The organism is Cobetia sp. 3AK, assembly GCF_029846335.1.
Lineage (GTDB): Bacteria > Pseudomonadota > Gammaproteobacteria > Pseudomonadales > Halomonadaceae > Cobetia > Cobetia marina.
Window position 1 is genome coordinate 1 of record NZ_JARWKR010000017.1, and the last position, 49,194, is coordinate 49,194.

Annotated in this window: 35 protein-coding genes; 7 read left to right on the forward strand and 28 right to left on the reverse strand. The window is 64.1% G+C overall.

The window, feature by feature from the left end; translation table 11 throughout:
- Positions 1-311 precede the first annotated feature (311 nt).
- The 9 genes from QD228_RS16705 to QD228_RS16745 all read right to left on the reverse strand — a co-directional run bounded on the left by QD228_RS16705 (position 312) and on the right by QD228_RS16745 (position 13,248).
- Positions 312-2,207 (reverse strand): M48 family metallopeptidase, encoded by a 1,896-nt coding sequence (locus QD228_RS16705; protein WP_279876103.1) that lies wholly within the window; start codon positions 2,205-2,207, stop codon positions 312-314.
- Between the two features lie 71 nt (positions 2,208-2,278).
- The gene (locus QD228_RS16710; RefSeq protein ID WP_077379321.1) at positions 2,279-2,872 is read right to left on the reverse strand and encodes a LemA family protein; all 594 of its coding nucleotides are present in this window, start codon (positions 2,870-2,872) and stop codon (positions 2,279-2,281) included.
- A 189-nt stretch (positions 2,873-3,061) separates the two neighbouring features.
- Entirely contained in the window at positions 3,062-4,660 is a 1,599-nt protein-coding gene (locus QD228_RS16715) for a bifunctional 2-methylcitrate dehydratase/aconitate hydratase (RefSeq protein WP_279876104.1), read from the reverse strand.
- A 205-nt stretch (positions 4,661-4,865) separates the two neighbouring features.
- Positions 4,866-6,134: a 2-methylaconitate cis-trans isomerase PrpF gene (prpF, locus tag QD228_RS16720; RefSeq protein ID WP_279876105.1), complete on the reverse strand. Its 1,269-nt coding sequence runs from the start codon at positions 6,132-6,134 to the stop codon at positions 4,866-4,868.
- Positions 6,131-8,833: a Fe/S-dependent 2-methylisocitrate dehydratase AcnD gene (acnD, locus tag QD228_RS16725; RefSeq protein ID WP_279876117.1), complete on the reverse strand. Its 2,703-nt coding sequence runs from the start codon at positions 8,831-8,833 to the stop codon at positions 6,131-6,133. Before acnD ends, prpF begins: the two co-directional genes overlap by 4 nt.
- 67 nt (positions 8,834-8,900) lie before the next feature.
- A complete protein-coding gene (prpC, locus tag QD228_RS16730) occupies positions 8,901-10,058 on the reverse strand; it encodes a 2-methylcitrate synthase (RefSeq protein ID WP_077379315.1) in 1,158 nt (385 codons plus the stop codon).
- Positions 10,059-10,240: 182 nt separating this feature from the next.
- Complete coding sequence (gene prpB / locus QD228_RS16735) at positions 10,241-11,152, reverse strand: methylisocitrate lyase (protein WP_077379313.1); 912 nt, start codon at positions 11,150-11,152, stop codon at positions 10,241-10,243.
- Between the two features lie 73 nt (positions 11,153-11,225).
- Positions 11,226-12,005, reverse strand: a complete 780-nt coding sequence (locus tag QD228_RS16740; protein ID WP_279876106.1) for a GntR family transcriptional regulator — start codon at positions 12,003-12,005, stop codon at positions 11,226-11,228.
- Between the two features lie 370 nt (positions 12,006-12,375).
- Positions 12,376-13,248, reverse strand: coding sequence for an alpha/beta hydrolase (locus tag QD228_RS16745; protein WP_279876107.1), 873 nt, complete (start codon positions 13,246-13,248; stop codon positions 12,376-12,378).
- Positions 13,249-13,490: 242 nt separating this feature from the next.
- Between QD228_RS16745 and pabB the strand changes: the two genes are divergently transcribed.
- Both pabB and QD228_RS16755 read left to right on the forward strand, forming a co-directional pair.
- A complete protein-coding gene (gene pabB, locus QD228_RS16750) occupies positions 13,491-14,942 on the forward strand; it encodes an aminodeoxychorismate synthase component I (protein ID WP_279876108.1) in 1,452 nt (483 codons plus the stop codon).
- A gap of 215 nt (positions 14,943-15,157) precedes the next feature.
- Positions 15,158-15,784: a phosphoadenosine phosphosulfate reductase family protein gene (locus QD228_RS16755; protein WP_077379306.1), complete on the forward strand. Its 627-nt coding sequence runs from the start codon at positions 15,158-15,160 to the stop codon at positions 15,782-15,784.
- A 97-nt stretch (positions 15,785-15,881) separates the two neighbouring features.
- Here QD228_RS16755 and cysB read toward each other — a convergent pair whose 3' ends face one another.
- Positions 15,882-16,853, reverse strand: a complete 972-nt coding sequence (cysB, locus tag QD228_RS16760; RefSeq protein ID WP_077379304.1) for an HTH-type transcriptional regulator CysB — start codon at positions 16,851-16,853, stop codon at positions 15,882-15,884.
- A 176-nt stretch (positions 16,854-17,029) separates the two neighbouring features.
- Here cysB and QD228_RS16765 point away from each other — a divergent pair, with 176 nt between their 5' ends.
- Both QD228_RS16765 and trxA read left to right on the forward strand, forming a co-directional pair.
- Positions 17,030-17,806 (forward strand): sulfite exporter TauE/SafE family protein, encoded by a 777-nt coding sequence (locus tag QD228_RS16765; protein WP_077379302.1) that lies wholly within the window; start codon positions 17,030-17,032, stop codon positions 17,804-17,806.
- A gap of 251 nt (positions 17,807-18,057) precedes the next feature.
- Positions 18,058-18,381: a thioredoxin gene (trxA, locus tag QD228_RS16770; RefSeq protein WP_043333971.1), complete on the forward strand. Its 324-nt coding sequence runs from the start codon at positions 18,058-18,060 to the stop codon at positions 18,379-18,381.
- A 159-nt stretch (positions 18,382-18,540) separates the two neighbouring features.
- On the opposite strand, the gene QD228_RS16775 is transcribed toward trxA, so the two are convergent.
- The 5 genes from QD228_RS16775 to QD228_RS16795 all read right to left on the reverse strand — a co-directional run bounded on the left by QD228_RS16775 (position 18,541) and on the right by QD228_RS16795 (position 25,679).
- Entirely contained in the window at positions 18,541-19,773 is a 1,233-nt protein-coding gene (locus tag QD228_RS16775) for an AI-2E family transporter (protein ID WP_254696415.1), read from the reverse strand.
- 375 nt (positions 19,774-20,148) lie between these two features.
- The gene (locus QD228_RS16780; RefSeq protein WP_279876109.1) at positions 20,149-21,960 is read right to left on the reverse strand and encodes an acyl-CoA dehydrogenase C-terminal domain-containing protein; all 1,812 of its coding nucleotides are present in this window, start codon (positions 21,958-21,960) and stop codon (positions 20,149-20,151) included.
- A 323-nt stretch (positions 21,961-22,283) separates the two neighbouring features.
- Entirely contained in the window at positions 22,284-23,048 is a 765-nt protein-coding gene (locus QD228_RS16785; RefSeq protein WP_077379298.1) for an SDR family NAD(P)-dependent oxidoreductase, read from the reverse strand.
- 100 nt (positions 23,049-23,148) lie between these two features.
- Positions 23,149-24,807, reverse strand: a complete 1,659-nt coding sequence (locus QD228_RS16790; protein ID WP_279876110.1) for an AMP-binding protein — start codon at positions 24,805-24,807, stop codon at positions 23,149-23,151.
- Positions 24,808-25,076: 269 nt separating this feature from the next.
- Positions 25,077-25,679 (reverse strand): TetR/AcrR family transcriptional regulator, encoded by a 603-nt coding sequence (locus QD228_RS16795; RefSeq protein WP_054555392.1) that lies wholly within the window; start codon positions 25,677-25,679, stop codon positions 25,077-25,079.
- Between the two features lie 117 nt (positions 25,680-25,796).
- On the opposite strand from QD228_RS16795, the gene QD228_RS16800 reads away from it, so the two are divergent.
- A complete protein-coding gene (locus QD228_RS16800; protein WP_279876111.1) occupies positions 25,797-27,017 on the forward strand; it encodes an acetyl-CoA C-acyltransferase in 1,221 nt (406 codons plus the stop codon).
- Positions 27,018-27,156: 139 nt separating this feature from the next.
- Here the strand turns inward: QD228_RS16800 and pstB are convergent, their stop codons facing one another.
- The 5 genes from pstB to QD228_RS16825 all read right to left on the reverse strand — a co-directional run bounded on the left by pstB (position 27,157) and on the right by QD228_RS16825 (position 32,999).
- A complete protein-coding gene (pstB, locus tag QD228_RS16805; RefSeq protein WP_077379425.1) occupies positions 27,157-27,960 on the reverse strand; it encodes a phosphate ABC transporter ATP-binding protein PstB in 804 nt (267 codons plus the stop codon).
- A 113-nt stretch (positions 27,961-28,073) separates the two neighbouring features.
- On the reverse strand, positions 28,074-29,240 hold the full coding sequence (pstA, locus tag QD228_RS16810) for a phosphate ABC transporter permease PstA (protein WP_279876112.1): 1,167 nt from the start codon (positions 29,238-29,240) through the stop codon (positions 28,074-28,076).
- A gap of 14 nt (positions 29,241-29,254) precedes the next feature.
- On the reverse strand, positions 29,255-30,511 hold the full coding sequence (gene pstC / locus QD228_RS16815) for a phosphate ABC transporter permease subunit PstC (RefSeq protein ID WP_077379287.1): 1,257 nt from the start codon (positions 30,509-30,511) through the stop codon (positions 29,255-29,257).
- A gap of 129 nt (positions 30,512-30,640) precedes the next feature.
- Positions 30,641-31,657: a substrate-binding domain-containing protein gene (locus tag QD228_RS16820; RefSeq protein ID WP_077379285.1), complete on the reverse strand. Its 1,017-nt coding sequence runs from the start codon at positions 31,655-31,657 to the stop codon at positions 30,641-30,643.
- A gap of 124 nt (positions 31,658-31,781) precedes the next feature.
- On the reverse strand, positions 31,782-32,999 hold the full coding sequence (locus QD228_RS16825) for a Bcr/CflA family multidrug efflux MFS transporter (protein ID WP_077379283.1): 1,218 nt from the start codon (positions 32,997-32,999) through the stop codon (positions 31,782-31,784).
- A gap of 428 nt (positions 33,000-33,427) precedes the next feature.
- Here QD228_RS16825 and tal point away from each other — a divergent pair, with 428 nt between their 5' ends.
- Positions 33,428-34,366, forward strand: coding sequence for a transaldolase (tal, locus tag QD228_RS16830; protein WP_077379279.1), 939 nt, complete (start codon positions 33,428-33,430; stop codon positions 34,364-34,366).
- A gap of 116 nt (positions 34,367-34,482) precedes the next feature.
- Here tal and QD228_RS16835 read toward each other — a convergent pair whose 3' ends face one another.
- The 6 genes from QD228_RS16835 to QD228_RS16860 form a co-directional block, all read right to left on the reverse strand.
- Positions 34,483-35,037, reverse strand: coding sequence for an STAS domain-containing protein (locus QD228_RS16835; RefSeq protein WP_084209290.1), 555 nt, complete (start codon positions 35,035-35,037; stop codon positions 34,483-34,485).
- A complete protein-coding gene (locus QD228_RS16840; protein WP_279876113.1) occupies positions 35,030-36,181 on the reverse strand; it encodes a PP2C family protein-serine/threonine phosphatase in 1,152 nt (383 codons plus the stop codon). The genes QD228_RS16835 and QD228_RS16840 overlap by 8 nt, the downstream gene beginning before the upstream one ends.
- A 107-nt stretch (positions 36,182-36,288) precedes the next feature.
- Positions 36,289-37,044: a VacJ family lipoprotein gene (locus QD228_RS16845; protein ID WP_240499592.1), complete on the reverse strand. Its 756-nt coding sequence runs from the start codon at positions 37,042-37,044 to the stop codon at positions 36,289-36,291.
- Positions 37,045-37,186: 142 nt separating this feature from the next.
- Positions 37,187-38,431: a beta-ketoacyl-ACP synthase III gene (locus QD228_RS16850; RefSeq protein ID WP_279876114.1), complete on the reverse strand. Its 1,245-nt coding sequence runs from the start codon at positions 38,429-38,431 to the stop codon at positions 37,187-37,189.
- A 289-nt stretch (positions 38,432-38,720) separates the two neighbouring features.
- Positions 38,721-42,887 carry an ATP-dependent RNA helicase HrpA gene (hrpA, locus tag QD228_RS16855; protein WP_279876115.1) on the reverse strand — a complete coding sequence of 1,389 codons (4,167 nt, stop codon included), beginning with the start codon at positions 42,885-42,887 and terminating at the stop codon, positions 38,721-38,723.
- Positions 42,888-43,108: 221 nt separating this feature from the next.
- Entirely contained in the window at positions 43,109-44,857 is a 1,749-nt protein-coding gene (locus tag QD228_RS16860; RefSeq protein WP_077379266.1) for an AMP-binding protein, read from the reverse strand.
- A 470-nt stretch (positions 44,858-45,327) separates the two neighbouring features.
- Here QD228_RS16860 and cysK point away from each other — a divergent pair, with 470 nt between their 5' ends.
- Positions 45,328-46,293, forward strand: a complete 966-nt coding sequence (gene cysK / locus QD228_RS16865; RefSeq protein WP_077379423.1) for a cysteine synthase A — start codon at positions 45,328-45,330, stop codon at positions 46,291-46,293.
- A gap of 120 nt (positions 46,294-46,413) precedes the next feature.
- On the opposite strand, the gene QD228_RS16870 is transcribed toward cysK, so the two are convergent.
- Positions 46,414-47,301 carry a class II glutamine amidotransferase gene (locus tag QD228_RS16870; RefSeq protein ID WP_077379264.1) on the reverse strand — a complete coding sequence of 296 codons (888 nt, stop codon included), beginning with the start codon at positions 47,299-47,301 and terminating at the stop codon, positions 46,414-46,416.
- Positions 47,294-49,194, reverse strand: a 1,901-nt coding sequence (locus QD228_RS16875) for a VWA domain-containing protein (protein ID WP_279876116.1), incomplete at its 5' end; no start/stop codon positions are given. The genes QD228_RS16870 and QD228_RS16875, both read right to left, overlap by 8 nt.

The following is a 49,194-nucleotide window of genomic DNA, read 5'->3' on the forward strand; positions in this document are numbered from 1 at the left end:
GAAGTCAAGCACTTGATGATGAGTCAATCGACTGCCTCTAAGCATCATCCAGCGGTGAGGAGCGTTGCTCGATCACCTGTTCCGTAAGGAGTGCGGCGTATTCTAGCGAATCGCCCGGGATTGTCAATCGATGATTTGGAAGCGGACTTCAAAAACATCAAACAAAACAATCACCTGCAAACCTCTTTCACCGCTGGTAACGCCATGCGTCCCCGGCAGCGGATGCGTACTTTACGCACGATCCGGGCTGAGCACAAGGGCTTTTTCAAGAGATTGTCATCACGCTGTCACGGACGTGGCCACTCAAGGCGTCATCCTTCCGCCGGCCGGGATACCGGCTGCGCCCGCCATCCGCCACGAGACTGCGACTGCATCTCGAGAGCGGCTTCCAGGCGTGCTTCCGGCAGCTGCATGACGCGCGCCAAGAGTGTCAGCAAGGCCACCTCTTCATCGGCCAGTGTCTGATCGGCATGCACTACCTGAGCAAGCGCCGCGAACCAGCGTTGCTTGTCCATGGGGCGCAGGTGTGCCAGCTGCGTGAGATGACGGCAGCGCAGCGCAGGGTTATCCCCACCCGACTGCGACTGCGGATACTCCAGCGCCAGACCAAGTTCCGCACTGGCGTCCAGGAAGATGTCCTTGCGCAGTGCTTCATCGTCGATGAGTCCAACCATCAGCACGAGCCAGTGCTGACAGGCCGGCTGGCATTGCTGCAGGGCCAGCGAGTCGCTCTTGCGATCGATCCGCGGGTCCAGTGATTCCAGCATCAGTTGCCATAGACACCAGACGAACATGTCCTGCGGGGGTGTCTGCGCCTTGAGCATGCGATGCGCGCGCTCATCCGCTTCCCGCCAGCGCGGTATCAACCGGTTGAGCAAGGGGATCCACTCGACCCGCGGCAAGGACTCGAGCCTGCGCCGTGCCTCACGCGCCCGCTTGCCGTCCAGCCAGTCATGCTGACGCTCAAGCTCGGTGAGCCAGACACCACGCGTGGTCAGCTCCAAGGGGGCGATCATCGCCACCACCAGCTGCGGACAGAGAAACCTCGACAGCGTCAGGCTCTCGAGTTCTCCTCGTGAGCGCGAGAGCTCCCCCGTGACCACCGCGCCGGCGATACCCGCCATGACCCCGCCAAGCACGTCTGCCCCGATGGGGCCCTGCTGCTCGAAGGTATGCACCGGCTGCTGGCGCGCACTCAGATACTGCCGGTCCCAGCGAGGTTCCAAGCGCTTGATGCGTTCATCCAGCGGAGGATGCGAGTCGAACCAGCCTGTCAGCCATGGCGGGCGCGCTTCGACGAAGAAGAGATGGTTGTAGGTCATGGCGCGTGGATGCTGAATGCGGCCCCGCCATCCCATGCCGCCAATCCGCTTGAGCGCAGACGCGATGCCATCCGGGAAGCGGGTCAGGCGCACCGCACTGGCATCGGCGAGATATTCGCGTGAGCGCGCGACCCCGCGCTGCAATAGCCGCCCTCCCAGCCCGCCGAGACTGCCGAGCAACCACAGCGCCACACCCACCAGCATCAGCTGTGGCATGCCGCCTTTCCTGTCGGAACCGGAGGAGCGCGCCCTGCCCAACACGAAGCCGATGCGCCCTGCCCCCATCAGGAAGCGCCCCGCCTCGGAGAGAAACACCAGGCCGTGGACTGCACTCGCCAGACGCAGGTTGAGACGAATATCGCCATTGGCGATATGGGCGAACTCGTGAGCGACCACGCCCTGCAGCTCGTTGCGATCCAGCTGCTCCAACGCCCCGCGACTCAGCGCGATCACCGCATCATGTGGCCGATAGCCCGCCGCGAAAGCATTGATCATCGCCTCATGCGGCAGCAGGAACAGCTGCGGCGTGGGCAGGTTGGCGGCGATCGCCATCTCTTCCACCACATTCAGTGCCCGCCGCTCGCTCGAGTCCTGCGTCTCGACATCCACCAGCTTGCCACCCAGGCGTGCCGCCACCATCGCACCGCCCTGCTGCAGACGCCGCAGCTCACGCGCCGCGACCAGTGCATTGCACAGGAAGATGATGCTCGCCACCGGCCAGACATATTCAAACGTCGTGGTGGCCGGGCGCCCCAGGAAACTGCTGATCGCGACATGCACCACGGCGCCGGCGGCAAGAGACACCACCAGCGACATGGCCGTGAAGGCCAGCAGCAATAGCCGCGTTCGACGACGCGCGCTGTCCTGCTCGTGATAGAAATTCATTCGCGCCCGCCATCTACCGAACCAGAATCACAGCCGGAAAGCCGCTGAGGAGAAAGCATCCGTCGGTCGGCTCATGAGAAGCTGACATCGGGGGCCTGACGAATCTTCACGCTGTCATCGAAGGCCAACAGGCCTGCATCACTGCGATGACCGAAGGTCGGTGCGAACATCACCTGCGGGAAGCTCTGGCGATAGACGTTGTAATCGGTGACGGCATCGTTGTAGGCCTGACGCGCGAAGGCGACGCGGTTCTCGGTGGCGGTCAGCTCTTCCATCAGGTCGCTCATGGTCTGGTCGGCCTTGAGCTCCGGATAGGCCTCGACCACCACATCCAGTTTGCCCAGACTCGCCGCCAGCCCTTGCTCGGCGCCGGCCAGACTGGCCAGCTTGTCCATGCTGCCGGGGTGCGCCGCTGCGGCATTCAAGGCCGCCATCGCCTTGTTGCGGGCATTGATCACTTCTTCCAGGGTGCCACGCTCATGGCTCAGATAGCCCTTGGCCGTCTCGACCAGATTGGGAATCAGGTCATAGCGCCGCTTGAGCTGAACCTCTATCTGCGCGAAGGCATTCTCGAAGCGCGCCTTCAGACTGACCAGCTTGTTGTAGATCGAGATCACGTAGATGACGATCAGCGCGATTCCGCCCAGCAGCAGAAATGTTTTCATGAATGCGTCCCCTTGTAATGAAGCCTCTGCAATGAAGACTCGGCAGGCGTTGCCCCGCTCTTCGGCGAGTCTTTGCAAGCGCCCCAGTCGATCGTCCTGTGCAATCCGCTTCCAGTTTACCCATACCGGATGACGGCACCAGTCAATTGGATGACTGATTGCCAACGGGACATCATGCGGCTGGCAGCCTCACGGCACCCAATGCGCCATGAACTCGTGCACGGGCAGTGCGTCGAGTCGTTCGCGATCGGCCAGCAACGCCATCAGGGTGTCGCAACGCGAGGGCGGGAAGCAGGTGGCCAGATTGGCCCGACACTTGTCCTCGAGCGGAACGAGCGACGCTTCACGCCGCCGGCGATGTCCCAGCGGGTATTCCACCGTCACCTGCTCGGTGGCACTGCCATCGCAAAAGACCACCCGCAGTGCATTGGCGATCGAGCGCTTGTCGGCTTCCAGATACTCGCGGGTGAAGCGCGCCTCTTCCTTGACGATCATCCTGTCACGCAGCCGGTCGATCTCCGGGTGAGCGGCATGGAAGCCATCTTCATAGTGATCCGCGTTCAACTCCCCGAAGATCAGCGGCACCGCGACCATGTATTGCAGGCAGTGATCGCGGTCCGCCGCATTGGCGAGCGCGCCCTGCTTGGAGATGATGCGGATCGCCGATTCGTGGGTGGTGATCTCGATGCGCTCGATCTCCTCGAGCCGGTCGCGCACCTCAGGATGGAGCTGGATGGCGGCCTCTGCGGCGGTCTGGGCATGGAATTCGGCCGGAAAGGAGACCTTGAAGAGCACGTTCTCCATCACATGGCTGCCCAGAGGATGCGCCAGCGCCAGACGTCGCTCGCCTTCAGGCTTGAGGGCGAGATCGCGGTTGCCATGACTGAAGGAGACATCATTGAAGCCCCACTGCGGCGCACTGAGGGCACCGGGGACGCCCATCTCGCCACGCAGGGCGATGTCCGCCAGCCGCACGCCGCGTGAGGTGGCGTCCCCCGCCGCCCAGCTCTTGCGCGAGCCCGCGTTGGGCGCATGGCGATAGGTGCGCAGGCTCTGGCCATCGACGAAGGCGTGCGACAGCGCCGACAGCAACTGCTCACGATTCGCCCCCATCAAGCGCGCCGTCACCGCGGTGGTCGCCACCTTGACCAGCATGACATGGTCGAGACCGACGCGATTGAAGCTGTTGTCCAGCGCCAGCACGCCCTGGATCTCGTGCGCCATCACCATGCTCTCCAGCACATCGCGCATCACCAGGGGTGGCTTGCCCTGAGCGACACGCTGGCGCGAGAGATGATCCGCCACCGCCAGAATGCCGCCGAGATTGTCCGAGGGATGCCCCCACTCCGCCGCCAGCCAGGTGTCGTTGTAATCCAGCCAGCGGATGGTGCAGCCGATGTCCCATGCCGCCTTGACGGGATCGAGACTGAAGGCGGTGCCGGGCACGCGCGCGCCATGCGGCACCAGCGTCTCGGCCACCAGCGGCCCGAGATGCTTGGTGCATTCCGGGAAGCGCAGCGCCAGGATGCCGCAGCCGAGAGTATCCATCAGACACAGACGAGCGGTGTCCATCGCCTCTGCCGAGGGACCTGAGCGCTCGTGCTTGCCGGCCAGACCGTCCACATTCGAATCCGCATCCGCATTCGCGACAGGGGGGTCGTCGCAATACCCCAGCACATAATCGGCGATCTGCTGAAGCTCCGGGTCATAGTCCGGGCGCTGATTGGCGCTGGCCTGATTGGCGCTGAGACGGCTTTCATCCGTCTGTTCAGAGGATGGCGTGTTCATACATGACCTCCTGTCGTGGATCGTCTTTGCCCGCATGCGACTCCCGTCACACCTGTACTCCCCCCACCGCCTGCACACATACCACAGAGACGCAAAAGCCGGCCCTCTGCACATGTGCATGCCAGGCCGGCTTTCATCGAGATGCCGTAGGAGGGATATCAAGAGGGATATATTGACAGTAGACCATCGCCTGCCAATGCCGGCGCTAGCGCACCAAGGTCTCCGCCGGCACCCGCACCCAGCCTTCCATCAGGATACGCGCGCTGCGACTCATCACGGCTTCACTGACGGTCCACTCGCCCTTGCCTTGCTGGCCATCACTGACCTGCCCTGCCTCTGTCTGCCGATGGGCACTCGCGCCGACCCTGAGCGTGCCGGAGGGATGTCCGAAGCACACCGAGTCACGCGCCGCGCCATTCTGCCCGGCCCCAGACTCAGCCTCGGCTCCGCCACCGGCGGCAAGATTGACCAGCGTGCCGGGTACCGCAGCCGCCGCGGCAATGGCGACAGCCGCGGTGCCCATCATGGCGTGGTGCAGCTTGCCCATCGACACGGCGCGAATCAGCACATCGATCTCGCCTGCCTTGATCTCGCGACCACTGGAGACGACGTGATCCACCGGCGGCGCCACGAAGGCGACCTTGGGGGTGTGTTGCCGCGTGGCCGCCTCAGCGAGATCCTTGATCAGTCCCATGCGCAGTGCGCCGTGGGCGCGCAATGTCTCGAGGCGCGCAAGCGCCTCGCCGTCCGAGTTGATCGCCTCCTGCAGCTCGGTGCCCTGATAGCCGAGGTCGCGTGCATTGACGAAGATGGTCGGGATGCCGGCGTTGATCAGGGTCGCCTGGATCTGCCCGCCAGCGGCCACCGATTCCGGCACCTCCAGCGCATCGACCACATTGCCGGTGGGGAACATGCTGCCCTCACCCGCGGCGGGATCGCGGAAGGCGACCGCCACTTCGGCGGCCGGGAAGGTCACGCCATCCAGGGCGAAGTCGCCGGTTTCCTGGACGCGCCCTTCGCACATCGGCACGCGCGCGATGATGGTCTTGGCGATGTTGGCCTGCCAGATGCGCACCTCGGCGATGCCGTCACGCGGCAGGCGCTCGGCCGGCACCAGGCCCTTCTCGATGGCGAAGGGCCCGACCGCCGCCGAGAGGTTGCCGCAGTTGCCGCTCCAGTCGACGAAGGGCGAGTCGATGGAGACCTGGCCGAACAGGTAGTCGACGTCATGATCCGGCTGTTCGCTGCGACTGATGATCACCGTCTTGCTGGTGCTGGAGGTCGCGCCCCCCATGCCGTCGATCTGCTTGGCGTAGGGGTCGGGGCTGCCGATCACGCGCAGCAACAGGGCGTCACGCATCGGGCCCGGCACCTGCGCCGCTTCCGGCAGTTCATCGCGCAGGAAGAACACGCCCTTGCTGGTGCCGCCACGCAGATAGGTGGCGGGAATCCTGAGCTGTGCCTGCTGGCTCATGCCGATACCTCCGCCACCGTCTCGCCCGGTGCCTGTGAGCTGAGGAAGTCTTCAGCGAAGCGCTGCAGCACACCGCCCGCGGAGTAGATGGAGACCTCCTCACGGGTATCGAGGCGACAGGTGACCGGCACGCGTTCGACCTGGCCTGCCTTGTCGCCGGCGGTGCGCTCGATCACCAGCGTGAGCGCTGCCCCCGGGGCCGGTTCGCCCTCGACGGCGTAGATCTCGCTGCCATCCAGCGCCAGCGTCTTGCGCGTGGTACCGGCGGCGAACTGCAACGGCATCACGCCCATGCCGACCAGATTGGTGCGGTGGATACGCTCGAAGCCTTCCGCGACGATGGCCTCGACCCCCGCCAGCCGCACGCCCTTGGCCGCCCAGTCACGCGACGAGCCCTGGCCGTAATCCGCACCCGCGATGATGATCAGCGGTTGCTTGCGCTGCATGTAGGTCTCGATGGCCTCCCACATGCGCACTACCTTGCCTTCCGGCTCCAGACGCGTGAGCGAGCCCTGCTTGACCTCGCGCTTGCCGTCTGCCCCTTCCACCACCGCCATCTCATTGATCAGCTTGGGATTGGCGAAGGTGGCCCGCTGTGCAGTGAGGTGGTCCCCACGGTGGGTGGCGTAGGAATTGAAGTCCTCCTCCGGCAGGCCCATCGCGGCCAGATACTCGCCCGCCGCACTGCTGGCCATGATGGCATTGGAGGGCGACAGGTGATCGGTGGTGATGTTGTCCCCCAGCACCGCCAGTGCCCGCATGCCGGTGAGCGTCGGCGCGCTGGCCAGGCCGCCTTCCCAGTACGGCGGACGACGGATGTAGGTGCTCATCTCGCGCCAGTCATACAGGGGACTGGTGGAGGCATCGCGGTCATCTCTGGCCTCGAACATCGGGATATAGACCTGACGGAAGTGGTCCGGCTTGACGCTGGAGCCGACGATGGCGTCGATCTCCTCGTCGCTCGGCCACAGGTCCTTGAGCATGATCGGCGAGCCGTCCGGCGCATGCCCCAGAACGTCCTTCTCGATATCGAAGCGGATGGTGCCGGCGATGGCGTAGGCGACCACCAGCGGCGGCGAGGCCAAGAAAGCCTGCTTGGCGTAGGGATGGATACGGCCATCGAAGTTGCGATTGCCGGACAGCACGGCGGTGGAATAGAGATCGCGCTCGATGATTTCCTGCTGGATCGCCGGGTCCAGCGCACCGCTCATGCCGTTGCAGGTGGTGCAGGCGAAGCCGACGATGCCGAAGCCGAGCTGCTCGAGTTCCGGCAGCAGTTCCGCTTCTTCCAGATACAGCTGCACCGCCTTGGAGCCCGGCGCCAGCGAGGTCTTGACCCACGGCTTGCGCGTCAGTCCCAGCGCATTGGCGCGCCGAGCCAGCAACCCTGCGGCAATGACGTTGCGCGGATTCGAGGTGTTGGTGCAGCTGGTGATGGCGGCGATGATCACCGCGCCATCCGGCATCAGGTCACGCCCGTCCTCGTCCTGTTCATGCTCGACCACGCCGGAGATGCCGCGCGCGGCCAGCTCGCTGGTCGGCACGCGACTGTGCGGATTGGAGGGCCCCGCCAGGGTGCGCACCACCGAGGACAGATCGAAGGTCAGCTCGCGCTCATATTCCACCGCGCCCTCGATATGGCCGCTCTCATCTGCCCACAGGCCTGTCTCGCGTGCGTAACGCTCGACCAGCGCGATGTTCTCCGGCTCGCGTCCGGTCAGGGTCAGGTAATCCAGCGTCTGCTGATCGATGGAGAACATCGCCGCCGTGGCGCCGTACTCCGGCGTCATGTTGGAGATGGTGGCGCGATCACCCAGGGTGAGGCTGGCCGCGCCTTCGCCGAAGAATTCCAGATAGGAGGAGACGACCTTCTCGGCGCGCAGGAATTCGGTCAGCGCCAGCACGATGTCGGTGGCGGTGATGCCCGGCTGCGGACGCCCGGTGAGGCGCACGCCGATGATGTCCGGCAGGCGCATGTAGGAGGCACGCCCCAGCATCACGCTCTCGGCCTCCAGCCCACCGACGCCGACGGCGATCACGCCCAGCGCATCGACATGCGGCGTGTGGCTGTCGGTGCCTACCAGGGTATCCGGGAAGGCGACCTGATGGCCCTTCTCATCGGCACGCGACTCGATCACCGGCGACATCCGCTCCAGATTGATCTGGTGCATGATGCCGTTGCCCGGCGGGATCACGTCGATGTTCTCGAAGGCCTGACGCGTCCAGTCGATGAAGTGGAAGCGGTCCTCGTTGCGACGCTCCTCGATGGCGCGATTCTTGGCGAAGGCGTCCTTGTCGAAGCCGGCATGTTCCACCGCCAGCGAGTGGTCGACGATCAACTGGGTCGGCACCACCGGATTGACCTTGGCCGGGTCTCCGCCGCGCTCGGCGATGGCATCACGCAGGCCGGCCAGATCCACCAGCGCGGTCTGACCGAGGATGTCATGACACACGACGCGCGCGGGGTACCACGGGAAATCGAGATCACGCCGACGCTCGATCAATTGCACGAGGCTGTCACGCAGCTGATCCGGCGGGCAGCGGCGCACCAGGTTCTCGGCCAGTACGCGTGAGGTATAGGGCAGACCGGCGTAGGCGCCGGGGGCGATGTCTTCCACGGCGGCACGCGCATCGAAGTAGTCGACCGGGGTACCCGGTGACGCCGTGCCAGGCAGGGGTTTGCGATACTCGGTATTCATGGGCATCCGGACTCATCAGGCGATCAGGAAAACGATCGGCCAGCACGCTGACTGGCCGAGGAAAGGGTCAGTCGCGCTGCTCGATGGGCAGCCAATCGCAGTGCTCCGGGCCAGTGTAATCGGCGCTCGGGCGGATGATGCGATTGTTGGCGCGTTGCTCGAAGACATGTGCCGCCCAGCCGGTCAGGCGTGAACAGACGAAGATCGGCGTGAACAGCTTGGTGGGAATGCCCATGAAGTGATAGGCGCTGGCGTGGAAGAAGTCGGCGTTGCAGAACAGCTTCTTCTCGCGCCACATCACGGCTTCGACGCGCTCGGAGACGGCGTAGAGCTGCGTATCGCCCACATCGTCCGCCAGCTTGCGAGACCACTCCTTGATGATGGCATTGCGCGGGTCACGCTCACGGTAGATGGCATGGCCGAAGCCCATGATCTTCTCGCGGCGTTCCAGCATGCCGAGAATCTCGCGCTCGGCCTCCTCCGGTGAGCGCCAGTGCTCGATCATCGCCATCGCCGCCTCGTTGGCACCGCCATGCAGCGGTCCGCGCAGCGAGCCGATGGCTGCCGTCACGCAGGAGTGCAGGTCAGACAGCGTCGAGGCGCAGACACGTGCGGTGAAGGTCGAGGCATTGAATTCGTGTTCGGCATAGAGGATCAGCGAGGTATTCATCACCGCAGCATGCAACTCGCTGGGGGCTTCGCCATGCAATAGGTGCAGGAAGTGCGCGCCGATGGAGTCATCATCGGTCTCGGTGTCGATGCGCACGCCATCATGACTGAAGCGATACCAGTAATTGATGATCGACGGGAACACGGCCAGCATGCGGTCGGCCTGATCGGACTGCTCCTCGAAGCTCTCTTCCGTCTCCAGATTGCCGAGCATCGAACACCCGGTACGCATCACGTCCATCGGGTGAGCGCTGGCCGGAATCTGCTCAAGCACCGCCTTCAAGGCGTCCGGCAGACCCCGCAACCCCTTGAGGCGCGCAATGTAGGCATCCAGCTCCGCCTGATTGGGCAACTTGCCCTTGAGAAGCAGATAGGCAACTTCCTCGAAGGCTGCGTGACTGGCGAGGTCTTCCAGGTCGTAACCGCGATAGCGCAGACCGGAACCGGACTTGCCGACGGTGCACAGCGCCGTCTCACCGGCACTCTGGCCGCGTAGACCACTGGGGGCGCTGGTGCTCGAAGTAGCGGTGGTCGGGTTGGCGATGGTATCTGACATGGCGTGATCTCCTTGGCAGTGACGTCATTGAGTTGTTCTTTTTCTTGTAGGGCATAAAGCGTCAAGCCCCTCGCCGGCCAGGCGTCTGCCAGCGAGGGAGAAACGGTCGGGCCGAGAGTGCCGGCCCGTGAAGCCGATGACCTCCAGAGGCGAGACATGGCGTCCGTCTCGAGCGTCTGGCATCAATCCTTGCGGCTTTCGGCCTCGAACAGGGTGTCCAGCTTCTGCTCGAAGGTGTGGTAATCGAGGAAGTCGTAGAGCTCCATGCGGGTCTGCATGTCATCGACGACATCCTTCTGATCACCCTTGTCGTGGATGTTCTGGTAGACCTTGAGGGCGGCGGCGTTCATGGCGCGGAAGGCAGACAGCGGATAGAGCACCATCCGGCAGCCGACATCGCCCAGCTCGCGCTGGTTGAACAGCGGCGTGGCGCCGAATTCGGTGATGTTGGCCAGGATCGGCGCGTCGACGCCCTCACAGAAGGCACGGTAGTCCTCGAGGGTATGCACCGCCTCGGCGAAGATGGCGTCGGCACCGGCTTCGACACAGGCGTTGGCACGTGCGACGGCGGCTTCGAGCCCTTCCTTCTGGAAGGCATCGGTGCGCGCGATCAGATAGAAGCTGTCATCACGACGCGCATCGGCAGCGGCCTTGATGCGATCGACCATCTCCTGGCTGGAGACGATGGCCTTGTTGGGACGGTGTCCACAACGCTTCTGGGCGACCTGGTCTTCCAGATGCACGGCCGCCACGCCGGCGCGCTCCATCTCCTGAATGGTGCGTGCGATGTTGAAGGCGCCGCCCCAGCCGGTATCGATGTCCACCAGCAACGGCAGCTCGCTGGCGGCGGTGATGCGGCGCGCATCTTCCAGCACGTCATTCATGCTGGTCATGCCCAGGTCCGGCAGGCCGTAGGAGGCGTTGGCCACGCCACCACCGGACAGGTAGATCGCCTGATGCCCGACGCGCTCGGCCATGATGGCGGTATAGGCATTGATGGTGCCGACGATGGGCAGCGGACGGTTGGCTTCCAGCGCCGCGCGGAAGCGGGCGCCGGGGCTTGGCAAGGCGGTGGAACTCAGATGGCGTGACATGACATCTCCCGGGCTGGGCCCATGACGGGGTTGGAATTGTTGGGGGTGATCCGGTCGCAAGCGGTGTGGCAGTTCACTCCTCGCCCTGCTCTTCCTTGAGCGTGGCGGCATAGCGGCGGGCGACGTTCTCCCGCGAGGCGCTGACGTGGCGGCGCATCAAAAGCTCCGCCAGTTCCTCATCGCCGGACTCGATGGCATCGACGATGCGATGATGCTCGACGAAGGCCTTCTGCGGGCGTGATCCACTGGCGCTGAACTGGGTGCGGTACATGCGCACCAGGTAATAGAGGTCATCACAGAGAATCGTCATCAGCATGTGGTTGTGACTGCCGAGCACGATCTGATAGTGGAAATCGAGGTCGCCTTCCTTCTGGAAGTAGGCGGTACCGGTCTTGAGGTCCGACTGCTGCTCGTGGGTCTTGAGCACGCTGCGCAGCCGCGTGACCTCCTCCTGCGTCATGTGCCGCGCCGCCAGACGCGCGGCCATGCTCTCCAGCGCCTCACGTACGTCGAACAGCTCCAGCAGCTCGGTCATCGAGAGCTTGACCACCCGCGCCCCGACGTGGGGCACACGCTCGATCAGGCGATGAACCTCGAGACGACGCATCGCCTCGCGCAGCGGGCCACGCGAGATGCCATAGGCCTGCGCCAGCCCCGGCTCGGTGATCTTGCTGCCCGGTGCCAGCTCACCGCGCACGATGGCGTCCTGCAGCTGGTGGAAGACGCGCTCGGCCAGGGTGCGCACCTCAGGCGTCGGAGCACTCGCGGAGGCGGTGTGGCCTGCCTGCTCGGCAGTGGCGCCGCGCGCGAGGCTTCGAGCGGTGGTGGCATTGTGAAAGGCATCGGTGGTCATGGCGGTCAGGCAATCCGGCTGGACAAGGGGCTGAGACAGGACAATGGCGATGAGGGACTTTCAGCACCATTGTCGACAATCATTCAATGACTGCCAGACTAGCCAGCGAGCCTGAGTGGGTCAAGATGCAATCCGCCAAATCCTCTACACCTTTGGCGTAAGAGAGCTGGCATGCGCTGGACAAAAGGCTGCCAGAACAAGGACGAACCGCCTGAGACGCCGCCATGCCAGTCTTCACACACCGCCAGGCCAGAGGCACTCCAGCCGGTAGCGGCCGAGACGAAAGACGCCCCGCCAGCACAGGCTGACGGGGCGTCTTTCGTCTCAATGCCAGACCGTTCATCGGTCGGCTTGTCGACAATCACGCGTTTTATACGAAGCTGAGCTCCGCGCCGATGCGGCGGGGTTTCTGGAAGGGCAGCGAGTGATCGGTGCCGGGGATTTCCAGCGATTGCCAACCCGCATGACGTTCGGCCAGCAGGCTGTGATAGTCGCGCAGGGTCTGCGGGCTCTTGCCGCCGACCAAGCTGCGTACCTCGCCGCCTGCCGCCAGCACGTCAGCCAGCAGGGCCTCGCGGTCAATCTCGCGCACGGCATGCGTGACACAGTCCAGGGCATTGGCGAAGCCCAGATGGCGATGCGCCAGACGCGCCACCATCATGCGCTCGGCACGCGGGTTGCGCGTGCGATGCGGGGAAATGAGGTCGAGGAACGCGGTGATCCCCGCCTCGGGGCTTGCCGCCTCGCGCATCGCATGCGCCGCCTCGGCGTAGCCATCGCGTACCTGGATCATGGTGGCGTGGCATTCGCGCTCCAGCAGTGCCGGTTCCAGCAGGCTGATGTCGCCGACCTTCACCTCCGGGCGCTCGGCGCGCAGACGCTGGACAAGACGCATGGCGACCAGCCCGCCAAAGCTGTAACCGATCAGGTCGAAATGCGTGATGCGCTGCGTCTCGATCAAGGCCATCACATCCTCGACCACCTGCTCGAGGGTGAAGGGAGGTTCACCGCCATCGGGTGACACCGTCTGCCCCATGCCGCGCAGGTCAGGAATGATCAGCTCGTCATGGGCCGTGAGATGCCCGACCAACGGCGCCCAGGTCAGCGTGCCGGCCACCCCGGCGCCGTGCAGCATCAGCAAGCGACGCCCACCATTTGATTCACGACGCGTCAGACGCTGCCAGAAGAGGGTCTGGTCAGGACGTGACAGCAGATGTTGGCCATGTTCGAACTCGGGATGCATGCAGGGCTCCGGTAGGGTGCCAGGGGCTGGGCAAGCGACTGGGCAAGAGGACTGGGCGAACGTCAGCACACGCGTCGGGGCAGTCGTCGATGACGGCGCAGGGCGTTCAGAGGCAGGCACCTTAATCAGCGCACGGGAGAACGGCAAGCCAACAAGGACAGCCCCTCATCGGAATCCGCACGCATGGGCGGACAAAACGCGTCTGGATGCCTAGAATGCCCTGTCCGCCAACGGAAGCTGTCATGACCATCTCGCTCGAAATCACTGCCCTGCCCTACGCCCTCGCCGCCGAGGACGAGGCCTCCACACTGTCGCGCTTCGCACGCCTGCGTACGCGCCCCGACGCCGTGCTGCTCGACAGCGGCCAGCCTTCACTGGCCGGCGGTCGCTTCGACATCATCAGCAGCGACCCGCTGGCCGTGCTGGAACAAGGCGCGCACGGCGGCAAGCTCACCGGCCCGCTGCCGGAGTTGATGCGTGACCTGAGCCAGTTCAGTGAAGCACTGGAGCGCCTCGCGCGGCTGCCGGTGATCGAGGCCCAGCGCCAGCTGTTGACCCTGCTGCCGCAGACGCTGGCGGGCGAAGAGCTCGCCCAGCATGACCTGAGCGCCGAGGACCTGCCGTTCATCGCCGGCCTGCTGGGCTACTGGAGCTACGACTTCGGCCGCGCACTCGAGACGTTGCCCGCCACGGCCGAGGACGACATCGCCCTGCCCTGGTCGCGGCTCGGTCTCTACGACTGGGCATTGATCAGTGATCATCAGCGTCAGCAGAGCTGGCTGATCGCCTCGCCCCAACGGCGCAGGCAGGTGCTGGAATGGCTGGAGCAACCGGCGCCGAGCAGCGCCGACTTCGCCCTCGACACCCCCTTCGCGCCGCTGCTGGATCGCGCGGGCTACGGCGAACGCTTCCGTCAGGTGATGGAGTATCTGCACGCTGGTGACTGCTACCAGATCAACCTGACCCAGCGCTTCTCCGCCGACTGCAGTGGCGACAGCTGGGATGCCTACCTGCGCCTGCGTCAGGCCACGCCGACGCCCTATGCGGGTTATCTGAGCTGGCAGGACGCCAAGGGCGAGGAGATGGCGATCGTCTCCGTCTCGCCGGAGCGCTTCGTCGAGGTCAATCACCGCGCGGTCGAGACCAAGCCGATCAAGGGCACCCGCGCACGTGGCGCGACACCGGAAGAGGACGCCCGACTGGCCGCCGAGCTGCTGGCCAGTCCCAAGGACCGCGCCGAGAACGTGATGATCGTCGACCTGCTGCGCAATGATCTGGGGCGTGTCTCCGCGCCCGGCAGCGTCAAGGTGCCATCGCTGTGCGCGTTGGAGAGCTACGCCAACGTGCACCATTCCGTCAGCACCATCACCAGCACGTTGGAGGAAGGGCGCGATGCGCTGGATCTGCTTGGCGCCGCCTTCCCCGGCGGCTCCATCACCGGCGCGCCCAAGATCCGCGCCATGCAGATCATCGAGGAGCTGGAGCCGGTTCGCCGCAGCGCCTATTGCGGCAGCCTCGGCTACCTGGACATCCGCGGGCACATGGATACCTCCATCGCGATCCGCACGGCGGTGATCGCCGAGGGCCAGGTGCACCTGTGGGGCGGCGGCGGCCTGGTCGCCGATTCCGAGGAAGAGGCCGAATACCGCGAAAGCCTGGCCAAGATCCAGCGACTGATGGAAGCGCTCGGCTGACAGGTGGCGTTATAAAGCGTCATGAGCGCCATAACTCGATGGCATATAACGATCGAACGAATTCGTATTGGGGAAGCAGTGCCCGCCTTTGATAGGGTAGGCGCATTCCTGCACGTCTCCTTGAGCGCTACCCGCCTCTGCTGATGGCCTTTCCTGGCCATTGATCAGCCCTGCGCCCCGCTCCATCGGACGTGCCCTCGTTCTGGAGACTCCTCATGTCCGATACCTTCGATCTCGCCCGCATCAATGCCGAATTCGGCAACGACCCCGAAGCCCTGACTCGCTGGGCTCTGTCGCTGGACAAGCACGCCATCTGCACCACCAACTTCCGCCCCTTCGAGGCGGTGATCCTGCACATGGTGACGCGCTTCCGTCCTGACATCCCCATCGTGTGGATGGACAACGGCTACAACACCGATGCCACCTATCGTTTCGCCGATGAGGTGACGCGCAAGCTGAATCTGAATCGCATCATCTATCTGCCGCAGCGTACCCGCGCGCACCGTGAAGCCGTCGATGGCCTCACGCCGCATATCGATGACCCGCGCCACGAAGCCTTCACCCGCGAAGTGAAGCTCGAGCCCTTCGAGCGCGCCCTGCGTGAGCTGAACCCCGAGATGTGGTTCACCGCCGTGCGCGCCAGTGACACCGCCTTCCGTGCCGGCATGCAGCCGGTCTCGCTGAACGGCGATGGCCTGATCAAGGTCGCACCGGTGCTCCACTGGTCCTCCAAGCAGATGCACGAGTATCTGGTCGCCCACGACCTGCCCAACGAGTTCGACTACGTCGACCCGACCAAGGCGGAAGACAACCGTGAGTGTGGCCTGCACCTGGCGCACTGATCCTGCCGGTCACACGCAAAACGCCCGCCTCTCAGGAGGCGGGCGTTTTCATTTGCGCAATGGCAGATCAGGCGAGCGGCACTCAGCCCACCGGCACTCAGCGCACCGGCAGCTCGATATCGTGGAAGATCTCGTGCTCGTGGCGCGGGCCGGCGGCCAGTGCCGCCTCGACACGATCGCGTGTCAGGTGCGGCGCGAAGCGTTCGACGAATTCGAACATGTAGCTGCGCATGAAGGTGCCGCGACGAATGCCGATCTTGGTCGTCGAGCTGTCGAAGAGATGCGTCGCATCCAGCGCCACCAGGTCCTCGTCCGCCACCTCGTCCACCGCCATGTGCGCGACGATGCCGATGCCCATGCCCAGGCGCACATAGGTCTTGATGACATCGGCATCCGAGGCGGTCAGCACGACATTGGGTGCCAGGCCATGTGACTTGAAAGCATCATCCAGCTGGCTGCGCCCGGTGAAGCCATAGGTGTAGGTGACCAGCGCATAGCTGGCCAGTGTCTCGAGGGTCAGCTCCTCGCCATTGGCCAGTGGGTGATCCTTCGGCACCAGCACGCAGCGATTCCAGCGGTAGCACGGCAGCAGGATGAGGTCGTTGAACAGCTCCAGCGACTCGGTGCAGATGGCGAAATCGGCCTGCCCCTCACTGACCATGTTGGCGATCTGCTTCGGGGTGCCCTGCTGCATGTGCAACGCGACATCCGGGTACTTGCGCGTGAAATCGGCGATCACCGGCGGCAGGGCATAGCGTGCCTGGGTGTGGGTGGTGGCGATCGCCAGACTGCCACGGCGATCATCGCTGTGTTCCTGCGCGACATGCTTGATGTTCTCCACCGTGCGCAGCACCTGGCTTGCCAGCTCGACGATCGACTCACCCGCCGGCGTCACGCGCGTCAGATGCTTGCCACTGCGCGCGAAGATCTCGACGCCCAGCTCATCCTCCAGCAGACGAATCTGCTTGGAGATCCCCGGCTGTGAGGTATAGAGGCTCTGAGCGGTCGCTGACACGTTCAGATTGTGTCGGGTCACTTCCCAGATGTAACGCAACTGCTGGAGTTTCATGCGACTTCACTCTCCTGAGAAGCCCCGTCGACGCGGGAGAGCGCGACAGTGGCCCGGACATGGCCGTTCACCCTGCTAAGATGATCGGGCGATAAAATCATGAACAATGATTCCTTTCGGGAATATACAGTCAAGAGTAGATTGACGGCAGTAACCTGACAAGGGGTAGACAAGGGATGGATGTCACACAGCTGCTGCTATACGTACTGGCAGGCGCCGGAGTGGGCTTTGCGGTCGGTGTCACCGGCGTGGGCGGTGGCTCACTGATGACACCGCTGCTATTGATGTTCGGCTTTCCGCCGCATGTCGCGGTCGGTACCGATCTGCTTTACGCCGCCATCACCAAGGCCGGCGGTGCCTTCGCGCACCATCGCCAGGGGCATGTGGACTGGACCATCACCCGTCGCCTGGCCCTGGGCTCCATCCCCGCCGCGCTGGTGACCATCGGCGTGCTGCATGCCTTCTTCACGGACCCCACCGCCTACGCAGGCCTGATCAAGGGCATGCTGGGCGTGATGTTGATCCTCACCGCCGGCGTGCTGCTGTTCAAGAAACGTCTGTTGGGCCTGATCAGTCCGGAAAGCTTCATCGTGCGGCATGCGGCACCGCTGACCGTGCTGTCGGGCATCGTGCTGGGCGTATGCGTCACCCTGTCCTCCGTCGGCGCCGGTGCCTTCGGGGCGGCCGTGCTGATCATGCTGTTCCCGCTTCTGAGCACCGCACGCATCGTCGGCACCGATATCGCCCACGCCGTGCCACTGACACTGGTCGCAGGCCTGGGGCATCTATGGCTGGGCAATGTCGATTTCCTGCTGCTCGGCGCATTGCTGGTCGGCTCCCTGCCTGCCATCAGCCTTGGCGCACGCCTGACGCGCCACATGCCCGGCAGCCTGTTGCAGGGGCTGCTCACCACCCTGCTGCTGGGGCTTGGCATCCGCTACGCCTTCTTCTGATCCCGCCCTTCCTCTGCTGCTGCACGCGTAATCCAGACCAATGTCGCAGCAGGCAATCGTGATTGCCTGCTGCGTGGCTATTCCCTCCAACCAATAAAACAGCTATAAAAATACCAACGATCATAACCCCGTGCTATTGAGTCGATGGACAATGCCCATTTGTCAGTGATGGAAAGTGGCGCTACCATCGGACGCAGCCTGCATGTCCGGCAATGCCGCAGACAGCGAAACGAATCCCCTGGAGAAACAAGATGTCCAATCACGTCGATGTCACCGGCGCCAACTTCGAACAGGAAGTTCTCAACGCTGAAGCCCCGGTACTGCTGAAGTTCTGGGCGCCCTGGTGTGGCCCGTGCAAGATGATGGCGCCGGTCGTCGAGGAAGTCGCCAACGAGAAGGGCGAAGGCCTGAAGATCGTCAACGTCAATGTCGATGACGCACCGGAAATCGCCGCCGAGCAAGGCGTGCGTGGCGTGCCGACCGTGATCCTGTTCAAGTCCGGCGCCAAGGTCGCCTCGCTGGTCGGTGCCCAGTCCAAGGGACAACTGAGCCAGTTCATCGAGCAGAACCTCTAAACCGGTCCGCTCGAAGGTGGCTGCCCCGGCAGTCACCAGGCACGAGATGAACACCAGAAGGCCCCGTCACGCTCAACGTGACGGGGCCTTCTGCATACCCTTCTGCATTCAGGGGGGCGCGGGCTCATCGAGCCCGCGAAGACACGCCTTGCCGACGCGCTATTCCTCCGCCATGCGTCGGCGACGTCGAATGCGTCTGGCGGAGGGTCCCAGCAGGCGTGCCGCCCAGCGCGTGCCCGGGTGCGAGTCGAAGGCGATCTTGAGCGTCATGGTGATCGGCACCGACAACAGCATCCCCACCGGGCCGAACACCCAGCCCCACACCACCAGTGACAGGAAGGCGGCCAGTGTCGACAGCCCCAGCGTCCGCCCCATCACGCGCGGCTCGATCATGTTGCCGAGAATGAAATTGATCGCCAGGTAGCAGCCGCCCAGCATCAACGCCTTGACTGCCCCACCCTCCGGCATCACCAGCGTCAGCAATACTGCCGGCACCGCGGCCAGCGCCGACCCGATATTGGGAATGTAGTTGAGGCAGAAGGCCAGCGTGGCCCACAGGAAGGCGAACTCCACATCCAGTGCCAGACAGCTGATGCCGACCAGCGCACCGGTCACCAGACTGATCAACGTCTTGACCGCCAGATAACGTCGCAGCGTCAACGAGAACAGCGTAAAGCGGCGCAGACTGACATGCGGGCTGCGCAGGGTGGTGATCAGCTTGTCGCGCAGCGACAGGGCTTCGTACAACAGGAAGGTGGCCGTCAGCACGATGATGACACTGGAAGACAGCAGGCCGCCCAGCCCGGTGAGCAGGTTGGGCACCCATTGTGTCAGCGATGCCGGATCCACCAGCTCACTGAAGCGCGCCGGCGCGATGGAGACGCCGTGGCCCGCCAGCCATTCCAGCATGCTCTGATACTGCTCCCGCAGGCTTTCCTCCAGCTTGGGCATCTCATCGCTGAACAGGGTGAAGCGTGAGACCAGCAAGGCCGCCAGCGAGGAAAACAGGATGCAGACCGTCAGGATGACGATGGGCACCCCGAAACGCTGGCCGATGCCGTGTCGGGCCAGCCAGCGCACCGGCGCATCACAGACCGCCGCGACAAACACCGCCATCAGCAGGGGGACCACCAGGTCTGCCGCCATCTTGAGGCCACCGATGATCACCACCAGCGCGGCCATGCCGACCAGCAGCGGATGGATCTCCAGCGCCTTGCGGACCTTGGGGACATGGCGAGAACGCCCGGAAAGCTCCAGCGCTTCCTGCTGACGCTCGTCTCGCGGCACCTGCATGCGTGCCACGGCCTCCTCGGCGGAAGTGCCCTCGCTGACACCGCTAGGCTCACCCACCATCATGTCATGCGCGTCGTCGCCGCCCTCACTGCTCGGCACTTCGGGCCTCGATGAGGCCTGCTCAGAGCGGGAGGACCGCCCTGACTCCTGCGCGGCCTCTTCAGGGGTATCGTTAGCCTGCATCCTGCGCCACCTATCCTGTCAGTTACTGCAAATTGAGTCCCGCATGTCATCTCCCGCGCACTGGGAGGGACAGGCTGTCACTGCGACTATCTTGGGCGTCTGACCGTCACAAGCCAAGCGCAGGACACAAAGAGAAGAGAATGTTCTGCAGACCGGCGCGACCCGTGCAGGAATGACCCGCCACAAAAAAGGGGAGACCGAAGTCTCCCCGAGAAATCCGAGTCAGAGCGCACTGACTGGAGGCACATGATTGCCTGACAAACAGACCGAATTCAGCGTGTGGACGTGAGATCAGATCTCGAACCCGCTGCCGAAGCCCTCCACCGCAGGTGCCATCAGCGTCTCGCCGCCGGCACGAATCATCGCGGCGTGCCCCTGGGTACGCGGCAGGATGCGCTGGAAGTAGAAGCGTGCGGTATCCAGCTTGGCCTGGTAGAAGGTCGCGTCCCCCGTGCCAGATGCCAGCGCGGCTCTGGCGGTCTCACCGGCACGCGCCCACAGGTAGCCCAGCGTGACGTAACCGGCATACATCAGATAATCGACACTGGCAGCACCGACCGCCTCGCGGTCCTGCATCGCCCCCATGCCCACCGCCATGGTCAGCTCACCCCATTCGCGGTTGAGCTCCGCAAGTGGCGAGGCAAATTCGCTGCCTTCGCTGGCCTGACAGAACTTGTGGATCTCCTTGGTGAAGACCTTGAGCGACTCGCCCTGGCTCATCAGGATCTTGCGTCCCAGCAGGTCCAGCGCCTGGATACCGGTGGTGCCTTCATAGAGCAGCGTGATGCGCGCATCGCGCACGAACTGCTCCATGCCCCACTCCTGGATGAAGCCGTGGCCACCGAACACCTGCACCCCATGGTTGGTCGCCTCGAAGCCGGTCTCGGTCAGGAAGGCCTTGACGATGGGCGTCAGCAGGCCCAACAGCGTGTCGGCACGAGTCTTCTCTTCGCTGTCCGACGCATTCTCGACAAGATCATTGAGCTGGGCGGCGTACATCACCAGCATGCGTCCGCCCTCGGCGATGGCCTTCTGGGTCAGCAGCATGCGCCGTACGTCCGGGTGCACGATGATCGGGTCGGCTGCCTTCTCCGGCGCCTTGGCCCCCGAGAGAGCTCGCATCTGCAGACGGTCTCGCGCATAGCTCAGCGCATTCTGGAAGCTGGCTTCGGCCAGCGCCACGCCCTGGATGCCCACGCCAAGCCGCGCGGCATTCATCATGGTGAACATGCAGGCCAGCCCCTTGTGCGGCGGGCCGACCAGATAACCGATCGCGGAGTCGAAGTTCATCACGCAGGTCGCGTTGCCGTGAATGCCCATCTTGTGCTCGATGGAGCCACAGCTGACACCGTTGCGCTCTCCGGCCTCGCCACTGGCATCCGGCAGGAACTTCGGCACCACGAACAGCGAGATGCCGCGTGAGCCTTCCGGCGCGTCCGGCAACTTGGCCAGCACCAGATGCACGATGTTCTCCGAGAGATCGTGTTCGCCGGCGGAGATGAAGATCTTGGTACCGCTGATGGCGTACCCCTTGCTGCCATCGGCGTCATCCAGTGGCACGGCGCGGGTCTTGATCAGCCCCAGATCCGTGCCACAGTGCGGTTCGGTCAGGCACATGGTGCCGGTCCAGCGGCCTTCGACCAGCTTGGTCAGATAGGTCTGCTTGAGCACCTCGCTGCCATGATGCTCAAGGGCGTTCATCGCGCCATGTGACAACCCCGGATACATGCCCCACGAGAGGTTGGCGGAGGCGACCATTTCCGAGAGCACCATCGCCAAAGACGGCGGCAGGCCTTGGCCACCGTGCTCCGGTGAGGCTGCCAGACTCGGCCAACCGCCCTCGACATACTGCTGATAGGCGGCCTTGAAGCCACGCGGCGCCTTCACCTCTCCCCCCTCGAAGGTACAGCCCTCGAGATCGCCCGACTGGTTGAGCGGCGTCAGCACCTCGTTGGCAAAGCGTGCCCCTTCCTCGAGAATCGCGCTGACGATGTCATCACTGGCATCTTCGCCACCCGGCAGGCGGGCGTAATGCGCGGGGTAGTCGAGCAGCTCATTCATCACGAAGCGAATATCGCGCAAGGGCGCCTGATAGTCGGGCATGCTGTACTCCTTGTGCCGTCGCGACGCGGCGGCGATGACCTGACACAGCCACTTCCGAGCATCTGAAAGCGGGAAATGGTGGCTATGCACATGAATGGGGGCGTGGCAGCCGGATCCTTTCGCGGGATCGACCCGACCACTATCAAACATTCGTTTGAAATTAGCGCCACCCCGATCGTCAGTCAAGCGATCGTTTGATCGTGGCCGTGAGACATTGGTGGCACGCGGACACAAAAAAGCCCGACCACTCATGTGGTCGAGCAATATCTCCCCCAGAGATTCCTTGCTTTCAGGTCGTCGTGCGTGATCGCGAGACGGCAGGCTCAGGCCATGCGGATGCTGCCGTCGAGACGGATCACTTCCCCATTGAGCATGCCGTTGGTGATGATGTGTTCGGCCAGGCGAGCGAATTCATCGGGCCGCCCCAGGCGCTTGGGAAACGGAACGGCCTCGCACAGCGCCTCGCGAGCAGGCTCCGGAATGCCTGCCATCATCGGTGTCTCGAACACGCCAGGGGCAATCGCCATCACGCGAATGCCGTGACGCGCCAGTTCGCGTGCCATCGGCAGGGTCATGCCTGCCACCCCGGCCTTGGAAGCACTGTAGGCACATTGCCCTATCTGGCCATCGAAGGCCGCGACCGAAGCGGTGTTGAGAATGATGCCGCGCTCTCCGTCTTCCCCCTCGGCCACATTGCGCGCCATGCGGGCCGCCGCGAGACGCGCCACGTTGAAGGTACCGCTCAGATTGATGGCCAGGGTCTTCTCGAACCCTTCCAGCGGCGCCGGTTCCCCCTCGCGATCCACCAGCTTGGCGACGCTCACCACGCCCGCGCAGTGGATCACGCCATGAAGGGCTCCGAAGCTCTGCTCGGCGACATCCAGCGCCGCGCTCACGCTCTCGGAATCGGTGATATCGCAATGACAGAAGCGTGCCGACGCACCGAGTGCCGCGGCATGCTCGCGTGCGGCCTCGGAGATGTCAGCCAGTACGACGCGTCCACCGGCGGCCACCAGACGGTCCGCTGTGGCAGCCCCCAGGCCGGAGGCGGCACCCGTGATCAGGAAGCAGTGCTCGGCAATCTTCATGCATGACTCTCCAGATGGCACCCGGCGCATCCGCTGCCGGGTCGTTCAATGACGATCATCCTGCGGCAGCCCGCAAGGGGCGAAGCGGCAGCCGCGGGTCTCACTCCTCGCGAGCTTCGGCGCGCAGCAGGAATCGCTGGATCTTGCCCGAGGGTGTCTTGGGCAGGCTGTCCACGAAGCTGATCTCGCGGGGATAGCTGTGGCCTGATAGCCGCTGGCGCACTTCGCTGCGTATTGCCTCGGCGAGGGTTTCATCCCCGACATGTCCGTCGCGCAGCACCACGTAGGCCTTGATGATCTCGCCGCGCAGGTCATCCGGCTTGCCGACCGCCGCGGATTCCGCGACGGCGGGATGGGCAAGGATGGCGTTCTCGACATCCGCCGGGCCAACCCGATAACCCGAGGTGGTGATGATGTCGTCGTCACGGCCGGCGAAGGTGAAGCGACCATCAGGCTCCGCGACGACTACATCCCCGGTCAGGTAATAGCCTTCGACACAGGGCTGTTTCTCCTGCCAGGTATAGCCGGAGAAGAAATAGGCGGGGGAATTGGCGATATCCACCGCCAGCACGCCCGGTTCACCGGGCGCAAGCTCCCGATATTCGGCGTCCAGCACGGCCAGGCGATAGCCGGGCAAGGGGAAACCGACGCTGCCGATGACCACCTCATGCGCCAGAGCATGATGATTGCAGCAGACCATGCCGACTTCGGTCTGACCGTAGTGATCCATCACCGTGCAGCCAAGCTCACGGGCGACCCAGCCCACCACCTCGGTATTGAGCGGCTCGCCGGCCGAGCTCGCCACGCGCAGCGTCAGGCGCTCGAAGGCCCCCTCCCCGAGCCCGGAGGCCTTGAGCATCCGATAGGCCGTGGGCGCCGCCGCGAAGTTGTCGATGGCGTGGCGCTGCAGGAAGTCCAGCCCGCCCTGCGCGCTGAAGGGAGCTTGCATGAAGTAGGTGGTGGCACCCAGCAACAGAGGTGCCGTGATCCCGTAGTAAAGCCCGTAGGCCCAACCGGGGTCGGCCATGTTCCAGAAGCGCTCGCCGGGTCGCAGATCCACTGCCAGCCGCTGATAGAGCCAGAAGGCCGGCAGCGCATTCAGTGCCACCGCCACCCCCTTGGGCTTGCCGACCGTGCCGGAGGTGAACATCTGCAGGAAGGGCGCATCACTCGGCAATTGTACGGGCGGTTGCGCCAGGGGCTCGCTTTGCATCAGGGCCTGCCAGTCCAGATCCCCCTCATCCAGTGCCTCCCCCTCCCCGCGCACGCAGATGATCGGTGGATGGCTCGCAAGCGCCCTGAACTTGGCACGCTGACCGGACTCGGTGATCACGACACTGGTCTCGGCGCGCGACAGACGGTAGGCGAGCGCATCCGTTCCGAAGGCCGTGAACAGCGGCTGATAGATGGCGCCCAGCCGCCAGGTGGCGGCCAGCGCGATCAGAAGCTCAGGCGTACGCGACAGCATGCAGGCCACGCGCTCGCCGGGTCCGACGCCCTGCGCAGCCAGCGCCGTGGCCATGCGAGCACTCTCGAGATCCAGTTCGGCGTAGCTGAGCGTGCGTACCTTGCCATGCTCATCCTCGTGGACCAGAGCGATGCGCTCGCCCTGCCCGGCGCGCAGGTGCCGACCGATGCAGGCGTCAAAGGCATTGCCCATGTGCCCTTGCCCGGAGGACGTCAGGAGTTCATCGCGCAACGCATCGATGTCGAAATGCTCCAGATACTCGCTCAGCGTCTGGCTGGCAGCCGGTTGCATGGCGGATGAATTCGCAGGTTCGTCAGATGTAGCGACATATGTAGCGACATATGCAGCAGAGGCGGCGCGTGACGTGCGGTTTGTTGTTGTATCGCTTGGCGTCATGGCGTGACTGGCTCCTGAGTGGCGCTCCGGGGCGGATCGAGATGGCTGGGCGTCAGTCATCTACAGTTAACGTAAACGTCAAGTTAGCGACAAGCCTGTCGTGCGGCAAGCATTGTGGCGCTCGACTGGCCGAAAGTTGCAGACGCCGTGTAACGGACGCTCGCTCAGGGAAGACGACACAGGCTGTCGACCAGCGCCTCGGCCAGCTCATCCGGGGAACGCTCACCCTCGGGACGGTACCAGCGTACGCTCCAGTTGAGCGCCCCCAGCATGAACTGGCGCAGAAGCAGAGCGTCTCCCTTGAGCAGTCCCGCGGCGACGGCCGCCTCGATGGCGTCGCGCCACAGGGCTTCATACTCGTCACGCAGATGCACGAGATGCTCCCGCGAGGCTTGCTCGAGGCGACGCCATTCGTAGAGCGCCACGACATGCGCATTGCGGTCCGTCAGCAGGGTTTCCAGATGCGCCCGCGCCAATGCCAGCAAGCGCTCTCGCGCCTGCTGATGCCGTGATGCGGGGGCTGAGCCGGCTTCCAGCCGCGCGAGATGCTCACGCGCGATGGCCAGTGCGCTGAACATGCCCTCCTCGATCACCGCGCACAGGATTTCCTGCTTGTCAGCGAAGTGATGGAACAGGCTGCCGGACTTGATGCCCATTTCCTGGGCCAACATGCGAACGGTGGTGCGATCGAAGCCCTCCTCCACGAACAGACGGGCGGCGATGCGTACCAGCTCCTTGCGACGGGGTGAGGCGGTGGCTACATTCATCGTATAACTAGCGCTTGCTTGGTTTATGGGATTGAATGGATCAAAGCACAGCCACGCAATGATCACAACGCCGAACGCCACAGGTGATCTTCCAATAACAAGACACTGGAGACCGTCATGACGACCGCTTCCCGCACCACGCCAAGCCCCACCACCGCCGCTGACGACATCGTGATCCTGTCCGGGGCGCGCACGCCGATGGGCGGGTTGCAGGGCTCGCTTTCCAGCCTCAGCGCACCGCAGCTCGCCGCCGTGGCCATCAAGGCCGCCATCGAACGCTCAGGCCTGACACCTGCCGATATCGATGAGGGCATCTTCGGATGCGTACTGCCGGCAGGCGTCAAGCAAGGCCCGGCACGTCAGGCCATGCGCCAGGCCGGAGTCCCGGACAACATCGGCGCGACCACTATCAACAAGCTGTGCGGTTCCGGCATGAAAGCCACCATGCTCGCGCACGACCTGATCCGTGCCGGCACCAACCGCATCATGCTGGCGGGTGGCATGGAATCGATGTCCAATGCCCCGCACCTGCTCACCCAGGCACGCGGCGGCTATCGCCTCGGACATGGAGAACTGAAGGACCACATGTTCTTCGATGGCCTGGAAGACGCCGAGACCGGCAAGCTGATGGGCGTGTTCGCCCAGGAAGTGGCCGATGCGCGTGGCTACGATCGTCAGCGCATGGATGACTTCGCCATCGAATCACTCAAGCGCGCCATGGCCGCCACCGAGGCCGGCGACATCGCCCCGGAAATCGCGCCGGTGACGGTCAAGAGCCGCAAGGGCGAGAGTCTCGTCGAGCAGGATGAACAACCCTTCCAGGCCAACCTCGACAAGATTCCCACGCTGCGTCCGGTATTTGCCAAGGACGGCACCATCACTGCCGCCAATGCCAGCTCCATCTCTGACGGTGCCTCGGCCCTGGTGCTGACCCGACGTGATGAGGCCGAGCGTCGTGGCCTGGCCGTCAAGGCCCGTATCGTCGGTCACAGCACCCACTCCCAGCACCCCAGCGAATTCACGCTGGCCCCCATCGGGGCCATCGATTCGCTGATGCAGCGACTGGAGTGGACCACCGAGGATGTCGATCTGTTCGAGATCAACGAGGCCTTCGCCGTGGTGACACTGCTGGCGATGGATGCCCACGACATCCCGCACGACAAGGTCAATGTCTTCGGGGGTGCCTGCGCCCAGGGTCACCCGGTGGGCTCCACCGGATCACGCATCATCGTCACCCTGATCAATGCGCTGGAACGGCGCGGCAAGAAGCGCGGCATCGCGGCACTGTGCATCGGCGGCGGTGAGGCCACCGCGATCGCCGTCGAACTGGAAGGCTGAGCCGGGAACGGGGGCTGAGCCAACCTCGCGTTCCAGCACGTCTGACATGACAAGCGCCAGACACGACAGAAGGCCCGGATCCATGATCCGGGCCTTCTGTCATCTTCGGGAATCATTCGCGCCGAGACGGCGCCAGTCCTCAGCCATAGCGACCGGTGATGTAGTCCTCGGCCTTCTTGGTGTGCGGATTGGAGAACATCGTCTTGGTGTCGTTGTACTCGATCAGCTCGCCCATGTGGAAGAAGGCGGTGTAATCGGCGACACGCGCCGCCTGCTGCATGTTGTGGGTCACGGTCACGATGGAGAACTGGGTCTTCAGCTTGTCCATCAGGTCTTCGATGGTCGCGGTGGAAATCGGGTCCAGCGCCGAGGTCGGCTCATCCATCAGGATGACGTCCGGCTTGACCGCGATCGCACGCGCGATGCACAGGCGCTGCTGCTGACCACCGGACAGCGAGGTGCCCGGCTGATCCAGAATGTCCTTCACCTCTTCCCACAGGCCGGCATCACGCAGCGCGCTCTCGACCAGATCGTCCTTGTCGGCACGACGGCTGACCAGGTCGTGCATGGTCGGCGCATAGGCGATGTTGTCATAGATGGACTTGGGGAACGGGTTCGGCTTCTGGAACACCATGCCGACACGGCGACGCAGTGCCACTTCATCCATGTTGCGGGCATTGACGTCACGCCCATCCATCTCGACCAGACCCTCGATGCGCACGCTGCGGATCAGGTCATTCATGCGATTCAGGCAGCGCAGGAAGGTCGACTTGCCGCACCCGGACGGCCCGATCAATGCGGTGACATTCTTCTGGAAGATGTCGATGTTGATGTTCTTCAGCGCCTGCTTCTCGCCGTACCACAGGTTGAGGTCTTCCACACGGATGGCCAGCTCATGATTGGCCTCTTCGTTGGTCACGATCGGTGTGCCGGGGCGTGCCATGGCGACAGGCTTGGCGGGGGTGGCGACGGTGCTGTTCATGTCTCGTATTCCTTGTTCAGTCGTGGGTCTGGTCATGTCGTGCGTCCCGCCTCGGCGGGACGTGATCCACCGACCTACCAGCGACGCTCGAATTTCTTGCGCAGCATGACGGCTGCGGCGTTGAGGAAGATCAGCACTGACAGCAGCACCAGGATGCCCGCCGCAGTCCGCTCGACGTAGGCCTGTTCCGGCTCACCTGCCCAGGTGAAGATCTGGGCCGGCAGCACGGTGGCCGCCTGGGTGATGGAGGTCGGTGCATCCGGAATGAAGGCCACCATGCCGACGATGATCAAGGGAGCGGTTTCCCCCATCGCCTGCGCCAGACCGATGATGGAACCCGTCAGGATACCCGGCAATGACAGCGGCAGAACGTGATCCCGCACGACCTGCCAGCGCGAGCAGCCAACGCCGAAGGCTGCCTGACGAATGGTGTCCGGCACGCTGCGCAACGCGGAGCGGGTGGTGATGATGATCACCGGCAGCGTCATCAGCCCCAGCGTCAGACCACCGACCAGCGGGGACGAGCGCGGCATGCCGAAGAAGTTGATGAAGATCGCCAGGCCCAGCAGACCGAACAGGATCGACGGCACCGCCGCCAGATTGTTGATGTTGATCTCGATCGCCTGGGTGAGGCGGTTGTCCGGCGCGAACTCCTCCAGGTAGACCGCGGTCAGCACGCCGACCGGGAAGGCGAAGGCCAGAGTGACCAGCAACGTCAGGATCGTGCCCATCGCCGCCGACCAGATACCGGCATATTCCGGCATCTTGGAATCACCGGTGGTGAAGAAGTTGATGTTGAACTTGAGCTCGGCCGTGCCGTTCTCGACCATGCGATCCAGTACGGCGATCTGCTTGGGCTTAAGATGCGCCTTGTGGCCCTTGAGGTACTGATCCACCCGGTCGTCCGCGATCACCCAGGTCTCGAGGGTCTGGCCCAGCAGCTCCGGGTTGGCCTTCATCTCGCGTGGCAGCTGACGCAGCCAGCCGCGGCTGACGAGCTCACGCACATTTTCTTCCACCGCCGCGAGCGGAATCTCGCGTGACTGCTCGCTGTAGGTGACCGGTACCTTGAGCTCCGCCTGCTGGAAGGCCGGATAGCCGCGCATCAGCATGTCGCCGATGAACACCACCAGGAAGGTTGCCGCCAGGGCCAGCGCCGCCATGGACATGTACTTCAGGCGCTGAGTGCGGCGATGACGGCCCTTGAGCTGGGCCGAGATATCGTCGAAGGAATGGCTCATGTCTTGTCTCGGCCTCACAGATTGTTGGCGCTGTACTTCTCACGGAAGCGGCGGATGAGAACCACCGAGACCATGTTCAGCAGCAAGGTGACGACGAACAGCACCAGACCCAGCGCGAAGGCGGACAATGTCTCGGCACTCGCGAATTCCTGGTCTCCCGTCAGCGCGGCAACGATACGCACCGTCACGGTGGTCATGTCTTCCAGCGGATTGGCGGTCAGATTCGGACGCATGCCCGCCGCCATCACCACGATCATCGTCTCGCCCAGCGCACGCGACATGGCCAGCAGTGACGCCGAGATGATGCCCGGCAGCGCGGCCGGCAGGATGACATTGCGGATGGTCTCGCCCTGGGTCATGCCCAGCGCCAGAGACCCCTGACGCATGGTGTCCGGCACGGAGGTGATGACGTCATCCGACAGTGAGGAGATGAAGGGAATGATCATGATGCCCATGACCAGTCCCGGCGCCAGAGCATTGTTGTAGGACGCCTCGATACCCAGCGGCGAGAAGATGTCGACGATCAGCGGTGCCACGGTGATGGCGGCGAAGAAGCCATAGACGACGGTCGGGATACCGGCGAGCACTTCCAGCACCGGCTTGGCCACGGTACGCACGCGCTCCGGGGCGAATTCCGACATGTAGACCGCTGCCAGCAGGCCGATGGGAATGGCCACCAGCATGGCGATCAGGGTGATCATGAAGGTACCGGCGAACAGCGGAACCGCCCCGAAGTTGGCGGTGCTCTCGACGCCCTCGCCACGGCCGGCTGCCAGCTGGAAGCTGTTGCCCGGGTCCCAGGTGGTGCCGGTGATGAAGGTCCAGAAGCTTTCCATCTGGAAGAAGCGGATGGCTTCGAAGATGATGGAAGCCAGAATGCCGAACGTCGTGACGATGGAGATCATCGCCGCCCCGATCAGCACATAACGAATCAATGTCTCGATCGCATTGCGCGCGTGAAAATCAGGCTTCACCAACGCCAGACCGATGAGCATGCCGACACCTGCGACGACGAGGCTGGCAGCCAGCAGCTCGGCGCCCTCGATGGATACCCCGGCCGTGGCGATCGCCAGTACGGCGGCCAGTCCGACCAGCAGTGCCGGGCCGGCACAGGAGATGGCGGTGAACCAACCGTATTGATCCGGCTGGGCGTACATCTCTGCCCCGCTGGCACGCACCTTCTGCGCCTTGCCTCGGCCGACGAAGAAGGCAATCAGGCCAGACAGCGCCACGATGCCAATGAAGAAGAGAAAGATCTGCTGAGTCTGCATCTTTCGAGTCCCGGAGTCGCGTTATCCGCAAAGTGAAGGCAACTTGCCTGTCCGATATCCCTGCGGACCGTCATGCAAACGGGCCGGCTGCCAATGGCAACCGGCCGCGTCGTGGGTCAGCTGCGTCAGTTACTTCTTGAGGTCAGCCAGGGTCAGCTTGGTGCGGTTCTTCACCTGCTCACGCAGGGCTTCACGCTCATCCTTGGGCAAGGGAATCAGGCCGATGCCCTTCAGGTAGCCCAGCTCACCGATCATCTTCTCGCTCATGAACAGGTCGTTGTAGGCCTGCTGCGCCGGCACGTCATCCTTGTGCTGGTTCTTCACGTAGTAGAACAGCGAGCGGGACACCGGGTACTCACCGGAGGAGATGGCATCGGCTTCCGGCAGGACGCCATCGATGGAGGCACCGACGACCTTGTCGGCGTTCTCTTCCAAAAAGGAGTAGCCGAAGATACCGAAGGCATCGGTGTTCTCGACCAGTTTCTGGATGATCAGGTTGTCGTTCTCACCCGCCGCGATGTAGTGGCCGTCCTGACGGATGTTGGTGTAACCCTCACCGCCGTAGCCTTCCATCTCTTCGGTGGAGACTTCCATCACCAGCTCTTCGAAGGCATCACGCGTACCGGACGTGGAAGGCGGACCATAGACGGTGATCTTGCGATCCGGCAGAGAGGAATCGATCTCGGACCACTTGGTGTAGGGGTTGTCGACCAGCTTGCCATCGACCGGCACCTGAGCGGCGACCGCCAAGGTGATCTGCTCACGCGTCAGGTTGATGTCGCCATCACCGACCGCCTGAGCGAAGGCGATGCCATCGAAGCCGATCATCGCTTCGGTGATGTCGGTCACGCCATTCTCTTCACAGCGCTCGAACTCGGACGTCTTCATGCGGCGGGAAGCGTTGGTGATGTCCGGCGTGCTGTCCCCGACCCCTTCACAGAACAGCTTCATGCCGCCACCGGAACCGGTGGACTCGATGACCGGCGTCGGGAAGTCGCTGGTGGCACCCAGCTCTTCCGCCACATAGCTGGAGAACGGATAGACCGTGGAAGAGCCGACGATGCGCAGCTGTTCACGGGCTTCTGCTGCACCGACGGATGCGGCGAGAACAGCGACTGCGAGACCTGACTTGAGGAACGCCTTCATGCCTGAAACTCCTTGCGAAAAGAATGAGCCTTGAGGTTGGCTTCTTGTCTACGAGGAGCACTTTGCCAAGCATTCATGACAACCGTGTGACAGTCATCGCGAGTCGCCGTGTGATCAATGACCCTCAGTCCGAGGGGGCGGCATGACGCGCCAGGGCGCGACGCCCCGCCAGCACGCGCAGCAGGATATTGCTGACCAGCGCCGTGCCCAGCATGCCGAGGATCATCGGCCACAGGCTGTCCAGCGCCAGCCCTGCGATCAGCATGCCGATCAAGGCGCCACTGGCGAATTGCAGGCTGCCGATCAGGGCGTTGGCGGTGGCGCTGATACGGGGGAAGTACTCGAGCGCGGAAGAAATCGCATTGGGAGCGACCATGCCGTTGGCCCCGACGAAGAGCATCAACAAGGGTGCCATCAGCGCCAGATGATCCAGCCCCAGCGCCAATGCCAGCACCAGCAGACAGGCCGCGAGCAGCTGGATACCGATCCCGATGCGCAGCAGCCGTGGTGGCGACATGCGTGACAGCAGGCGCACGTTGAGGCGATTGGCGGTGAACATGAACAGGATGTTGGCCCCGAACAGCGCCGGGTACCAGGAGGCGGTGACACCGAAGTGCTCCATGTAGACATACGGGGAGGCGGTGATGAAGGCGAACATGCCACCGAAGCCCATCGCCTGGGTAATGGCATAGCCCATCGCCGGGCCATGGCGCATTACGCTGACGTAATCGCGAGCGACCTGCGCGATGCTGGCCGGAGGCTCATCCGCTTCGCGATGGCGGCGTGTCTCCGGCAGCCGGAAAGGCAGCACGACCAGCAGGAAGGCGGCATAGGCGGCCAGGAAGGCGAAGATCAGCCACCAGCCCGCCAAGCCCAGCAGCAGACTGCCGATCGCCGGGGCGATCAGCGGTGCCAGCATCATGATCACCGCGACGGTCGAGAGCACCTTGGCCGCCTCGCGACCGCTGAAGCAGTCACGCACGATCGCCGAGGAATTCACCACCGAGGCCCCGCCGCCCAGCGCCTGCACGAATCGCAACGCATAGAGGCCTTCGAGACTGTCGACCTGGGTGATCGCCAGACTCGCCAGCAGGAAGACGAAGATCCCGGAGAGCAACACCGGCTTGCGGCCGATGCGGTCCGACAGCGGCCCGAAGATCAATTGCCCCAGCGAGAAACCGAGCAGGAAGATCGACAGCGACAGCTCCGTATGATGGACGCTGGTGTCGAGCGCTTCCGCCATGGCCGGCAATGCCGGCAGATAGGCATCGATGGCCAAGGGGGCCAGTGCGGTGTTGGCAGCGACCAGCAAGGCCAGCTGACGGGTTTGACGCTTGTCCACATCCCCTCCCGAGAGTTTCACGATAACGGCGCGATCATGCGCCTGCTGAAGAATCCTTCACGATGCGGCACGTCATGGACCCAGGTGCCGGCATCGGCCCGCTCACCGGCTCCCTCACCTTCCTTGGGTCCCCGACACCTCGGTGCCAGCCTGTCGCAGGCATGAGCGGACACGTCTGCCGGTAGACCGCGACAGTGGGCGCGCCGCCATACAATTGATACAGTTGAGGTAACGAACGTGAAGAAGTTGTCACATCCATGTGATCATGTTCACACCGACAGCGACGACATCCCCGCGGTACGGCCGATGGAGTATCATCGTCGAGGCTCTGGCCATGTCGTTCCCGCTTCGTAGCCCAGACCTTCACGTCTTCCCTTTTCATGAAGGTCGTCATCGGACGACCCGCGCTCAGTACAGGAAACTCTTGCATGGCACAGGACAAGCTCTCCCAACTCAAGGACATGACCACCGTTGTCGCCGACACCGGTGACCTCGAGGCGATTCGTCGCTTCGCGCCCACAGATGCTACCACCAACCCGTCGCTGATCCTGCAGGCCGCCCAGGACCCGTCGCGTCGCGAGCGCCTGACCGAGGTCGCGCGCAAGGCCACCGACATCGACGATGCCGTGGACGCCGTGGCCGTGGATATCGGCACCGAGATCGCCGGTCTGGTACCGGGCTATGTCTCCACCGAAGTCAGCGCCCGCCTGTCCTTCGATGCCGACGAGACCATCCGTCGCGCGCATCGCATCATCGAGCGCTACGCCGCCAATGGCGTCGGTCAGGAGCGCATCCTGATCAAGACCGCCTCCACCTGGGAAGGCATTCGTGCCGCCGAGAAGCTCGAGCGTGAAGGCATCCGTACCAACCTGACGCTGCTGTTCAGCTTCGCCCAGGCCCAGGCCTGCGCCGATGCCGGCGTGACGCTGATCTCGCCCTTCGTCGGCCGTATCCTCGACTGGCACAAGGCCAACCAGCCGGATGCCGATTTCAGCGGCGACAACGACCCGGGCGTGAAGTCCGTCAAGGCCATCTACGAGCACTACAAGGGTCACGGCTACAAGACCATCGTGATGGGCGCCAGCTTCCGCAACACCGGGGAAATCGAAGCCCTGGCCGGTTGCGACCGCCTGACCATCTCTCCGGCGCTGCTGGGTGAGCTGGCCGAAAGCACGGGCCCGCTGGCGCGTCGTCTGCAGGCCGCCGATGCCGAGCGCAACGTGCCGGAAGTACTGACCGAGTCCAACTTCCGCTGGGACATGAACGAAGATGCCATGGCCACCGAGAAGCTGGGCGAAGGCATCCGCAAGTTCATGGCGGATCAGCGCAAGCTCGAGTCACTGCTGGCCGAACTGCGCAGCCACTGAGCATGACGTCGAGAACACGCCCTTGTCGAGCAAGGGCGTGTTTCTGGCGCAGCAACGAAGAGCGCCTGCCGTGAATCACGGCAGGCGCTCTTGCGTTCAGGCGACACCCCGCATCGTCAATGCGGCTGGCGCTGCTCCTCGCTTTCCAGAAGTTCGATCAAGGGCTGGAACTGCAGGCGATTGTGGCCATTGAGACACATCAACAGACGATGCGCCTCGAGAATACGGCCGCGCAGTGCCTGCTCCTGACTCGCCGAGGCCTCTGCCCCACCCTCGACCGGCACCTCCGCCGTGGCGTCATCACAGCCCGAGCTGTCCAGCTCGGCCTGCTCCGCCTCCGCCAGCTGACTGGCATCCACGACACTGGCCACCTCATCGAACCCCATGACCTTGAGCATGGTCATCACATCAGGGTGAGCCGCTACCACCTGGGCCGGCAGGATCAGACGATCCCGCACGGCCAGTGCCAGCTTGGCCAGAAAGCCCAGTGCAGTGGAGTCAATGTTGGTGGCTTCGCGCAGATCGATGATCACGCTTTCCAGACCATCGACCGCTGCCACGCGTTGAACCTGCTGGTCCAGCGTGGCACACAGTGTCAGGCGTACGTCACCCGACAGCTTGAGCACGAACAGGCCGTCATCGAACACGGCCTGGATACGTCCTTCATCCATCATGGAATCCTGTCAGCGTCATCAGGGTAAGGTCATCCGGCAGCTCACCATCCAGTGCCAGACCGCGGCGCAATCCCTGCACATCCTCACTGCTCAGTATCCGTTGATGCAGTGCTTGAGTTCGTTCCTCCAGCGCCTCGCCCGGCAGGCACTCCAGCACACCATCACTGGCCAGCCACAGGCGGAAACGCGCGGGAAGCGCCACACGATACGCCGGATAGCGGGTGCCTGGGAAGAGGCCTACCGGGCGCCCGCTGCCTTCCAGTACCTGAATCCCACCCTCCGGGGACACCAGGACCGGCATCGGCAGCTGGGCCCCCAGGGTGTAATGCAGCGTGGCCGCTTCACGGTCAATCACGCCGCACAGCACGGTCGCGTGCTTGCCGATGCCACTGTCCAGCAGCTCACGGTTGAGCAACGCCAGCCATTCAGGACCGAAGGTTTCCGGCGTATGTTCCTCCCAGTGGCGAATCGCACGCGCGAACAATAGCTTGAGCAGCACCGTCACGAAGGCCGAAGACGCCCCATGCCCGGAGACATCGGCGAAATAGAACAGACTGAAACGCTCATCGATCGCCTGATACTCGAGAAAATCTCCCGACAGATACAACGAGGGCGACAGGCAGTAGTCATAGCGGATGCCATTGATTCTCTGCCCACTTTCCGGCAACAAGCGTTGCTGGATCTGCCCACCGGCCAGCTGGTCCTGACGCAGCATCGCCAGATGCGTCTCGAGATGCTCATTGAGCTCCTCGAGGCGCGCGCGGGCCTTGGCGTGTTCATGCGCGAGCTGGTGATGCTCCGCCGCCCGCTTGAGCAGACTGCGCAACACCGAGCCATGCTCACGCGGGGCGATCAGATAATCCACCAGCCCCGCCTCCACCGCGGGCAACAGGCATTCATCGCCGCGACTCTCGGCCACGACCACCGTGGGCAGGCACTCGGCGAGACGCGCCCACTCCTGACTGGCCACGGCCTCGACATGCGCCACCACCACCGCGACCCCACTGGGCAGCGTTGCAATGCTGTCACAGGCCGCCACTGCACAACGCTCATCCGTCAACAGCGTCGCCAGCGCATCACGCCGCGAACCGACCAGATCGATCAGACCGATCAACAGACGCTTGCCTTGCTCATCCGCCATGCCAACCTCTCATGCCCGTCCCGTGCCGCAATCCACTGCCAGACCCTGGCGCCTCGCCATCGCGCTATCCGCGTGCCTCGACGTGCCGCCAGGACACTCGGCAGCCCTTACTGGCTGTCATCTTCCGGTGCAAAGGCACCATCGAGATCCGCATCATCGAAACTGTCGCTGGCGAAGGGATCATCCCCGAGCTTGCCATCGTTGATCTCGAAGTTGCGACGCTGCAGATAGGCATCGCGGATGAAGCTGTAGCGATCTCCCTGAATCAACTTCTCCTGCTCGAGCAGACCGGCACGGGTATCGACGAGATCCAGTGCTTTCAGGCCATAGCGCACCTTGTCTTCCTCGAGGTAGTTGATCGGATCATTGAAGTAATCCACCGGCATGCCGGCAGTGTCACGCAGCGTGCTCGGACCGAACAGCGGCAACATGAGGTAAGGCCCCTGGCCGGCGCCCCACACGGCAAGTGTCTGACCGAAATCTTCCTCGTCGACCGTCCAGCCAAGCTCGCTGGCCGGATCGAACAGCCCGCCGATACCGACGGTGGAATTGAGCAGCAGGCGCCCCGTGGAAATCCCGGCATTCGCCCACTTCCACTGCAGCACCGAGTTGAACATGGTGCGCACTTCCCCGAGGTTGGAGAAGAAGTTGCCCACGCCATCCTGAACCAGCTCCGGCGTCACGTAATCGTAGCCCTGAGCCACCGGCTTGAGCGCATAGCGATCCAGGGTGTCATTGAAGGTGTAGACGTTGCGGTTGAAGCCCTCCCACGGGTCCTGGGGATTCGGCTCGCTGTCACCTGTACTGGCACAACCGGCCAGCAGAGACATGGCCAGCAGTGCCGGCAGGGAAGTCTTGATCATGTGCATCGCATCACCTGTAAGTCTGTTGGAATCCTGCAGCGGTCCTTGCCACATCCATGGCTGTCAGGTCCGGTCTTCTTTATACGTTCCGCTCACGCCAGGAGCCAGTGCGCCATCCGCTCAAGCACGCCATCAGCGCGTATCATCCACAGCGTTTCAGCAGCACGCTTCCCGCACTGTAGCCGGCCCCGAAGGAGCAAAGCACGCCCAGGCTGCCAGCGGGCAGATCCGCATGATGCAGATGGAAGGCAATCACCGACCCCGCCGAGCTGGTATTGGCATAGCGGTCGAGAATGATCGGCGCTTCCTCGCTCGACGGATCACGCCCCAGCACGCGACGAGCGATCATGTCGTTCATGTGGCGATTGGCCTGGTGCAGCCACATGCGATCAAGATCACCGCCATCGGCCTCGAGCTCGCCCAGATGCGTGGTGATCAGCTCGGCCACCATCGGGCAGACTTCGCGGAAGACGCGCCGACCTTCCTGGATGAACAGCTTGTCATCGGCCTGTTCACGGTGCGTGGCGCTGTCCAGCGTCGTGGCAGATGCCACATCATCCTCAAGCACCGCAGTGCGATTGAGGAAGCCGAAATTGTTGCGTATCGCGTTGGAGAAACGGGTCACCAGTCGCGTACCGAGCACCTCGAAGCCATCGGTGCGCGTGGCGACATCCGCCGCTTCCAGCACCACGGCCGTGCAGGCGTCGCCGAAGATGAAGTGACTGTCGCGATCACGGAAATTCAGATGCGCACTGCAGATCTCGGGATTGACCATCAACACCCGCTGCGCGCTGCCACTGCGGATGGCGTTGGCCGCGGTCTCGATCCCGAAGGTGGCGGAGCTGCACGCCACGTTCATGTCAAAGGCATAGCCACCGGCCTCTAGCGCCGCCTGCAGCTCCACCGCCACGGCCGGATAGGGGCGCTCGAGATTGGAGCAGGCCACGATGACCAGATCAAGTTCCTCGGCCTTCACGCCCGCCGCGGCCAGCGCCTCACGCGCGGCCGCCACGCCCATCTCGCACTGCACAGAGGGTTGATCATTGTCGCGCGCGGGCAGCCGCGGGCGCATGCGCTCAGGGTCGAGAATACCCTCGGCATCCAGCACGTAGCGGCTGTGGATACCCGAGGCCTTGACGATGAATTCAGCGCTGGACTCGGTACGCGGCTCGCGCTCGCCCCGAGCGATGGCCTCGGCATTGGCGGCGTTGTCCGCCGCCACCCAGGCATTGAAGGAGGCGACCAGCGCCTCGTTGCTGACGGCATGTTCCGGCGTGTAGAGGCCGGTGCCGGTGATCAGCACGCGGTGATTGCCAGTGGCGTCCAGCTGGCGCTCCGCCGTGGTGGCGCGAGGGTCGGCAGCGTGCTGATTGTCGTTGTTGGGCATGCATCCACTCCTGACAGTGGCCTCTCGTCGGAGACCACCGATTGATCGGGTGACGTCGCGGCTGACATCCCATGCGGCGGATGCCGAGCCTCCAGGTCCGCGCCGGCAGCGAGACAGCGTCACCCCCTTGTCTTCAGTGTACGCTGTCTCGCGCCAGGCGGACGCCTGAACCTGGCATCCGTCTCGTGATAACAGCCGTCTCTTAAACAGCTTTCTCTGTATGCAGCTTGAGCCATACGCGAGCATCACGCCTCCACGCAGCAGTCACGCAAGCGGATGGCGGCTCGACTCAGCGCCGCGCCATCAATTCCTGCCAGCGCTTCTCCAGCCGCTTGGGGGAGACGGTCTCCAGCGTACCGAGCTGCTGGGCGAACAATGAGACGCGCAGCTCCTGCAGCCACCAGCCGAACTCCTCAAGCTCCGCATCGGGCAGGCCCTGCTCGCGGGCCTTGCTCAGGCGGGCATCAAGGCGTGTCTCGAAGCTCTTGACCGCCTCCATGTCACGTTGATCACGCATGCGCTCACGCGGGGCCTTGTCGAGGCGGATCAGCATCGCCTCCACATAGCGTGGCAGCTGATGCAGCCAGGCACCCGCCTCCTGGAGGAAGCCCGGGTGCACCAGGCGGGCCTGCTGGGCCTTGAGGTCTGCCACCACCAGCGCCATCGAGAAGTCGATCTTGCCCTTGAGGCGCTTGGAAAGCTCCAGATGCTGCGTGAGCGCGGCCTCCAACGGCTTGATCAGTGCTTCGGCGTGGGGCACCAGCTCGGCCCGCTTGTCATCCAGGCGCGCCTGCAACTCACCGCGCGAACGCGGCAGCGGCTCGACGGCCATCACCTGCTCGAAGACGCTGTAGAGGAAGTCATCCGCCAGCTGGCGACGCGTGCCGACCTTGGCGAACAGCAGCGCGCAGCGCTCCAGTGCCTTGAACTCCCGGTCCAGATAGCGCACCTGGTCCGGCAGGCGCGCCATCGCCAGACGCGTGATGCCATCACGATGCGCGGCGGCGGCCTTGGCCGGATGATCGAACAGCTCCACGCTCAGCTGCTGCTCGCTTGAGGCGGCAGCATTCGCGGGCGAGTGACTTGACGGTGCACTGTTTCTGCCGGTCTTGCGTGCCAGCTTGCGTTCCTTGGCACTCATGCCGCCCTCGGCGGGCACCGACGGCTTCACCACCAGCGCCGGATAGGCCTCGACGCGGATGCCCGCCTGGGTGGTGCTGTGGGAGGTCGCGATCGGCGCCTCCGGCAGGTCTTCCAGCACTTCACTGTCGGCATCGCGGCTGCGACTGGCCATGGCGCGTGCCGCGGCGGCCGCCGAGTCCTTGAAACGCGCCTCGAGCACTTCAAGATCACGCCCCTCCCCCAGCACCTTGCCGTCCTGATCGACGATGCGCAGGTTCATGTTCAGGTGCGGCTCCAGCGTCTCCGGCGCCCAGGCATCCGGCGGCAGGCGCAGGCCAGTCTTGACGCGCATGAACTCGGCCAGCGCGTCGGTCAGCGGCACGTCGTCCGGGGTCAACGCCTCAAGCGCGGCATCGACCCAGTTGGGAATCGGCACCACCTGCTTGCGATACTGCTTGGGCAGCGATTTCATCAGGCCGATGGCCTTGTCCCGCAGCAGCCCCGGCACCAGCCACTCGATGCGATAGCGCGGCAGCTGGGAGAGCATCGCCGCCGGGACCGTCATGGTCACGCCGTCATCCACCGCGCCGGGTGCGAAGTGATAGCTCAGCGGATAGGCGACGCCATTGTGATGCAGCTGCTCGGGATAGCGTGCGGCGGTGACTTCCTCGGCATCGCGCGCCATCAGGTCATCGAGATCCAGATGCAGGACATTCGGATTGTCGCGCTCGGCATCCTTGCGCCACTTGTCGAAGCCGCGCCCGTTGTAGATGCCTTCCGGAATCCGCTCGGCATAGAAGGCGAACAGCGTCTCCTCATCGACGAGAATGTCACGCCGGCGCGCACGATCCTCAAGCTCCCCGACTTCCTCCATCAGGCCACGATTGTGGGCGAAGAATGGCGCGCGGGTCTGGAATTCACCCTCGACCAGCGCCCGGCGGATGAACAGCTCGCGGGATTCCTGTGGCGCCAGCGGGCCGTAATGCACCTTGCGCGCGGTGACGATGGGCAGGCCGAACAGCGTGACCTGCTCACTGGCGACCACCTGGGCACGCTTCATCTCCCAGTGCGGCTCGCTGTAGCTGCGCTTGACCAGATGCTCGGCCAGCGGCTCGACCCACTCGGGCTTGATCGCCGCGACCTGTCGCGCGTAGAGCCTGGTGGTCTCGACCATCTCGGCCGCCATCACCCACTTGGGCGACTTCTTGGCCACACCGGAGCCCGGATGCACGAAGAAGCGTCGGTTGCGCGCCCCGAGATACTCGCGATTTTCCTGCTTGAGGCCGAGATTGGAGAGCAGCCCGGTCAACAGCGCACGATGCAGGGCTTCATGATCAATGGCCACCGACGGACGACGGCCCTGGCCCGGAGACGCCAGTACTCGCGCGGTGACCTCGGCCTGTGCCTCGGCGTCACGCGCATGCTGGCTGCTGGTCATCTCCAGCCCGAGATCCCGCGTCAGCTGCTTGAGCTGACGGAAGGTGTCATGCCACTCGCGCAGACGCAGATAGTTGAGGAAGCGCGCCTTGCACCAGCGACGCAGCGGGTTGGCCCCCAAGGCGTCACGCGCCAGCTCGAAGCCTTCCCACAGATTCAGCCAGCTGACGAAATCGGAGCTGTCATCGTCCCACTCGTGGTGGATCTGATCCGCCTGCTGGCGCTTGTCGGCGGGACGCTCGCGCGGGTCCTGGATTGACAGTGCACTGACGATGATCAGCACTTCACGCAGACAGCCGCGCGAGGCGCCTTCCAGCACCATGCGCGCCAGACGCGGGTCGATGGGCAGACGTGCCAGGGTGCGACCATCACGACTCAGGCGGTTGTGCTCATCCACCGCGCCCAGTTCGCGCAGCAGGCGGAAACCATCGGTGACGAAGCGCGAATCCGGCGCATCGACGAAGGGAAACTTCTCGATGTCGCCCAGCTTGAGCGACAGCATCGACAGAATGACCGAGGCCAGATTGGTGCGCTGAATTTCCGGCTCGGTGTATTCCGGGCGCGCGAGGAAATCCTCCTCGCTGTAGAGACGGATGCACAGGCCTTCGGCGATACGCCCGCAGCGGCCCTTGCGCTGATTGGCGCTGGCCTGACTGATCGGTTCCACCGGCAGTCGCTGGATCTTGGAGCGATAGCTGTAACGACTGATGCGCACCAGACCCGGGTCGATCACGTAGCGGATGCCCGGCACGGTCAGCGAGGTCTCGGCGACGTTGGTGGCCAGCACGATGCGCCGGCCACGATGCGGCTGGAAGACGCGATTCTGCTCTTCGTTCGAGAGTCGCGCGTACAGCGGCAATACCTCGGTATCGCGCAGCTGGGCGCGACGCAGAGTATCCGCGGTGGCGCGGATCTCGCGCTCGCCGGGCAGGAAGATCAGCACGTCACGCGGGCCCTGCATCCAGCCCTTCTCGCGCTCGATCAGCGACAGCTCTTCCACCGCGCGCAGGATACCTTCCTGCAGGCTGAGGTCTTCCTCATCCTCGGCATCACGCACCAGCGGCAGGTATTGGGTCTCGACCGGGAAGTTGCGCCCGCTGACCGAGACGATGGGTGCCGGCGTGCCATCCTGAGCCGCGAAGTGCTGACTGAAGCGCTCCACGTCGATGGTCGCCGAGGTGATGATGATCTTGAGATCCGGACGGCGCGCGGTGAGACGCTTGAGATAGCCGAGCAGGAAGTCGATGTTCAGACTGCGCTCGTGGGCCTCATCGATGATGATCGCCTCGTAGCGGCTCAGGTCCGGATCATGCTGGGTTTCCGCCAGCAGGATACCGTCGGTCATCAGTTTGATCAGCGTCGAGGGGCCAGTGGTGTCGTTGAAGCGCACCTGATAGCCGACCGTCTCGCCGAGGGTCGTCTCGAGCTCCTCGGCCAGACGCGCCGCCACCGAGCGTGCCGCCAGACGGCGTGGCTGGGTGTGGCCGATCAGACCATTGCGCCCCAGCCCCATCTCCAGACACAGCTTGGGCAGCTGGGTGGTCTTGCCCGAGCCGGTCTCACCGGCGACCACGACGATCTGATGCTCGGCGAGCGCGGCGAGGATGTCCTCGCGACGTTCCACCACCGGCAGTTCCGGCGGATAGTTGAGTGCGGCCGGTGTCTGCCAGCGCGCCAGCGCCGTCTCGCGCGCGGCACGCTGGGCGATGCTCGCCTCGAGGCGGCTCTCGATATCGTTGATGGCACGATCGACCGGCTTGCCTTCCTTGAGACGCCGACGCAGGCCAGCCAGGCGCTTGCCCAGCTCGCGCTGATCACGGCTCAGGGCGCGTTCGAGGCGAGCCGCAAGGGCTTCAAGACGCGCATGTTCGGACGGTGCGGTAGCGGTGTCGCTCAAGGACTGCCTCTTCTCAACCAGCGACCACACGCCACGCGCGCAGCCGGATACTCTCGGGAACTCAGCCTCTCGCCCGACTGCACAGGGCAGCGAGCCACGAGACCTGAATGACGAAACGGCCCGCCAACGAGTGACGGGCCGTCCATTGTAGCCCCGCGCGTAGCCACGCCCAACCTTGGTGGCCGCCCGCTCATGCCGGCGGTCCGTCTCAACGCCGGGATTCAGGTCTCGCGCACCGGGGTATTGCCTCCTTCGTCGTCGCTGTCACGCAGTTCACGGCGCAGCACCTTGCCCACGTTGGTCTTGGGCAGCTCATCGCGGAATTCGACGAAACGCGGCACCTTGTAGCCGGTCAGCTGCTCCTTGCACCAGCTGCGCAGGCTGTCGCGGTCGAGATCCGGGTTGCTGGACACGACGAACAGCTTGATCGCCTCACCGCTCTGCTCGTCCGGCACACCGACCGCCGCGGCCTCGACGATATCCGGATGCCCGCTGACCACGTCCTCGATCTCGTTGGGGAAGACGTTGAACCCGGAGACGATGATCATGTCCTTCTTGCGATCGACGATGCGCACGAAGCCATCCGGCTGGATGACCGCGATATCGCCGGTGCGAATGAAGCCCTCGTCATCCATCGCCTCACGCGTGGCGTCATCACGCTGCCAATAGCCCTTCATCACCTGGGGACCGCGCACGCACAGCTCACCCGGCGCGTCACGCCCCAGCGTCACGCCCTCGGCATCCACCACCTTGAGTTCGGTGCCGGGCACCGGCTTGCCGATGGTCCCCAGCTGCAGCTCACGCGGGGGGTTGAAGCTGACGATGGGCGAGGTCTCGGTCATGCCGTAGCCCTCGGCGATCGGGCAGCCGGTGACGGCTTCCCAGCGTTCAGCCGCGCTGCGCGTCAGGGCCATGCCGCCGGAGATGGTCAGCTTGAGGCTCGAGAAGTCCAGCGCCTTGAAATCATCGCGCTGGCACAGCGCCGAGAACAGCGTATTGAGGCCGACGAAGGCGGTGAACGGTGTCCTGGCCAGCGTCTTTATGAAGCCATCGATGTCACGGGGATTGGTGATCAGCACGCTGTGGTTGCCGCTCTCCATGCTGTAGAGGCAATTCACCGTGAAGGTATAGATGTGATAGACCGGCAGCGGCGCGATCAGCACCTCCTGGCCTTCATTGAGCACATCACTGATCACACCGCGCGCCTGCAGCATGTTGGCCACCAGATTGCGGTGCGTCAGCATGGTGCCCTTGGCGACCCCGGTGGTCCCGCCGGTGTACTGGAGTGCCGCGATGTCGTCAGCCTCTCGCGTGACACGCGTGTGCGAGAGCCCCGCGCCGCGCTTGAGCACGCTGCGCAGCGAGTGGGCGTCGGGCAGATGGTACTTCGGCACCATCTTCTTGACGTAGCGTACGGCCAGGTTGATCAACGGGCGCTTGGGGAAATCATGCAGGTCACCGATCTCGGTGATGATGACCTCCTCGATGGACGTGCGCTTGAGCACCTTCTCGAGCTTGTCTGCCATATTGGCCAGAATCACGATGGCGCGTGCGCCGGAGTCATGGAACTGGTGCTGCATCTCACGCTCGGTGTAGAGCGGGTTGGTGTTGACCACCACCAGACCGGCACGCAGCGCCCCGAACACGGCCACCGGAAACTGCAGCAGGTTCGGCAGCTGGATGGCGATGCGATCCCCGGGCTCAAGGCCGGTCTCATGCTCAAGCCAGGCGGCGAAGTCGCGCGACAGGCGATCCACATCGGCGTAGCTCAGCGTCTTGTCCATGCAGCTGAAGGCCGGACGCTCGGCATAGTTGGCGCAGCTGGCCTCGAAGACCTCCAGAATCGAGGGGTACTCCTCGAGACCGGACAACGGCTCACCGCTGAGAATCAGGGAATCGGCGGCCTCTGCCGAGCCTGACTGGTGCGGATCATGGGCTGCCGCAGGGGCGGCAGGATTGGCATCACGCATGGCACTTGGCTCCATGGCATCGTTCGTCTGGTGCATTCCCCGAGAGGCGGTGGAGACCGCTGGCGGCTGCTTGACGACAGCCCTCGCGAGTGATCGCAACACTTGTTGTTATCGGGACGTGGTGTCCGCAGCTGGACGGACACACAGGAAATGACGGGGGATGCCGAGATGGCACTCCACCCCACCCTCTCATGCTGTCAGGCTACCTTAACCAGCCGTCTCGAGATTGTAAAACGATCGATTGAAACCATCGTTCACATTACGGGAATCGACTGCTGTCGGCCATGACGGCATGCATCACATGGGGCCCTGACGACGCTGACATGTCGTTATGCTCTCAAGGCCTTTGAATCGCGACGCGCTACCTCTTACTCTGAAGCCCATCCACACAGAACGCCAGTGGCAGCCGCATGCCCGGCGTCTGTTTCTCGTCACTCATGTCACTGTTCATCGATCAGAGAGATTTCCCCATGGCAAAGATCTACCAGGACAACTCACAGGCCATCGGCAATACACCGCTGGTCAAGATCAACCGCCTCAGCCGCCACCCGCGCCTGTACGCCAAGGTGGAAGCCCGCAACCCGGCCTTCTCCGTCAAATGCCGGATCGGTGCCAGCATGGTGTGGGATGCGGAAGCGCGCGGTGAGCTCAAGCCGGGCATGGAGATCGTCGAGCCGACCTCCGGCAATACCGGTATCGCGCTGGCCTTCGTCGGTGCGGCGCGTGGCTACCCCGTCACCCTGACCATGCCGTCCTCCATGAGCATGGAGCGCCGCAAGGTGCTGAAGTCACTGGGTGCCAATCTGGTGCTGACCGACCCCGCCAAGGGCATGCAGGGCGCCATCGACAAGGCCTGCGAACTCAAGAAGGCCGAGCCGGAGCGCTACTTCCTGCCGCAGCAGTTCTCCAATCCGGCCAACCCGCGCATCCATGAGGAAACCACCGGCCCTGAGCTCTGGGATGCGCTGGACGGCGACATGGACGTGCTGGTCGCGGGGGTCGGCACCGGCGGTACCATCAGCGGTATCGCACGCTACTTCAAGACGGTGCGTGGCCAGACGCTGGAAGCCGTGGCGGTAGAGCCGGCGGAATCGGCCATCATTGCCCAGCGCCTCAAGGGCGAGCCCATCACCCCGGCACCGCACAAGATCCAGGGGATCGGTGCCAACTTCATCCCCGACAATCTGGATCTGACGCTGATCGACCGCGTCGAGTCGGTGGTCAGCGAAGACGCCATGGCCATGGCGCGTCGCATCATGCAGGAAGAGGGCATCATGTGCGGCATCTCCTGTGGTGCGGCGATGACCGCGGCACTGCGCCTGGCCGAAGACCCGGCCTACGCCGACAAGTCCATCGTCGTCATCCTGCCGGACAGTGGCGAACGCTACCTGTCCTCGCCGATGTTCGCCGGCATGTTCGATGATGTCGAAGGCTGAATCTGATGCCTGCCGCTGACCGCAAACGTCAGTGAAGACCGGGAAGCCAGACACACGAAGGGCCGCGATTGCGGCCCTTCGTGTGTCTGGCGATCGAACGACTTTTCTAGCGCTCAGGCATCAGCAACTCAGGTCCGAGGCCAGCCAGTCCGGCTTGCGACGCGCGGTGGCGGTGCGATCGACCGCCCCGCTCTCGGCCTGCCCCTGCTCTTCCTGACTCAGCGGCAACTCACCGCCAAGACTGGCGACCAGCTCACCTTCCCGGAACACGACCAGCTGCCCGGGCAGCAGCCGCTGCCATTGCTCGTTGTCGGTCAGCGGGTCGGTGGCGATCACCGACACCACATCCGCATCGGTGGTGTGCTGCTGGAAGTCGACGCTCATCTCGAAATCGGTGAGGCTCGCCTGCCCGAAGGGCGCTCGGCGCGTGATGTGCGCAAGCTTGGTGGAGCAGTAGGCGTAGAGATGCACGCCATCGGAGAGCAGCAGATTGAAGACCCCCAGCGCGCGCAGACGCTCGCATTGGGCATGCAGGTGACGCCACAGGTCTTCACAGCGAGAGGGCGGTTCCGGGAAGGCACGGCGGATCTCGCCGAGCAGGAAACAGGCGGCGTGCTCGCTGTCCGTGCTGCCCACGGGGCGATAGTACGGCAAGGGAAGCGTCTGCCAGTCCGCCAGCTGCCCATTGTGGGCATAGCACCACTGGCGCCCCCACAACTCCCGCGTGAACGGGTGGGTATTGGCCAACGTCACCTGGCCGACATTGGCTTGGCGGATATGACTGATCACCATCTGTGACTTGATGGGATAGTCGAGAATCATCCGCGCGATGGGCGAATCCACTGAAGGGTGCGGGTCACGGAATTCGCGATAGCCACCCTCTTCATAGAAGGCGATACCCCAGCCATCGCGGTGCGGGCCGGTACCACCCCCGCGTTGCAGAAAGCCCGCGAAGCTGAAGCAGATATCGGTCGGAACATTGGCACTCATGCCAAGCAGCTCACACATGGGGTTCCTCCCGTCGGGTCGGTTTGCGTGTCATGCGGCGCACCAGCAGGATCAGCATCAGCAGGCCGAATGCACCGGCCACGGCATAGGCGATCATGCGGCTCCGGGCAGAGCCGGCTTCCTGGCGCGCGAAGTCGGAAGCGCCCTCGAACCACTGGCCGATCAACGCCGGTATCTTGTCGATGGGCAGACGGCCCTTCATCAACAGGGCATTGAGGTCTTCCGGCGCATCTTCCCCGGCCTGATCCAGCCCCTCGATCTCACCGAAGCGCTCCCCCTCGATGGGCGTGCGATCCAGATTGGCCGCCCGACGCGCCGCGTCCGCATTGAGGGTATAGGGCGCGAGGTCCAGCACCGGCGGAGCTCCGTCGAGCGCGAGACGCGCGCTGATCTGCACATCCGCCTGGACATCCGAGTCCAGGGGCGGCAGGTCGATGCGCCATTGCCGCTCGCCATCCTCCGCCACGCTCAGGGCCTCCCCATGCAGCGTCGCGACCAGACGCGTGTTGGCGGTATTGAGCAGCGGATGACGCGCACTGACTTCCAGCGCGTCAGGCGACTTGCCGGTACGCGGGTCAGCGCCGACGGGCTCGACCAGCAGCGGGTCCACCACGCTGGTACGCTGACTGAGCTGGCGCGCGAAGGAGGCATTGTCGCGATAGCCCATCACGGTCAGGGTCAGGCGGGCGCCACCGAGCTGGTCGGGGGCCGGCATGTCGACATGGAAGTCGGCGCCGTCACGCTCAAGGCCTCGCTGCTGCGCGGTGGTGACATCCTCCGCCGCGCCTTCTCCCTCCTGCACGTCCTGCTCCGGCACCAGACGTGCATTGCCATCTAGCGTCGCCAGGAAGTCCTCATCATTGACGGCGCGCGCGCCATCGACCAGCGATGCGGTCAGCGAGTAGTCGAAACCACGATAGAGCGTGGCAGGCAGGGGCCGTGATACCAATGCCAGTTCCGAGACGATCGTGATGCGGCTATCGGCCCCCACCTCACCCTCGAGCTGCCACTTGCCGGTCTGGGGGTCCGTCACGGTGATCAGGTCATAACGCGGCTGGTGCTCCCAGCGCACCCCTTCCGGCAGTGACGCCTGGTCGGCGAGACGGTAACGCTGGCCCTGCGGCGAAATCAGCACCGGCGAGCGATCATCGGGGCCGTGGAAGACCAGGGCGGTGAATTCCTGCACGCTGTCATCGATCACGAAGCGCTTGTCGTTCAGCGGTACCTGCTCACCGGGGACGATGCGATCCAGCGCCGCGAGGAAGGCACGCAACAGGTCTTCCGGGCTCTCGGCGACCGTCGCCAGGCCGCCGGTACCGTCCGCGATCTGCTGAAGCAGATCCACATCGGCATTGCGCGACAGCGCCACCGTATGCACCGTGATGTCGTGGGCGGCAAGCTGCGGCGTCAGCTCATCCGTGATGCGCTGACGCGAGGCGCTGTCCGCGGCGGCCTTGCGGGTGCTCGGCTCACGCAGGTCGACCATGCCATCGGAGAGCAGGATGATCTGACGCGGTGCATCACCACCCACGCCGGCATCATTTCCCTGGGCAGCGGCGCGCAGGCCCGCCTCCAGATCCGTGTACTGCTCATAGTCGTCGAGACGGCTCTCGAGTCCGCGGGCAGACCGCTTCCAGCCGGCATCCACCGCCCCCAGCGCCAGCAGTGACTGCACCTGCTCACCGAAGCCCCATACCCCGGCATGCGAGCGCTCCGGCAACAGCGTCACCAGCAGATCCAGCGCACTGGCGCGCAGATTGGCCGGGTCGTTGTGCTTCATGCTGCCCGAGACATCGATGGCCAGGCGCAGATCCGGTGTCTTGCCCGGCGCTGCCGCCTCGCTGGGCGACACTTCGCTGGGCGACACTTCGCTGGGCGACACTTCGCTGGGCG

Bases quoted from the DNA above. Each gene is read 5' to 3' on its own strand.
- QD228_RS16705 (WP_279876103.1), bottom strand. From the start codon at position 2,207: ATGAATTTCTATCACGAGCAGGACAGCGCGCGTCGTCGAACGCGGCTA.
- QD228_RS16710 (WP_077379321.1), bottom strand. From the start codon at position 2,872: ATGAAAACATTTCTGCTGCTGGGCGGAATCGCGCTGATCGTCATCTAC.
- QD228_RS16715 (WP_279876104.1), bottom strand. From the start codon at position 4,660: ATGAACACGCCATCCTCTGAACAGACGGATGAAAGCCGTCTCAGCGCC.
- prpF (WP_279876105.1), bottom strand. From the start codon at position 6,134: ATGAGCCAGCAGGCACAGCTCAGGATTCCCGCCACCTATCTGCGTGGC.
- acnD (WP_279876117.1), bottom strand. From the start codon at position 8,833: ATGAATACCGAGTATCGCAAACCCCTGCCTGGCACGGCGTCACCGGGT.
- prpC (WP_077379315.1), bottom strand. From the start codon at position 10,058: ATGTCAGATACCATCGCCAACCCGACCACCGCTACTTCGAGCACCAGC.
- prpB (WP_077379313.1), bottom strand. From the start codon at position 11,152: ATGTCACGCCATCTGAGTTCCACCGCCTTGCCAAGCCCCGGCGCCCGC.
- QD228_RS16740 (WP_279876106.1), bottom strand. From the start codon at position 12,005: ATGACCACCGATGCCTTTCACAATGCCACCACCGCTCGAAGCCTCGCG.
- QD228_RS16745 (WP_279876107.1), bottom strand. From the start codon at position 13,248: ATGCATCCCGAGTTCGAACATGGCCAACATCTGCTGTCACGTCCTGAC.
- pabB (WP_279876108.1), top strand. From the start codon at position 13,491: ATGACCATCTCGCTCGAAATCACTGCCCTGCCCTACGCCCTCGCCGCC.
- QD228_RS16755 (WP_077379306.1), top strand. From the start codon at position 15,158: ATGTCCGATACCTTCGATCTCGCCCGCATCAATGCCGAATTCGGCAAC.
- cysB (WP_077379304.1), bottom strand. From the start codon at position 16,853: ATGAAACTCCAGCAGTTGCGTTACATCTGGGAAGTGACCCGACACAAT.
- QD228_RS16765 (WP_077379302.1), top strand. From the start codon at position 17,030: ATGGATGTCACACAGCTGCTGCTATACGTACTGGCAGGCGCCGGAGTG.
- trxA (WP_043333971.1), top strand. From the start codon at position 18,058: ATGTCCAATCACGTCGATGTCACCGGCGCCAACTTCGAACAGGAAGTT.
- QD228_RS16780 (WP_279876109.1), bottom strand. From the start codon at position 21,960: ATGCCCGACTATCAGGCGCCCTTGCGCGATATTCGCTTCGTGATGAAT.
- QD228_RS16785 (WP_077379298.1), bottom strand. From the start codon at position 23,048: ATGAAGATTGCCGAGCACTGCTTCCTGATCACGGGTGCCGCCTCCGGC.
- QD228_RS16790 (WP_279876110.1), bottom strand. From the start codon at position 24,807: ATGCAACCGGCTGCCAGCCAGACGCTGAGCGAGTATCTGGAGCATTTC.
- QD228_RS16795 (WP_054555392.1), bottom strand. From the start codon at position 25,679: ATGAATGTAGCCACCGCCTCACCCCGTCGCAAGGAGCTGGTACGCATC.
- QD228_RS16800 (WP_279876111.1), top strand. From the start codon at position 25,797: ATGACGACCGCTTCCCGCACCACGCCAAGCCCCACCACCGCCGCTGAC.
- pstB (WP_077379425.1), bottom strand. From the start codon at position 27,960: ATGGCACGCCCCGGCACACCGATCGTGACCAACGAAGAGGCCAATCAT.
- pstA (WP_279876112.1), bottom strand. From the start codon at position 29,240: ATGAGCCATTCCTTCGACGATATCTCGGCCCAGCTCAAGGGCCGTCAT.
- pstC (WP_077379287.1), bottom strand. From the start codon at position 30,511: ATGCAGACTCAGCAGATCTTTCTCTTCTTCATTGGCATCGTGGCGCTG.
- QD228_RS16820 (WP_077379285.1), bottom strand. From the start codon at position 31,657: ATGAAGGCGTTCCTCAAGTCAGGTCTCGCAGTCGCTGTTCTCGCCGCA.
- tal (WP_077379279.1), top strand. From the start codon at position 33,428: ATGGCACAGGACAAGCTCTCCCAACTCAAGGACATGACCACCGTTGTC.
- QD228_RS16835 (WP_084209290.1), bottom strand. From the start codon at position 35,037: ATGGATGAAGGACGTATCCAGGCCGTGTTCGATGACGGCCTGTTCGTG.
- QD228_RS16840 (WP_279876113.1), bottom strand. From the start codon at position 36,181: ATGGCGGATGAGCAAGGCAAGCGTCTGTTGATCGGTCTGATCGATCTG.
- QD228_RS16845 (WP_240499592.1), bottom strand. From the start codon at position 37,044: ATGATCAAGACTTCCCTGCCGGCACTGCTGGCCATGTCTCTGCTGGCC.
- QD228_RS16850 (WP_279876114.1), bottom strand. From the start codon at position 38,431: ATGCCCAACAACGACAATCAGCACGCTGCCGACCCTCGCGCCACCACG.
- QD228_RS16860 (WP_077379266.1), bottom strand. From the start codon at position 44,857: ATGCGTGATGCCAATCCTGCCGCCCCTGCGGCAGCCCATGATCCGCAC.
- cysK (WP_077379423.1), top strand. From the start codon at position 45,328: ATGGCAAAGATCTACCAGGACAACTCACAGGCCATCGGCAATACACCG.
- QD228_RS16870 (WP_077379264.1), bottom strand. From the start codon at position 47,301: ATGTGTGAGCTGCTTGGCATGAGTGCCAATGTTCCGACCGATATCTGC.